Below are 55,072 nucleotides of genomic sequence, written 5' to 3'. Positions count from 1 at the left end.
TGACACAGGAGCAGTTCGACGCCCTGAGCAAGGTCGCGCCCGTCGTGGCCTACCCCGACCAGCGCTGGGCGACCTCGTGGGAGGACCAGACCGCCATCGTCGGACAGGCGCTCGGGATGTCGGATGAGGCGGCCGACCTCGTCGCTCAGGTCGACTCGGACATCGCCGACCTGGCATCGCAGCATCCCGCGCTCGCAGGGAAGTCGTTCGCCTACGGGGCGAACAACCAGCCCGAGATCCTCAACGTCTTCCGTGACGACGACCCCCGCGTGCAACTGCTCACGCAGCTGGGGATGACGGTCGCGCCCTCGGTCGAGGAACTCGCCCCTGACGGCGACGACAGCTACTTCTACCAGCTGGGCTTCGAGAACCTGAACGCTTTGGAGTCCGACGTCCTCGTGGCGTACTTCGGCACGCAGGCCGACGTCGACGCGTTCGTCGCCGACCCGCTCGTCGCCGCGATGCCGCAGGTGCAGCAGGACCGCTTCGCCCCGATCGTCGGCGAATCGTTCGTCATGGCCTCGAGCGCCCCGACGGTGCTGTCGATTCCGTGGATGCTCGACCAGTACGTCCCCCAGCTCGCAGCCGTCGCCGAGCGTGTCGGCTGACACCCTCGCGCTCTCCCGGGGCAGGGACCGCTCCTCGCGGTCACTGCCCCGTCGGCGTGTCTGGGCCGGGGCCGCGGTCGCCCTCGCGCTCGCGGGTGTCGTCTTCGCGAGCCTCGCGATCGGGACATCCGAGATCCCGCTCGACACCGTCTGGCACGCGCTGACGGCGTATGACCCCGCCGATCCGGAACACATCGCGATCATCGAGAAGCGCCTGCCGCGGACGATCGTCGGTATCGTCATCGGCGCTGCGCTGGGACTGTCGGGCACGATCGCCCAGGGGCTGACCCGCAACCCGCTCGCCGATCCCGGCATCCTCGGTGTCAATCAGGGCGCAGCGCTCGCGGTCGTCACGGCCATCACCGTCTTCGGCGCCACGGGCCCCGGCTCGTACCTCTGGTTCGCAATCGGCGGCGCCGCGATCGCGGCCGCCGTCGTCTGGGTGCTGTCGTCGCGGGGACGCGACGGGGCGACCCCCGGCAAGCTCGCGCTCGCGGGAGCAGCCGTGTCGGCGGCGCTGTTCTCACTCGTCTCGGCCGTCCTCATCGTCAGCCGCGAAGCGCTCGACGCCATGCGGTTCTGGCAGGTCGGCGCCCTGGCCGGGCGCGGCCTCGACGTGCTCGTCCCGGTGCTGCCGGTCTTGATCGTCGCGGCCGTCGTCGCCCTGTCGGCCGGGCGGACCCTCAACCTCTTCGCGCTCGGCGATGAGACGGCTGCGGCGCTCGGCTTGCGCGTGAACCGCGCACGCCTGCTGCTCGCGGTGGTGCTCGTCGTCCTCGCGGCGGCGGCCACGGCCGTTGCCGGCCCCATCGCGTTCGTCGGCCTCGTCGTCCCGCACGTCGTCCGCGGCATCGTGGGTGCGGACTACCGGTGGATCCTGCTGTTCGCAGCGCCGGTCGCCGCGATCCTCCTCGTCGCGGCAGACGTCGTGGCCCGGATCGTCGCTCGACCGGGCGAGCTGCAGGTCGGCATCGTCGTCGCGGCGATCGGTGCACCCTTCTTCATCGCGCTCGTGCGGCGCGGACGGATGGTGGGACTGTGACGACGGCGACGGGCACCGGCCCCGCGGCGATCACACGGCCCCTCCGCCTGGCCTCCGTTCGCCGCGTCGCGATCGTCTCGGCGAGCGCCGCCGCTGTCGTGGCCGTCCTGTTCGGGATCGCGCTGCTGCTCGGGCCGGCCGCGCTCGCACCGGCGGAAGTGATCGAGGCGATCACCGGCCGAGCCCAGCCGGTCGTCTCGTTCGTCGTGTGGGAGTTGCGGATGCCGCGCGCGCTCGCGGCCGTCGTCGTCGGCGCCTGCCTGGGGGCAGCCGGCGCCGTCTTCCAGTCGGTGCTGCGCAACCCGCTCGCAAGCCCCGACGTGCTCGGCGTCACGGCTTCGGCCGGTGCCGTCGGTGTCGCCGGGGTACTCGGGTTGGGAGCCAGCGGCATCGCGCTGACAGGTCTCGTCGCCGGTGGGTCGGTCGTCGCCGCGGTGATCATCGGCGTCCTCGCCTGGCACCGCGGGCTGCACGGCATGAGGCTCATCCTCGTCGGCGTCGGATTCTCCGCGTTCGCGACGGCGCTGACCGGAACCGTACTCACCCGCGCCGAGATCCGCGACGTGAGCGTCGCATACACGTGGCTCGTCGGCAGCCTGGGCGGCTCGTCGTGGGAGGTGGTCGGCACGAGCGGGGTCATCGCTCTCGCGGTCTTCGCCCTGCTGGGCCTGCAGGCGCGGGGTCTGCGGGGGCTGGAGCTCGACGACGCAACCGCCGCGGCGCTGGGCGTGCGCGTGCAGCGGGTGCGCGTCGGCGTTCTGCTCACAGCCGTCGTCCTCGCTGCGATCGCCGTCGGCGCGAGCGGACCGATCGGCTTCGTCGCCCTGATGGCGCCGCAGATCGCGCGGCGCCTCGTGGGGCCGGGGTCGATCTCAATCGTGGCCTCGGCCGCCGTCGGCGCCGCCCTCGTCAGCGCGGCGGATCTCATCGCGCAGTACGCCGTGCCCGGCATCCCTTTCCCCGTCGGTGTCGTGACGGGCGCGATCGGCGCACCGTATCTCGCCTGGCTGCTCACCCGTTCCGATCCCGCTCGCCCTGGAGGCATCCGATGACCGCCGCCGACCACCGACTGAGCGCCGAGTCGATCACCCTCGGCTATGACGGACGCACTGTCGTCGACGAGCTGTCGCTCGTCGTGCCGACCGGACGGATCACGGCGATCGTCGGGGCGAACGCGTGCGGCAAGTCGACGCTGCTGCGCGCGTTGGCGCGGCTGCTCGCTCCTGCAGCCGGAACCGTCCTGCTCGATGGCGCAGACATCCGGTCGCGCCCGACGGCCGAGGTAGCGCGGGTGCTGGGACTTCTGCCGCAGTCGCCGGTCGCGCCGGAGTCGATTCTCGTGGCCGACCTCGTCGCCCGCGGGCGGTACCCGCACCAGAGCTGGCTCCGCCGGCGCGCGTCGGAGGACGACGCGATCGTCGATGCGGCAATGCGCACGGCGGGGGTGAACGACCTCGCCGACCGTTCCGTCGACACGCTCTCGGGCGGTCAGCGTCAGCGCGTCTGGATCGCGATGGCCCTCGCGCAGCAGACCGACCTCATGCTGCTGGACGAGCCGACGACCTACCTCGACATCAGCCACCAGATCGACGTGCTCGACCTCCTCGTCGACCTCAACCGCGAGCGGGGGACCACGGTCGTGATGGTGCTGCACGAGCTGTCGCTCGCGTGCCGTTACGCCGACCATCTCGTCGCGATGTCGGGTGGCCACATCGTCGCCGAGGGAGCGCCGTCGGACATCGTCACCGCGGACCTCGTGCGCGAGGTCTTCGGGATCGACGCGATCGTCATCCCCGACCCGGCATCCGGTACACCGCTCGTCTCGCCGCTCGGTCGCCACCGCCGCTGACCTGCCCCTTTCGGCCGGGCGCGCCGGAGCCGGGGTCAGGCCGAGACCGTCACCAGGACGCGCTGCCAGCCGCTCGAGCCGTCGGGAGCGATCGGGGCGCGCTCCTCGATCTGCGTGTCGCCGTCCTTGTTGACGGCGCGCACCTCGACGTAGTGGGTTCCCGCCTCGGCCTGCCACTCGAGCATCCACTGCACCCACGTGTCGGCGTTGATCGGGTTGGAGAGCGTCGCAGCCTGCCAGTCGCCGTCGTCGATGCGGACCTCGACACGTTCGATGCCCACGGTCTGAGCCCAGGCCATTCCCGCGATCGCGACGCTTCCCGCCGCCACCGGGGTGCCCGTGCGCGGCGTGTCGATGCGGGAAGAGAACTTGATCGGCGCTTCGGCTGCGTACCCACGCGGGGTCCAGTACGCCTCATCGGCCTCGAACGTCGTGACTTTCAGCTCGGTCACCCACTTCGTCGCGGAGACGTAGCCGTACAAGCCGGGAACGACCATGCGCACGGGGAATCCGTGCTCGAGTGGAAGCGGCTCGCCGTTCATCTTCACGGCGAAGATAGCGTCCCGCGCATCGTCGGTCAGAGCTTCCAGCGGAGTGGATGCCGTGTAGCCGTCGACGCTCTTCGAGAGCACCATGTCGGCGCCGGATTGCGGGCCGGCCATGCGCAGGATGTCGCGGATCGGGACGCCCTGCCAGATGGCGTTTCCCACCAGACCGCCGCCGACCTCGTTCGAGACGCAGGTGAGCGTCACGGCGTACTCGTCCAGGCCCATGCCGACGAGGTCGTCGAAGCTCAGCTCGACGCGCTGATCGACCATGCCGTCGATGACGAGGCGCCACGTGGTGGGGTCGACCGAGGGGACGGTGAGCGCCGTGTCGACGCGGTAGAAGTCCGCGTTCGGGGTGATGAGCGGCGAGATGCCCTCGACCTCGAGCTCGGCGCCGTCGGGGATCGTGACCGTCGACCGGGGTTCGGGGATGCGCAACTCACGGCGGAGGGCGTCGACCGAGGCCGTCGTCGCATTGAGCAGGCGGGCTCCGACGCCAACGATCACGGCCGCGAGGCCCACGCCGCCCGTCGCGACGAGGAAAGATCGACGGCCGAGGCCGCGCTGCTCAGCGGCCGGCGCGGCCGGGGTGTCGGCCTCCGCGGCATCCGCAGCGCCCGCCCAGCGCCGGAGGCGCGTGATGAGGAGAACGAGGACGAATACCCCGACCAGCGTTCCGATCACCGGCGGAACGAACGCCAGCGGGCTGGCTCCGGTGCGGGTGATGATGGCAGCGGTCGAGATCACCCCGGCGAGGGCGATGACGATGACGCCGAACGGCCGCACGAAGAACTGCAGGATGCCGGCGACCGCGGCGGCGATCACGACGGCGAGCGCGAGACTGCCGAGCAGGACGACCTTGTCGGCCGAGCCGAAGGTCGCGATCGCGAACTCCTTGAGGGGTTGCGGCACGATGTCGATGACGAAGGCACCCACCGCGAGGATGGGGCTGCTCTCGCGCGCGACGAGGAGCGCGATCAGTTCGGCGACGGCGAGGAAGGCGGCCGCGCTGACGATGCCCGCGAGGGCGCTCCACAGGCCCCAGACCCAGCGCCGACTCTTCACCTGGTTCGCGGATGCGGTTGATTTCGCCATCGCTGTCGCCTCTCGATCGGCAGATCACTCGTACCGTGCATAGTTCTTCGTCGCCGAGCCCGCAACGGATGGAAATCCGGCGGAAACGGTGCGTGCTCGGCGGCGGGGACGGGGTGGGGCGGAGGCTAGAGGGGCTTGGCGAAGCAGCGGGAGAACGCGTACTCGGTGTACGGCGCGTAGATCGGGATGGGCGTGTAGCCGAGGCGTCCGTAGAGCTCGACGGCGTCATGCTGGCGGTCGCCGGTCTGCAGGATGACGCGTTCCGCGCCTCGATCGAGAGCGATGCGCTCGAGCTCGGCGAGCAGCGCCCGGCTCGCGCCGAGACCGCGGGCACGGGGGTGGACGTACACGCGCTTGATCTCGAGATCCCGGATGCCGTCGTGCTCGAGGACGCGGAGTGCGCCGTGGCCCACGGCCTCGCCCGCGGCATCCGTCACGAGCACCGTCGCGACGATCGTCGCGGGGTCGATCGCGAAGGCGCGGGCGGACCGGGCGGCGGCCTCGGGATCGGCGTCGTCGAAGCGGTCGGCGTAGCGCGGACCGACCTCACGGTCCATCTCGGCGCGCAGGGCCGCGGCACGCGGGTCGTCGTAGTCGATGTGCTCGAACAGCCACGTCATGGCCGAGACGCCGGCAGTGGTGCGGGTTGCCGCGCGGGGCTCCGGTGCGAGGTCGTATCCGAACGCGAGCAGGTCGACGAAACGGCCCGGCTCGACCTCGATCCGGCCCTCCCGCTCGGGCAGGCGCGTGAAGCCGAGCTTGGCGTACAGCGCGTGCGCGGCGGTCATCTCGGGCCCGCTGTTCATGACGACGCGATGCGATCCGCGCTGCCGGGCCAGCTCGATGACGTGCCGGGTGAGCGCCTCGCCGACTCCTCGGCCACGGGCTTCGGGGGCGACGGCGAGCTGGCGGAAGTCCGTCTCGCCGGGCTGCGCGACGCCGGCGAGCGGACGGTTGGGCCGGGCGACCCAGACGGTTCCGAGGATCTCGCCCTCATCCACCGCCACCCACACATCTCCGATCCGCACGCGGGCGGCGACGTCCCTCAGCGAGTCGAGGTACTGCTCCGAGAGTCGGTCGTAGCTCTGCTGGTAAGCGCGCGCGGTCAGCTCGCCCGCCCGAGCGAATTCCTCGGTGCGGACGAGCCGGATGGTGAGCGCTGTCGCGGTCGATGTCACGAGGCGACGCTACCTCTCACCGCGACCTGTTCACGACGCATAGCCGTTCATGACGCGGGGAGTCCGGGCGGGTTGATCTCGCTCTTCCCGATGCGCTCCGACTCGAGCCCCCACGTCTCGAGGACCTCGTCGTACTGCCCGCCCTCGATGAGGGCGTTGATCGCGATCGACACCGGCTCGATCAGGCCGTTGCCCTTCGCGGTCGCCGCGGCGATGTTGGCGGTCTGCGGCCAGCCGCCGGGCACGAGGCCGACGAGCTTGGTGTCGCCGGTCTCCCGGGCCGACCAGGCCGAGGTTGCGTTGGGGCCGAAGGTCGCGTCGACGCGGCCGGACTGCAGCGCGAGGACGGCGGCGGCGTTGTCGTCGTAGTACTGGAGTTCGGCGGGAGCCTCGCCGGCAGCTTCGAGCTCCTCGTTCCAGGCGAGCAGCACCTGCTCCTGGTTTGTGCCCGAGCCGACCACGATCTTCAGGCCCGAGATGTCGGCGGCTCCCTCGATCTTCTCGATGTCGCTGTCGGCGCGGACGTAGAAGCCGAGGAGGTCTTCGCGGTAGCTCGCGAAGTCGTAGAGCTCCTTCCGCTCTTCCGTGACGGTGACGTTCGAGGTGATGAGGTCGTATTTGCCCGACTGGATGCCGAGGGGCCAATCGGCCCACGCGACGACGACGGGGTTGTACTCGAGCCCGAGCGCTTCGGCGATGAGCGATCCGATGTTGGGCTCGGTTCCGGCGGCCTCGGTCTCGCCCTCGGGGATGTAGCCGAGCGGGGGCAGGTAGGCGGAGTGGGCGACGGTCAGCTTGCCCTCCTCGACGGGCTGGAAGCCGCTCGCCTCGAGGGCCGCGACGGCCTCGGCGACGGGTTCGTCGAGGTGCACCCAGTGGATGTCGTCGGTCGCGACGTTGGCCGTGGTGGGTGCGGGCGCCGCGGCCTCGGCTTCGGCGGGTCGGTTGAGGTTCACGGCGGTGACGATGCCGCCGACGATCGCCGCGACCGCGACGACGCCGAGTCCGGCGGCGATGCCCTGCTTCTTACTGATGGCCATGCTGTGGGTCTCTCTCGAAAAGTGGGGTGCGGGTGGAGGGGTGAGATGGGATGTCAGGCGAGGACCTTGGCGAGGAACTCCTGCACGCGGGGGTGCTTCGGCGCGACGAGCACCTCGGCGGGCGGGCCCTGCTCGATGATCCGGCCGCCGTCGAGGAAGACGACGCGGTCGGCGACCTCGCGGGCGAAGCCGATCTCGTGGGTCACGATGATGAGCGTCGTCCCGAGCTGCGCCAGGTCGCGGATGACGTCGAGCACCTCGCCGACGAGTTCGGGGTCGAGCGCGCTCGTCGGCTCGTCGAACAGGATTACCTTGGGCTTCAGAGCCAGCGCTCGCGCGATCGCGACGCGCTGCTGCTGCCCGCCCGAGAGCTGGCGGGGGTAGTGACCGGCCTTGTCGCCGAGCCCGACGCGGTCGAGCAGCCCGAGCGCGAGCTCGCGGGCGTCGTCCTTCGACAGCCGACCGAGCGCGATGGGCGCTTCGGTGACGTTCTCGAGGGCGGTGAGGTGGGGAAAGAGGTTGAAGTTCTGGAAGACGATCCCGATCTGGGTGCGGCGTTCGAGCACCGCCTTCTCGCGCAGCTCGTAGAGCTTGCCGTTCCGCTGCTCGTAGCCGATGAACTCGCCGTCGACCGTGACCGATCCGCGGTCGACCGTCTCGAGATGATTGATGGTGCGCAGCAGCGTCGACTTGCCCGAGCCGCTCGCGCCGAGGATCGCGACGACCTCGCCCGGCTCGACCGTGAGGTCGATGCCGCCGAGCACCTCGACTCCGGCGTAGCTCTTGTGGACGTTGTGGATCTCGACGAGACCGATGGTCATGACTTTCCTCCGGGTGCGAGGGGGCGGGGTGCCGGCGCGTCGTCGCCGAGGCGAGCCCATTGCGCCGCGATCCAGCGGCGCGCGCGCTGGACGGGCGTGGGCGGCAGAACTCGTACGGATCCCCGCGCATAGTGACGCTCGATGTAGTACTGCAGGATGCTGAGCACCGTGGTGATGATCGTGTACCAGACCACCGCGACGAGCAGCAGCGGGATGACGCGGCTGTTGCGGTTGTAGATCACCTGCACCGCGTAGAACAGCTCGGGGATCGCGATCACGAACAGCACCGACGTGCCCTTGACGAGGCCGATCACCTCGTTCGTGGCGTTGGGGATGATCGATCGCATGGCCTGCGGCAGCACGATGCGGCTGAGTCGGCGACGCGGCGGGATGCCGAGGGCCGCGGCCGCCTCGAGTTGGCCCTGGTCGACCGAGAGCAGGCCGCCGCGGATGATCTCGGCGGAGTAGGCCGCCTGGTGCAGGCTCAGGCCGAGCACGCCCGCCGCGAACGCGCTGATGAGCTGCACCGTCGGGAACTCGACGATCCAGAAGTCGGTCGTGAAGGGGGTGCCCAGCCCGAGCGTCGGATACAGGTAGCCGAGGTTGTACCAGACGACCAGCTGTACGACGAGGGGGACCGAGCGGAAGAACCAGATGAAGCTCCACGCCGCCGCGTTCAGCAGCGGCGACTTGGCGAGCCGAGCCAGCGCCAGCACCGTCCCGAGCAGGAATCCGATCGTCGCCGACACTGCCGTGTAGACGAGGGTGAGGCCGAGTCCCTGCAGCACCGGGTCGGAGAGGAAGTACTGCGCGAAGTAGCCCCACTCGTAGTTCTCGTTCGTCACGAGCGACCACAGGAACTGTGCGACGACGAACACGATGATCGCGGCGATCGCCCAGCGGAGCCAGTGCCGCGTGCGGACGACGGGGATGTCGCCGAGGTCGACGCGCTGCGCGGTCGGCGCAGTGTCGCCGACGGTGCGGTCGACGCGCGAGACGGTGTCGGTCATGCGGATCTCCTCGGAACGGCGCGGATGCATCGGATGCTGCGGATCGCCCGACAGTAGAGCGGCGCGGGCGCCGCTGTCGCGGCGCCGCCACACACGGCGACACGCACGGAGACATGGCGTAATACAGGCGACTCCTCGGGCCGATAGCGTTCGTTCGTGATCCCGTTCGAGAACCTGCTGGCGTTCCTCCTCGCGGCTGTCGTCATCATCGTGATCCCAGGCCCCGGTGTGCTGTTCGTCATCGGCCGATCGATCGCCCTCGGGCGTCGCGCCGGCGTGCTGAGCGTGCTCGGAAACGCGCTCGGGAACGTCCCTGCCCTGCTCGCGGTGGCGTTCGGGGTCGGCGCGATCGTCGCGTCGTCGGTCGCCGCTTTCACGGTCATCAAGATCGTCGGCGCCGCGTATCTCGTGTGGCTCGGGGTGCAGGCGATCCGCCACCGTCACGCGCACGTGCGCACGCCCTCGAATGCGCGTACGTCGCCGATGCGCCTGCTTGCTCAGGGGTTCGTCGTCGGTGTGACGAACCCGAAGACGATCGCGTTCTTCGTGGCTGCTCTCCCGCAGTTCGTCGCCCCCGGCGCTGGTCCGATCTGGATGCAGCTCCTCGCGCTCGGCCTGATCTTCCAGGTGCTCGCCGTGGTGAGCGACAGCCTGTGGGCGCTCGCGGCGGGAACGGCCCGCGCGTGGTTCGCCACCTCACCGCGCCGCATGGCGACGCTCGCAAGCGCGGGAGGCGTGATGATGATCGGGCTCGGCGGAACCCTCGCGTTCGCGGGCGCGAAGGGCTGACGACGGCGCGCACCGCGCGAGCGTGGGACTCGGGCTGTGCGCGGGCGCGCCATCGAGGGCGCGCAGCCGGAGTCAGAAGGGTGGCGATTGTCCCGGCGGTGGTCCGCCGAGTGCGGCATCCGGTGGCGGGTCCGCGGTGTCTATCGTGAAGCAGACGGCGGGTATGGGGACGTCTTCGCGGTAGACCCTGCCCAGGGGTGAGGTCCATTCGAGGACCCCGCCGCCGACCTGCCTGACCTCCCACTTGGTGAACTGCTTCATGGAGTGGTGTCGTTGGCAGAGGTGGGCGAGGTTGAAGATGTGGGTGTGCCCGCCGAGGGCGTAATCGATCGTGTGATCCAGTTCGCAGCGGATCGCGGCCCGTCGGCATCCGGGGAACCGGCAGTGCTGATCCCGCGCCATCAGGAGCTTCTTCATCGATGCGGTCGGCCGGTAGGTGTCGATCTCGACGGGAGTACGGCTGACGGGGTCGATGAAGAGCCGGTCCCACTCCGACACCTGCCCCGCGAGCTCGCGGACAGTTTCGGCATCGACGAGCCCGGCCCCAACGGCTTCGGCCGGGTTCTCGTCGCGCCCCATCAACGTCTCGGCGGTGACCGCCACCTGCACGCGTGCCCGGATCGCCCCGAGCCCACCGGCCCGGTCCGTCCCGTACGTCGGGTCGACCACGGGCGCCCCGCCGAGCACCAGGTCGCCGAGGATGTCGGCGCGCAGCTGATCCATCGTCCGCGTATCGGCGGGCTCGCCCGCCCCGGCGGCATCCGCCCCCGCACCCGCGGTCCGGGCGTCCTTGACGGACTGTCCCATCTGCGTGAGCCGGTCGAGCATGCCCACCGCGATCACGGTCGGGACGGTCGCGATGACATCCGACATCCCGTCCGTCCCGTGCGCGACCCGCACGCACCGCCCGGCGGCGGCTTCGCGGTGCCGGTCGGTGAACGTGCGCTCGTGCAGCTTCTCCGCGAGGGCACGCAGGGCCGGTTTCACCCGGGTGGCGATGTCGCGCTCGCACACCGCGATCGCCGCGACCTCGAACTCGCCCCGCACCTCATCGGGCAGCCCGGTCCCCGCTGTGACGACCGCGTCGACGTGGTCGCGGGTGATCCGCCGCTCCTCCCACGCCGAGAAGACGGTCGGGTAATCGTCGACGATCGTCAGCGCATGGTCGATGTCGGCCTGCAGGCGCCTGTCGGTCCGCCGGGCCAGCCCCGCAGCTTCAGCCGCGACCGACCGCAGCTCCATGTCCGAGGCCATCCCACGCACTCCGTCACGGCGCGCCTCACGCAACGCGGACCGGCCCAGCTCGGCCAGAGCCCGCACCGAAGCGACATCCGCGTCATGCACCAGCGCGAGCGCCTCGCCGTAAGCCGCGATCGCGGGGCCGTGCGGCGAGACCTCGATCTCGTCCGAGCCGCAACCCCTGTTCGCTGACATGTTCCCATTGTGGCAGCGGGGTCAGACATTTACGTCGAACAAACATATGAAGCGCGAAACTCGTCAGAGCGCACGACTGGGGAGGAATCGCCGACCGGGAACCGCCGGTCAGGGCACGCGCACGCCCGTGAAGTTCGTCCGCTGCCGCAATTCGAACCCCAGCTTCTCGTAACCGGCGATCGCGTTCACGTTCGACGCGGCCGCATGCATCATCGCTCGGCCACCCCGCTGCTGGATGTGGAACGCGACATCCAGCACCAGCCGCGACGCGAGCCCCTGCCGCCGGTACGCCTCGTCGGTCGCGACGGCGCTGATCTCGGTCCATTCGCCCGGCTGCAGCCGCTCCCCGGCCATCGCGATCAGCCGGCCGTCGCGCCGGATGCCGATGTACCGGCCGAGCAGGTAGGTGCGCGGCCGGAAGGGACCGGGCCGGTTGCGTTCGACGAGCGCGAGCATGTCGGCGACATCCGCCTCCCCCAGCTCGACCGCCTCGTCGTCCGGTCGCGGCTGCAGGCGATCCGTCTCGACGAGCTGCACTCCCGCGCCACCGAACGTGCGCACCCACCCTTCAGGCAGCACCGGCCCAGCACCATCACTACCGCCAACGTCCGCACGGTCGGACGTACTGATGCTGAACTCATTGCCCGAACCCACCACGGTCGTGAGCGAGTCCCACACCGCGGGGTCCTCCCACGTGCGCACGCCCACGAAGCCGGCCACGTCGTCGGGATACCGGCGGACGAGGTCGTCGCCGATGGCGAGGTGCGCGTGCGCCCCGGTCAGCGAATGCCATGCGGCGTTATCGCGGACGTCGGAGCCGCCCAGAACAGGAGGGGTGGTGATGGTCATCGGGTTCGTCCTCTCGCGCGCCGCGTGCTGCCTTCGCCGCGGTCGCCGTCGGACCCAACGCGTCGACGCGCCGATCCATGCCCGCTGATGCCGCATCGCGACGCTATCCGTGACCGGACGCGACATCCCGGACCGCCGCCACATGCGTTCACGTACGGCAGTCGAGCGATAGTGTGCCCACGTGCAGAGCTCGAGGCAGGCGACGGTGTGGTCGCTCCTGCGGCTGGCGATGGCCGTCGTCATCCTCGCCGCCGTCATCACCCAGCTGACCGTGTCACTGACGCGAACCGCCGAGTCCGGCGGCGACGTCGCGACCGTGTTCGCGAACTTCTTCAGCTTCTTCACGATCCTCTCGAACGTCATCGCAGCAGTGGTTCTCGCGACGGCGGGCGTCCGCGCACTGATCGGCCGCGCCGGGCCGGAATCATCGCTCGGGCTCTCCGCCGCGCTCACCTGCGCCACGGCGTACATGGTCATCACCGGAGTCGTCTACAACGCACTCCTGCGCGGGATCACGCTCCCGCAGGGAGCCGAGCCGGTGCCGTGGTCGAATGAGGTGCTGCACCTGATCGGCCCGATCTTCCTCGTGCTCGACCTGCTGATCGGCGCCCGGCGCCGCGCCCTTCGCTGGCAGGTCGTATGGGTCGTGGTGGCGTTCCCGCTGCTGTGGGTGGCCTACACGCTCGTCCGAGGCCCGCTCGTCACGAACCCCACGACGGGCGAGCCGTACTGGTACCCCTACCCGTTCCTGAATCCGAACGGCCCTGGCGGATGGGGGTCGGTCGCGGCGTACGTCGTCGTCATCGCGATCGGCTTCGTCGCCGTCGGCTTCGGAGCGGTGTGGGTCACCCGCCGCCGCGCCCGCGTCCTGCCGACGGAGGTCACCGCGGCAGGGTGAGGATCTCGGCCGCTCCGTCGGTGATGGCGATCGTGTGCTCGGTGTGGGCGGTGAGGCATCCGGTCGAGCTGCGGAGCGTCCACCCGTCCGCGTCGGTCACGAGCACATTCGTGTCTTCCATGACCCACGGCTCGATCGCGATGAGCAGCCCCGGCCGCAGGATGTAGCCCCGCCCCGGCCGCCCGGTATTGGGGATGTGCAGGTCGCCGTGCATCACCGACCCGATGCTGTGCCCGCCGAACTCGGTGTTGATGGAGTATCCGGCACCGGAGAGCACATTGCCGATCGCGCGCGAGATATCGCCCACCCGGTTGCCCGCGCGTGCGACCTCGATGCCGGCGGCGAGGGCGCGTTCGGTCGCGTCGATGAGGGCTGCCGCTCCCTCCGGGCGCCGATTCCCGACGACGAAGCTGATCGCGGCGTCGGCCGCAAGGCCGCCCTTCGTGACGGCGAGGTCGAGCGTGAGGAGGTCCCCGTCGGCGAGGCGGTAGTCGTGCGGCATCCCGTGCAGCACGGCGTCGTTGACCGCCGTGCAGATGTAGTGCCCGAAGGGGCCCCGCCCGAACGACGGCGCGTAGTCGACATAACACGACGTCGCCCCGTTGTCAGCGATGAGCTCGCGCGTCCACTCGTCGATCTCGAGGAGGTTCGTACCCACCTGCACCCGCGAGCGGATATCGCGGAGGATGCCGCCGACGATGGCCCCCGTCTCGCGGGCGCGATCGACCTCGCGCGGTGTGAAGATCTCGATCATGGTGCGCTCCTCCGGTATAAAAATACCGGTCAAACTATACCGCTACGATGAGCGCATGATGGTTCGTCGCGCGCTCACGCCCGAAGCCGTCGAGCGCGGCCGTCGCCTGGGCGCCCAGCTCCGCCGAGCGCGGGGAGACCGGTCGATCACGGAGGTCGCCGCAGCCGCCGGCGTATCACCCGAGACACTGCGCAAGATCGAGACCGGCCGGCTGGCGACCCCGTCGTTCGCGACCGTCGCCGCCGTCGCCGCGAGCCTCGGCCTGTCGCTCGACGCGCTGGCCGCCGAGGCGCTGCTCACGGACATCGCCTCGACGACGACCTGATCAGCGAGACAGCCGGCGCCCGGCCCCACCTCGCTGAGGAGAAGCCGGACGCCGGGTGCGGGGCGGCTCAGGCGCCGTCGCGCAGATCGCGGAAGAACGCGTCGACGTTGGCCCGCAGCGTCGCGATGCGGCGATCGCGCGCCGCTGCCGCGTCGAACCCGAGGTAGGGCGGCGGGTCGAGGCGCCGGACGTTCCGCGAGCACTCGAACCCCGAGCACAGGAGCGTCCCGACGGTGTTTCCGGCACGACCGGCCTTGCCCGCCCGCTTCGCGGCGAAGAAGACGACCTCGTTGGGGAGGGTGACATCGCAGCACCACGAGCATTGCGGGCGGGTGCGCGTGGCCTGATCTGCCTGACGCAGCTGCAGGCCGACAGCCTCGCCGTCGACCTCGGCGACGATGAACCCGAGCAGCGGAGTCTTGGGGTCGCGCCACCCGTAGTAGTCACGGGTAGACCAGTCGACGTCCCCGAGGTCGGCGGGGACGACGAGCGAATTGCGCTCGCGGAGCGAGACGTTGATGAACGAGGAGCGGATGGCTTTCGCGGTGAGGGCGAACATGGAAAGGGTCCTGTCTGAGTACGCGTTCGCGCACCACCGTCGCGCCGGCGCCCGGAACGGGCTGCGAGCAGACGGTCGTGAGCGGATCATCCCGGAACGACGGAGTCGTCGCCCGGGACCGGGAGAGCGCGTCGCGGACATGGGTCGACGCGACGCGCGCCGGATCAACCGGCGAGGAGGACGAAGGATGCCGCGCCTGTGCCACCGGCGCTGAGCGCGCCGGAGACCCCCTCACGCCCAGAGGGCATCGGCAGACGGACGGTACTCACGCGTCCAGGCTACTCCCTGCACACCGGCCGGTCACCGGCGATAGCATCCACCCGTGACGACGAACGATCGGGGACGACGGCTCGTCGAACGCGCCAGCGCCCGCCTCGAGGAGCATCATCCCTCCTTCGTGACCTCCCACCCCACGGCCCTCGGCCTGCTGTGGATGATCACCGTGGTCGCCCTGCTCGTCATCTGCGATCTGCTCGGCGGCCCGCACTGGCTGCGCGCGACCCTCACCCTTACAGCAGCGCTGCCTCCGCTCGTGGCGACGCTCATCGTCCTGTCGCAGACGCCGAGGTCGCACTTGGAGTACGAGCCGTCGATCCTGACCCATTTCTTCGCGCGGTTCCTCGCGCTCTTCAGCGCCTTCGTGTTCTGGCTGGGCTCGGTCGTGATCGGCGGCGCGATCGCGGTGCAGCTCGCCGACGAGAGCGGCACCGACATCGAGACGGCCTGGATCGCCGCCGGTGACCTCTTCGCCCGCATCGTCCCTCCGGTCACCGTGCTGCTCTACTGCGTGCTGATCATCCGCTACGCGAGCTACCTGGTGCGACTGCGCGGTTGGTCGGCCGTGCCCACGCGCCACCGCATCCCGGAGCACTTCCTCGCCGACGCGCCGCGCACACGTCAGATCGTGATCGGCCTCGCGCATCCGGGTCTGCTCCTCGCCTCGGGCCTGCTGTCGACACTCGTCGCGATCGCACTGACCCTGCGGGCAGAGGCGCTGCTCTCCTGAACGAGGAATACACCTCGGGGAGGATGCGCGTGCGCCTGAGAGCGGATGCCGCGCGGCCGCGCGCTTCCTAGCGTTGCTGGGGTGAGCACCGCCATCCCCCGATCGTCGATACTCCCCGTGTCCGCTGTCGCCGTCATCGCGGCGGCCGCACTGCTCATCCCCTGGTGGGGCGTCAGTCTCAGCGTCCTGGCGACACGCGGGGCGATGACCGCGGGCCTCGCGCTTCCGGCGACCGCGTACCTCTCGGACGTGTTCCTGTCGCTGCTCGCCGTCGGCACGGTCGTCGCGTTGGCCGTCGCGCTGCGAGGCGGGTCACGGCACCGCATCCTCTCCATCGCCGCAGCGGGCGGAGTCGTCATCGCCTACGCGACCAGCGAGATGGTCAAGGTGGCCCTCATGCAGGCACGCCCGTGCACCCGCTGGGCAGCGCTGTCGGCCTGCGACGCCACCGACTACTCCTTCCCCTCGAACCACGCCAACCTCGCGATGGGCGCGGTCTGGGTCATCGCCGTGGCGGCGCGCCGGACGTGGGCGACGTGGGCGGCCGTGGGCGCAGCGCTCATCGTGCTTTCGGGTCGACTCTTCGAGGGCGCGCACTACCTGCACGATGTCGCCGCCGGCGCTCTGCTGGGTCTCGCCGTGCCGGCGCTGCTGACGATCGTCGCGGTCGCCGTCACGCGAGAACCCCGGACGATGCGGTCGGCGCCGGAGATCAGTCGACGGCGGCGCGAACCAGCTCCCGCACGCGACTCTCGACCTGGGGAGTGACCTCGACGATCGCGAACGACGTCGGCCACATCGACCCGTCGTCGAGCGTCGCCGTCTCGTCGAAGTTGAGCGTCGGGTAGCGGGTGTCGAACTTCGACTTCGGCTGCACGAAGATCACGACCTTCCCGGCGCGCGCATAGGCCGGGAACCCGTAGAACGTCTTCGGGTCGAGGTCGGATGCCTCCTCCGACACGATCCGGTGGACCATGCGGGCGACCTCGCCGTCGATCCCCGCGAGCGCGTCGATCGCGTCCATGCAGGCCTCGAGCTCCTTCGCGAGCTTCGCGGCGCCCTTCAGACCCTTCGTCGAGCGGAGCTCCTCGGCCCGCTGCTTCATCGCCGCCTTCTCCTCGTCGGAGAACCCGGCACCGCCCGCCGTGCTGTCAGCCATCGCCACCCCTTCCGCGGCCCGCGGCGCGGGCATCACGGTCCGATCGTGCCACTCGCGGCGCGTGCTGACCAGGTTCCGGCATCCGGCTTCGCTCGCGACAGCGAACCGCGTCGATCCGGGTACCCGACCGGCGGCATCCGAGACCGTAGGCTCTGAACATGCGTGCTCGTCTCGGTTCCGCCCTTCTCGTCCTGTCGGCTCTCGCTCTCGCCGGATGCGCATCGTCGCCCACGCCCGCCGAGCCCGACACCATGCCGACCGCCGAGACCGTTCCGGAGGGCGCCTGCGCCTACGTCGAGGCTCCCGGCGGCGTGCGCGACGTCGAGCTCCCGCCGGCCGAGTCCGAGGTGACGGGCCAGGTCTCGGCCGTGCTGCAGACGTCGGCCGGCGACATCCCCATGACCCTCGACGCCGACCGCACGCCGTGCACGGTCGGCAGCTTCGTCTCGCTCGGGGAGCAGGGCTACTACAACGACTCGCCCTGCCACCGCCTCACCACCTCGGGCATCTTCGTGCTGCAGTGCGGCGACCCGTCGGGAACCGGACGCGGCGGCCCCGGATACAACTACGCCGACGAGCTCGACGGCAGTGAGACCTACCCGGCCGGAACGGTCGCGATGGCCAACGCCGGCCCGAACACGAACGGCTCGCAGTTCTTCCTCGTGTACGAGGACACCCCGCTGCCCGCGAAGTACACCGTCTTCGGCACGCTCGACGAAGCGGGCCTCGCCATCGTGCGCGATGTCGCTGCCGCCGGCGCCGAGGGCGGTGCCCCCGACGGCGCCCCCGCCACCCCGGTGACGATCACCGGTGTCTCGCTGGGCTGAGCCCGGGGGGCGCCGGCCCGCCGAGAACGCACCCTCTCGGCGAAAACGCACCGTGCGGGGTACGCGCTCGCGGCGACGGTGCGTTCTCGCGCGTCGGCAAGGGACGGCGACATTTGGGGTAACGGGAATTCGGTGCGACGCGTGAAGGACGGGAAACTCGGGGTTACGCCGGCGACCCGACGGCGCAGACCTCCGAAAGGCCCGACCGTGATCGCGCTCGAGCACGTATCGAAGACGTACGGCGGATTGACCGCCGTCGACGACGTCTCGCTGCAGATCCCTTCCGGGGAGATCTACGGCATCGTCGGCCAGTCCGGCGCCGGCAAGAGCACCGTCGCCCGCATGGTCAACCTCATCGAGCGGCCGGATACAGGCCGAGTGGTCGTCGACGGGGTGGATCTGACCGCCCTCGACGCGAACAGCCTGCGCGCGGCACGCCGTCGCATCGGGATGGTGTTCCAGCGGTTCAACCTCCTCGGCAGCCGCTCGGTGCGCGGCAACGTCGAGCTCGCCCTCGAACTCGACGGCAGCCCCCGGGTCCGGCGGCGCGACCGCGCGCAGGAGATGCTCGACCTCGTCGGCCTCGGTCACCGGGGAGACGCCGGCGTGCACGAGCTGTCGGGCGGGCAGCAGCAGCGCGTCGGCATCGCCCGCGCCCTCGCGAGCGGCCCGAGCGTGCTGCTCTCCGACGAGGCGACGAGTGCCCTCGACCCCGAGACCACGACCTCGATCCTCGACCTCTACCGGCGCATCAACGCCGAGCTCGGACTCACCGTGCTCCTCATCACGCACGAGATGGATGTCGTGAAGTCGACGTGCCACTCGGCGGCGCTCATCGAGCACGGCCGCGTCGTCGAGAGCGGTCGCCTCACCGACGTCATCCGCACGCCGGGCTCGCGCCTGACCTCGCAGCTCTTCCCGCTGGGGCCGATCCCCGCGGGAGCCGACCCGAGCGCGACGGTCATCGACATCACGTTCGCCGGCGGCACGGCCGACCGTCCCGTCATCGCGCGGATCGCCCGCGACCACGACGTCGACGTGTCGCTGCTCGGCGCCCTCGTCGAGCAGATCGCCGGCACGCAGGCCGGCCGCACCCGTCTCGAGGTGCCCGCGGCCGCGGCATCCGCCGTCATCGCCGACCTGCGCGGCCAGGGTCTCATCGTCGACGTCCTGCAGGGAGGGGATGCCGCGTGAACGAGCAACTGCTCAATCTGCTGCTGGTCGCCACCGGCCAGACGCTCTACATGGTGGGCGTCGCGCTGCTGGCGACGATCGTCGTCGGCCTCCCGCTCGGCGTCGTGCTCGTCGGCACCGAGCAGGGGCGCTTCCTCGCGACCCCCTTCGGCTCGCGCCGCGTCGGCATCGTCATCAACCGTGTGCTCGACTTCATCGTCAACCTCGGCCGGTCGGTGCCGTTCATCATCCTGATGGTCGCGCTGATCCCCTTCACCCGGCTCATCGTCGGCACCTTCATCGGACCGACCGCGGCGATCGTGCCCCTGTCGGTCGTGGCCATTCCGTTCTTCGCCCGCATGGTCGAGATCGCGATCAAGGAAGTCGATGACGGCCTGCTCGAGGTCGCCGCATCGCTGGGCGCGAGCCGCTGGCAGCTCGTGACGAAGGTGCTGCTGCCCGAGGCCGCGCCCGCGATGCTGCTCGGCCTCTCGACGACCGTCACCTCGATCATCAACTTCTCGGCGATGGTGGGCACCGTCGCCGGTGGCGGTCTCGGCGACGTCGCGATCCGCTACGGCTACCAGCAGTACAGCTGGATCCACATCGTCAGCGTCATCGTCGTGATCTTCGCGATCGTCATGGTGCTGCAGGGCCTGGCGAGCTGGGGCGCCCGGCGCCTCGCCCGCCGCTCGCCCCGCGGCCGCACCGCCGCCCCGAGCGCACGGATGCAGCGGGCCGACGCCCGCGGCACAGCCTGACGCCCCCGCACCGCCCCTCCAGCCACGCACCGCCCGACCGCACCGTCATCCCGAGAGGAACCCTCCATGTCCCGCACGGCCCGCACCGCCCGCACCCCGCTCCTCCTCGCCGCCGTCGCCGCGGCGGCCCTCCTGCTCGCCGGATGCGCCGGCTCGCCGGCATCCGAGTCGGGCGGCGCCGACGGCGACGGCCTCGGCACCCTCAAGGTCGGCGCACTGCAGACGCCCGCCGGCGACATCCTGAACCACATCGCCGAGAACGGCGCGGCCGAGCTGGGACTCACGATCGAGTTCGTGCCCTTCACCGACTACAACACCCCCAACACCGCGCTCGTCGACGGCTCGATCGACGCGAACCTGTTCCAGAACTCGACTTTCCTCGAGAACTTCAACACCAACACCGGGTCGGATCTCATCAGCGTCGGCGAGGCGTACCTGCCCTCGGCCGCGTTCTACTCGAGCAAGGTCGACAGCCTCGACGACCTGAAGGACGGCGCGACGATCGCCATTCCGAACGACCCGACGAACGAGGGGCGCGCGCTCAAGCTCCTCGCGCAGGAGGGCCTGATCGAGGTCTCCGACGACGTCGCCGACCTCACCGGGATCACCGACAACCCGCGCGACTTCCGGTTCCAGGAGATCGAGAACGCGACGCTGCCCCAGGCCGTGCCCGACGTCGACGCCGCCTTCGTCACGATCAGCTTCGCGCTTCCGGCGGGCCTCACCGCCGACCAGGCGATCCTCACCGAGGGCGAGGGCAGCCCGTACTACAACGTGCTCGCGACGCGTCCAGACCTGAAGGACGACCCCCGCATCGTCGCGCTCTACGACCTGCTGACCTCGTCGGAGGTCGCCGACTTCGAGAACGAGACCTGGGGCGGCCTGGTCGTCCCCGTCACGAAGGACTGACCCCCGCTCAGTAGGATTGTCCCCATGTCGAAGGTCCTCCAGTCCCTGCCCGTCGGCGAACGCGTCGGCATCGCCTTCTCGGGGGGTCTCGACACCTCCGTCGCGGTCGCGTGGATGCGCGACAAGGGCGCCGTCCCGTTCACCTACACCGGCGACCTCGGCCAGTACGACGAGGACGACATCGCCTCGATTCCCGGCCGCGCGCTGCAGTACGGCGCGGAGGGCTCGCGACTCATCGACTGCAAGCCGATGATGGTCGAGGAGGGCCTCGTCGCCCTTTCGTGCGGCGCCTTCCACATCCGCTCGGCCGGCCGCACCTACTTCAACACCACGCCGATCGGCCGTGCCGTCACCGGAACGATGCTCGTGCGCGCCATGAAGGAGGACGGCGTCGACATCTGGGGCGACGGCTCCACCTACAAGGGCAACGACATCGAGCGGTTCTACCGCTACGGCCTGCTCGCAAACCCTGCCCTGCGCATCTACAAGCCGTGGCTCGACGCCGACTTCGTCACCGAGCTGGGCGGCCGCACCGAGATGAGCGAGTGGCTCGTCGCGCACGGGTTCCCGTACCGCGACTCCGTCGAGAAGGCCTACTCGACCGACGCCAACATCTGGGGCGCGACCCACGAGGCCAAGACCCTCGAGCACCTCGACGTCTCGCTCGAGATCGTCGAGCCCATCATGGGCGTGCGCTTCTGGGATCCTGCGGTCGAGATCGAGACCGAGGACGTCTCGGTCACGTTCGAAGCGGGCCGCCCCGTCGCCATCAACGGCGTCGAGTACTCCGACATCGTCCAGCTCGTCATGGAGGCGAACGCGATTGGCGGCCGCCACGGTCTCGGTATGAGCGACCAGATCGAGAACCGCATCATCGAGGCCAAGAGCCGCGGCATCTACGAGGCGCCGGGCATGGCGCTGCTGTTCGTCGCGTACGAGCGCCTCGTCAACGGCATCCTGAACGAGGACACCCTCGCGACCTACCACGAGCAGGGTCGCCGCCTCGGGCGCCTGATGTACGAGGGCCGCTGGCTCGAGCCGCAGTCGTTCATGCTGCGTGAGTCGATCCAGCGCTGGGTGGGCTCCGCGATCAGTGGAACGGTAGCGCTGCGCCTGCGCCGCGGCGAGGACTACACGATCCTGAACACCGAGAGCCGCAACCTGTCGTACTCGCCCGAGAAGCTCTCGATGGAGCGCGTCGGCGACTCGGCCTTCGGTCCCACCGACCGCATCGGTCAGCTCACGATGCGCAACCTCGACATCGCCGACTCGCGCTCGCGCCTGGAGCACTACGCGGGCATCGGCCTCATCGGCGGCCCGACGGCCGAGCTCGTCGGCGACCTCGAGCGGGGCGGCGCGGCCGAGATCACCGGCAACGTCGAATCGACCGATCAGGATCTCGCCGAGCGGGTGGATGCCGCGGGCGAGTCCGCGTCGTTCGACTTCGGCGCCGACTGACCCGCAGCACGCGTTCTTATAACTTGCACATGTGTGTGCAGGTTCGTATCATCGACGGGTGACCGACACCGTCTCCCCCCGTCGTCCGCGGAAGGATGCCGCCGCCAATCGCGCCGGCCTGCTCTCCGCCGCCGCGCGCACGCTCGCGCTCGACCCGAGCGCGTCCGTCGACGCGATCGCCCGCGCCGCCGGGCTCAGCCGCCGCGCCCTCTACGGTCACTTCGACGACCGTGACGCGCTCGTGCGCGAGCTCGTCGCGTCGGGCGCCCAGCGTTTCAACGCCATCGCCACAGACCCCGAGCTGCGACTCGACACCGAGCCGGTTCCGGTCGCGCTGGCCCGCCTGACCGGTCGGCTCTGGGGCGAGGCATCCCACGTGCAGGTGGCCGCCGCCGTCGCCCTCGATGAGCGGCACGTCGAAGACTCCGCCGCCGCGCTCGCCCCGCTTCGTCGCGCACTGATGAACCTGGTGCGCCGCGGGCAGGACGAGGGCGCGCTGCGGACGGATGTCGCCGCGCCGACTCTCGCTCGTCTCATCGAGGAGACCGCGCGCACCGTCATCGTCCGGCTCGACGCGTCCTCACCCGAGGCGCGGTCGCTCGTCGTGCGCGCGGTCCTCTCGATCGCGGGGCTCTCGTGGCGCGACGCCGCCGCACTCATCGACTCGCACCCCGATGTCGTGGGGGCGGTCTCCTGATGCGCGTCGAGCTGCGTGTCGTGGCGAAGGGCCGCAAAGACCTCGCTCTGCCGCCCACGACCCTGTCGTTCCGCACCGGCCGTGCCACCCTCGCGATCGCCGAGACGGAGCAGCGCCCGACCGTCCTGGGCCTCATCGCGAGCGGACGGATGCGGCCCGACGGCGGCACCGTCCTGCTCGACGGCGCCCGCGCCTCGCGCACGCTGCGGCACAAGACCGCACTGATCGACGCGCCGGACGTGAGCGACCCGCCCCCGAACATCTCCACGGTCGGCGTCGTCAGCGAGGAGCTGATGTTCGCGGGCCGCCTCGCCGACCCGATCTCCGCGCGGCGGTGGCTCGACGAGCACGATCTGCGCTCGTACTCGCGCGTCCCCATCGGGGACGTGCCCGCGACCGACCGCATCCGGATGCTGCTCGAGCTCGCGGTCCTGCGGCCGGGCGTCGAGGGCATCGTGCTCGTCTCCCCCGACCGCCACGGCGGCGATCCGCACGACTGGTGGACCCTCGCCCGGGAGTTCGCGGGACGCGGCCTCGCGGTGCTCGTGATCGCCGGCCAGGCCGCTGCGACGCTCCTCACCGAAACCGATCCCCTCGCGCCGCATCGACGCCTGGTGCCCAGCGGCATCCGGCTGCGCGGCACCCGTCCGAAGGCCTCCCGATGAAGATCCCCGCCCTCATCACCGCCGAACTGCGACGGCTGACGGCCACCCGGATGTCGGTGGTCGCGCTCATCGCGCTCATGCTCGTCCCCGTCCTCTACGGCGGCCTGTACCTGTGGGCAAACCAGGACCCGTACGGGAAGTTCGCCGACATCCCGGTAGCGCTCGTCGACCTCGACTCGGGGGCGCCCAAGAGCGACGGCAACGGCACGGTCAACTACGGGTCCGACGTCACCGACAAGCTCGTCGAGGGCCGGGCCTTCGGCTGGAAGGACATGACCGCCGCCGAGGCTCAGGAGGCGCTGCGTACCGGCGATGTCGACTTCTCGGTGACCATCCCCGAGGACTTCTCGCTCGCCCTGACCAGCGCCGCAGGCGACGAGCCCCGCCAGGCGACGCTCGTGCTCGCCACCAATGACGCGAACAACTACCTCGCTTCGTCGATCGGCTCGCAGGCGGTCGAGCGGATCCGCTCCTCCGTCGCCGAACTCGTCGGACGGGAGGCGGCATCGCGGCTGCTCACGGGCATCGCCGACATCCGCGTGCAGTTGCAGAACGCCACCGACGGGGCGAACCAGCTCGTCGACGGGGCGGGGCAGGCGCTCGACGGCGCCAACCAGCTCGCCGACGGAACCGGGCGGCTGTCGAGCGGTGCCGTGCAGCTGCGCGACGGTGCGAACCAGCTCGCCGGCGGCGCGTCGCAGCTCGCCGACGGCACCCGCACGCTGGCTCAGGGCTCGTCAGACCTGGCGTCCGGCGCAGCCCAGGTCTCCGACGGCACGGCCGAGCTCGCGGGCTACGCCGACCGCGTTCGCGCAGCCGTCGACGATGCGGCGGGTCAGCTGCCGCAGGTGCGCACAGACATCGCCGCGCTGCTCGCCGACGGAGGTCTCGATCAGACGCAGATCGCGGAGGTCCTCGCCCGCCTCGATCCCATCGGCGACCGTCTGCAGTCGGGCGCGACGCGCGTCGACGAGGCGACGGGTCAGATCGACCGCCTCGCCGCGGGGGCGGCCCAGGTCAGCTCGGGCGCCGCACAGCTCGCCACCGGTGCTGCGCAGGCCGCCGACGGTGCGGCATCCGTGTCGTCGGGTGCCGGCCAGCTCGCCTCGGCGACGGACGAGGCCGCGACCGGCGCCGCTCAGCTCGACGAGGGCGCCCGACAGCTCGCCTCGGGACTCGGGACGCTCGACGGCGGGCTCGTCACCCTGCGCGACGGGCTGAGCTCCGGCGTGGCCCAGCTGCCCGTCTCTACTCCCGAGCTGCGCGAGCAGCAGGCGCAGACGATCGCCGACCCGGTGGCGGTCGACTCCGGCAACCTCGCGAAGGCCGGTGATTACGGTGCCGGCCTGGCGCCCTTCTTCGCCGCCCTCGCGGGATGGATCGGCATCTACGCCCTCTTCCTCATCGTGAAGCCGGTATCGCGCCGGGCGGTGACCGCGCTGCGTTCACCCCTCCGCGTAACCCTCGCCGGCTGGCTCACTCCGGCGATGCTCGGCGGAATCGGCATGATCGTCCTCTTCGGGGTGCTGTCGATCGCGCTCGGATTCAACTTCTCGAGTCCGGTCGGCACCCTCGGGATGCTGATCACCGCGTCGTTCACGTACGCCGCGATCATCCTGGCGCTCAACGTGTGGCTGGGATCCGTCGGTCAGTTCATCGGACTCGTGCTGATGGTGCTGCAGCTCGTCACCGCGGGCGGGACCTTCCCCTGGCAGACCCTCCCGGCACCGCTCGCCGCACTGCACCATGTTCTGCCGATGGGGTACGTCGTCGACGGCATGCGGCAGTGGATGTACGGGGGCGACCTGAGCCGGGTCAGCCTCGACCTCGCGGTGCTGTTCACATGGATGGCCGGAGCACTCATCCTCGCCGCGATCGGCGTGGCCCGGATGACGCACGGCCGCACGCTGCGCGACCTGCAGCCGAGCCTCATCGGCTGACCGGGGCGGCCGGCCACGGCGGCTACTCTTGGCTGGATGTCGACAATCGACACGCGAGCGAGGAGTGGTGGAACGATGGACGTCGACACCGACGGAGCACCTGACCCGATGGCCCCCGAGCGGATCCACGTCGACGACCTCGGCGCTGCCGTGATCGGTCGCGTCCGACGGCAGGACATCGACGCGGTGATGTTCGACTGCGACGGCACCCTCGTCGACTCCGAGCCCATCGGCCACCGCGTCTGGGGCGCTCTCGCCGACGACCTGGGCGTGGTGGCAGCCCCGGGAGCCGACGCGGAGGGCCTCAGCTTCGAGCAGCGCCTCGAGGCACTGCGGACCACGAATCCCGCACTGCCCCCGACCGAGGTCGTCTATGCCGAGTACTGGCGGCGCCTGCGCACAGCCTTCGACGAGAGCCTGCAGCCCATCGAGCCGACCTACCGCCTCGCCCGCGAACTCGTCCGCGCGAACATTCCCGTCGCGATCGTCAGCAACAGCGCGCAGGAGCGGCTGCAATACACCGTCTCCTGCGCGCTGCCCCTGCTGGCAGGAGTGACGCTGGTGGGATGGACAACGCAAGACCGCCCCAAGCCTCACCCCGACCTCTACCGTCGAGCCGCGTCGCTCGTCGCGGCTCCAGCCGACCGGTGTCTCGCGATCGAAGACAGCACCGTCGGCGCGCTGGCCGCCTCGCGCGCGGGCATGCGCACGCTCATCCTCGACGTGGCCATTCGCTGACCCGCGGCGCTCACCGGCTCACGCTCGGCCGAAGCAGATCGGGCCGTGTGCCCCATCGGTCGAGGGCTTCCTGCGAGAGACGGATGCCGAGCCCCGGCCCCTCGGGCACGGCGAGCATGCCGTCGGCGTCGAGCTCGGGAGGCGTCTCCAGCAGCCCGTCGATATAAGCAGAGCCCGTGCGGTACTCCACGAGGTCGGTGCCGGCGACGGCGGACGCGAGATGCAGATCCGCGCTCAGCCCGATCGCTGTGTTCCACCCGTGCGGGATGAGCTGCACCCCGAACTCCTCGGCCAGCCAAGCGACGCGGCGTGACTCGGTGAGCCCGCCGCTCTTCGTCGTATCGGGCTGCACGATGTCGAAGGCCCCGGCCCGCAGGCATCTCGCGAAGTCCTGGCGCCGGGTCAGCACCTCGCCGCCGGCGATCGGTACACCGGCTCGGGCACGCAGAGCGGCATACCCCTCGATGTCGTCGGGCGCCAATGCCTCCTCGAACCACGCGACGTCGTGATCGGCGAGCATCATCGAGGTGCGGATCGCCCACGCCGATCGGCCCGCCCAGAATCCATCCGATCCGCCGGCGTCGACGGCGAGCAGGGCATCCGGCCCGATCGCGTCGCGCGCCGTGGCGACGACATCCTCGTCGTATCGGCTGTCGCGGCGTCCGAAACCGCCCCACCCGATCTTGAACGCGGTGAAACCGTCGGCCGCGATCTCGTGGAGCGTGTCGCGCAGCGGAGCAGGATCCTCGATCAGCAGCGACGCATACGGTCGTACGCGCGACCGGTAGACGCCCCCGAGCAGCATCCCCACCGGAAGTCCCGCCGTCTGCCCCAGGATGTCCCACAGGGCGATGTCGATCCCGCTGATGGCGTGCGCGACCGCGCCCCCTCTCCCCATCCAGAAGGTATGGGCCGCCAGCGTCTGGCTCACGCGCTCGGGCTCGCGCGGGTCCGCGCCGATGGCGAGCGGGGTCAGGAGCTCGAGCGCAGCCCCGACGAGGGCCTCGCTCGAGTAGCAGCTGCCGACGCCGATCACGCCCTCGTCGGTGTGCACCGCGATCAGGGTGTGGATGACGTCGTCGGGGCCGTGCTCGTGCGTCCATCCGCCCTCCGGGGTCGCACCACGCAGTCCGCACATCTTGATCTCGGTGATCTTCATCTGATCCGCCTTCCTCACACGGGAACCGCGTTGTCGATTGTCGACAACTACCGTACCGACATGATCGGGTCATTGTCGACAACGACCGTCGGATTGCTACGGTGGCGGAGTGACCTCCTCCCCGCTTCCGCCGATCCCGACCGCTTCCCGTCGTCAGCAGGTCGCCGACGTGCTGCGAGAGGCCATCACCTCGGGCGATCTGGCACCCGGCCATAAGCTCACCGAGCTCGAGCTCGCGAGTCAGCTCGGGACCAGTCGCGCACCCATCCGCGAAGCACTCCGGCAGCTGGAGCAGGAGGGGCTCGTGGTCTCCTACCCGTACCGCGGCACCGAGGTGCTGGGCGTCTCGCAGGAGGAGATCGAGAACGTCCTCGTCCCCGTCCGCCTCGCCCTCGAGCGCTTCGCCTTCGCGAAGGCGATGGAGGTGTGCACGGATGAGGATGTCGCAATGCTGGCAACCATCATCGAGAGCATGGACGATGCGGCGTCGGCCGGCGACCTGGGGAGGCTCGCCGACGAGGACGCCCGGTTCCACGAAGCGATCGTGATCCTCTCCGGCCAGCAGCACTGCCTGCAGATCTGGCGGACGATCCAGCCCCGCGTGCGCGCCTACTTCCGACGCGACGCGTCGTACTACAGCGACCCGCACGCCGTGGGAGCGCAGCACCGCGCACTGCTCGATGCCCTGCGCGCCGGCGACCAGGACGAGGGCCGGCGCGTCATCAGCGAGCACATCCGCACGCACTTCGGCGACCCCGCGGACTCACTCCGTTCGTGATCCGCTGACCGGTCGGGCGTGCTCCGGCGGCTGCCCGACCTCGGCGACGCTGTGGCCCTCGCACTCCGCCGCCGTGACGTGCGCCCGCTCGACGCGATCGACCGCGAACCACCGCATCGCGTCGCGCAGTCGACACCATCCGATGAGGTACCACCGACCGCCGTTCGACGCGAACAGCACCGGCTCGACGTCGCGCGTGGTGGTGGCTCCGCTCTCGGCTGTGTAGCGGATGCGGACGACGCGCTGCTCGAGCATCGCCTCCTCGAGCGCTGATCGGACGGCTCGCGAAGCCGCGGGCGCCCCGTCGACCCAGACGCGTCCGGCGAGGTCGACCGCGCGCTCCCGCGTCCGGGGGTCGAGCACGTCGACGATCTTGCGCACCGCGGCCGACGCGAGGTCGGCATAGGGCGCATCCGGCGCAGCGGCGACGGCCGCCATCAGTGCCACCGCCTGGGAGGGCGACAGGCTGACGGGCGGGAGCGAGGACCCGGCGGCGACCCCATAGCCGCCGCCCGGACCGGGCCGCGACCAGATCGGCGCACCGCTGCGTTCGAGTGCATCGAGATCGCGCTTGATCGTCCGGACCGAGACCTCGAACTCACGTGCCAGACGCTCGGCCGACACACCGCGCGTCCCGCTGCGCCGCAGCGTCTCGGCGAGGGCGTGCAGGCGCTCCGCGCGCTTCATCGTCGAAGCCGCGGCGAATTCATGACATAGATGATGACACACTGTTGTCCAACGCGCGACGGATGCTGATCTCATGACCGATCACTTCACGCCTCCCCCACTCGTCCTCGTTCCCGGCCACTGGCTGGGCGCCTGGGCGTGGGACGATGTCGCCGCCCATCTCTCCCCCATCGACGCGCGTGCACGAGCGCTCACCCTGCCGGGCCTCGACGCCGACGACCCCGAGCACGCGACGCGCACGCTCGAAGATCAGGTCGGCGCGATCCGCGACACGCTCGACGAGCTCGGAGCGTCGCGGGACGATCCAGCCGTCCTGGTCGCCCACAGCGGCGCCAACGGCCCGGTGAGCATCATCCTCGACCGGCATCCGGAACTCGTCCGACGTGTGGTGTGGGTGGATTCGGGCCCGATGGCGAGCGGTGCCGCGTTCGCACCGGGACTCCCGGAGGCCGTCTCGGAGCTGCCGTTGCCGCCCTTCGACGAGCTCGCACAGCAGGCGAGCCTCGACGGCATCGAGCCCGAGGTCCTGGCGCGGTTCCGAGCTCGGGCGGTCGCCGAGCCGGCACCCGTGGTGCGGGAACCAGTGATCCTCACCGATGGCGCCCGCTACGCCGTGCCGACCACCCTGGTGTGCTGCTCGATCTCCGGCGAGCAGGTCATGCGGATGGCCGAGAGCGGTCATCCCATGTTCGCCGAGGTCACCCGGCTTCGGGACGTCGACGTCGTCGACCTCCCCACGGGCCACTGGCCGATGTGGAGCAGGCCGCGCGAGCTCGCCGACATCATCCGGGCGGAGGTCGCACGAGGCTGCTGACGAGCGCGCGGCATCCCGGTAGTCTCGGGGCACCGTTGCAAGGAGGTCGATCATGCGCAGCGTTCCACGGATCTCATCGGCGCTCGCGGCGGTGCTCGCTCTCGCCTTCGCCGCCGGAGTCGCGCATGCGGCGCCCGCGAGCGCGCACGAGGAGGCGCGCCGCGGCGCCGGACCAGCGGTCGCCCCGACCTCGGGCCCGAATCCGCTCGCTCGGGGTGCCGCGCTGCCGACCCATTCGGCTGCGGCCCAAGCGGCGTCGGACGCGCGAGCTCAGGGACGCACGGCGGTGGCCGATGCCTTCGACGTGATCGCGCGCATGCCCACCGCCACCTGGCTCGGGGAATGGTACAGCGATGCCGAGCTCGTGCAGGTGCTGCGGGCGGAGACCGCCGCGGCGGCCGCACAGAACAAGGTGGCGACGTTCGTCATGTACGCGATCCCTGCCCGCGACTGCTCCGCGTACTCGCAAGGCGGGCTGCCGGTCGAACGCTATGGGGAGTGGGCACGGCTGATCGCTCAGACGCTGCGCGGCACGGCATCCGCCGTGATCGTCGAGCCCGACGCCCTGTCGATGCTCGGCGACTGCGCGGGTCAGGGGCCCCGGACGACGCTGATCCGCGACGCCGTCCGTGCCCTCACCGAGGCCGGCGTCACCGCCTACATCGATGCGGGGAACGCGAACTGGGTGCCGCCCGAGACGATGGCGCAGCGGCTGCGGGATGCCGGCGTCCTCGACGGCCGCGGGTTCTCCACCAACGTGTCGAACTTCTCGCCGACCGCCGACGAGCAGCGGTACGCGGAGCGCCTGCGAGCATTGCTGGGCGGCAGCCCGCGGTACGTCATCGACACGTCGCGCAACGGTCGCGGGTGGCAGGGCACGTGGTGCAACCCGAGCGGCGTGGGCCTGGGGACGCCGCCGAGCGTCGGCGCGGATGGCTCCGGACTCGACGCGCTGTTGTGGATCAAGCGACCCGGCGAGAGCGACGGGACCTGCAACGGCGGTCCCGCGGCGGGCAGCTGGTACGAAGAGGCCGCCCTCGAGTTGGTGCGGAACCGCGCATTCTGAGGCCGACGCCGGCGATCAGGCCGTGCCCCAGGTCACGGCGATGACGGTGGCGTCATCCTCCTGTTCGCTTCCGGCGGCCCGAGCGACGAGTTCGCTGACGACGGTGTCGATATCGGGCCGGCTGCTGACGAAGTCGCGATAGCGGTCGATGGAGTCGAGCGATCCGCCGAACAGATCGAGTACGCCGTCGCTGACGCTGATGACGCTGTCACCGGGGCGCAACGAGAGCTCATCGCTCGTCCAGCTGGTCCCGACGCCGATCGGAAGGTGGCCCGAGCGGAGGAACTCGCTGGTGCCGTCCGCGCGACGGATCACGGTGAGGCCGTGACCCGCATCGACCCACCGCAGCATCCCATCGGGGCTGATGCGCGCGTGGAAGCACGTCGTGAACTGGGCTCCGATCGTGTCGGTCGGACCGGTGTTGAGACCGATCGCGGCGCGGCGGAGTGCGGCGGCGGGGTCGGGATCGTCGACGTTGCTCCGAATGACCGTGCGGACGGCGGCGGCGATCATACCGGGACCGACCCCCTTGCCCATGACGTCGCCGAGGGTGAAGGCGGTGCCGCCGTCGGGGGTGGCGTACCAGTCGTAGAAGTCGCCGCCCACGGTGCGGGCCGGGACGCACGCGCCGGCCACCCGGAAGCGCGCCGGCAGATCCGACCCGTCGACCGGCTGCAGAGACCGCTGGACGACGGCAGCCTGCGACACCTCGGCCTCGGCCAGACGCCGGTGCCACTGCGACGCCGTGAGCTTCTGCAGCGAGCGGCGCGACAGCTCGTTCACGACGGCGCCCGCTGCAGCGTAGACGAGTACGGCGATGATCAGTCGAACGAGCTCGCTCACGGTGAGCACCTGGTCGGGCGCGAGCACCAGCGGCAGCAGCAGCGTGACGCACACACCGACGAGCGGGAGCACGATGCGCCAGCGCCCCGGTCCGGCAGCGATCCAGATGACGGGGAGGACGACGATCGCGAGGAACACCGATTGCGTGTCACCCGTGCCGAACCGCAGCAGGCCGATCGCGATGAAGTCGCCGATCGGGATGACGAGCTCCGCACGCCGCAGCGCCGGCCATCGCGCCATGAGCGCGCCGAGGACGAGGAGCACGACGGCGAGCGCCGCTCCCTGCCACATCCTCGCCGCATCCGTCACGGGGAGCCACGGCACGGCGGCGCTCGCGATGGCCGCTCCGACGACGAACGCCGCGACGATGGCCTGCCGCGCGAGGTTCTCCCACGATCGGTGCACGGGCACCACGACCGCGGGAGCGGCCTCGACGGATGAGACCCGGGCGTCAGGCGGGGCGTGCGTCATGTCTTCAGTCAATACGACTTCCGGCCTCGGTGGGCGACGAAAGGGCGCCGGTTTTAGTAACACGAGCGTGCTAACATCGCTCCATTCGCCGAAATGAGAGGACTCGACCATGATCCTGGCCGCCATCATCGCCTGCGAGGTGGGATTCTGGGTTGCGATCATCGCGGGCCTCGTAGCCCGCTACGCGTTCAACCGACCCCGCCTCGGCGCGATGCTGCTCCTCGCCGCGCCACTGATCGACCTCGTCCTGCTGCTGCTCGTCGCGGTCGATCTGCTCGGCGGCGGGACGGCCTCCTGGCACCACGGGCTGGCGGCGCTCTACATCGGCATCTCGGTCGCCTACGGACACCGGATGATCGCCTGGGCCGATGCGAAGGTCGCCACGCGTTTCCGGGGCGCGGCGCCGCGCCCCGCGCTGTACGGCACCGCATACGCGATCGCCTGCTGGAAGGATGTGCCGCGCACGCTGCTCGCAGCCGCGATCGCGGCTGCGATCCTCGGCGGGCTCATCCTGCTCGTCGGCGACGCCGACCGCACCTCTGAGCTGCTCGGGTTCTTCCCGATCCTCGGGGTGATCGTCGGAATCGACCTGCTCTGGGCGATCAGCTACTCCGTGTGGCCTAAGCGCGCTCCGGTCGCTGCGGGATGATGATGACATGCCCCGCCTGATCGACCACGACCACCGCAACGACGAGATCGCCGCGGCCGCGTTCCGAGTGCTCGCCCGCGACGGGGTCGCAGCGCTGTCGGTGCGGCGGGTGGCCGACGAGGCGGGAATCGCGACGGCATCCTTTCGTCGGGCGTTCCCCACGCAGGATGAGCTACGCCGATTCTGCTTCGAGCGCCTCCAACAGAACGTTACGGCCCGTCTGCTCGCCGTGACCGGTCAGGGGCGCGAGCGGGCGATGCGCTGGATGCGCGAGCTGCTGCCGCTCGACGATTCGCGGCGCACCGAGCTCCTGGTTCAGCTGCAGCTGAGCCGGCTCGCCCTCACCGATGACGGCTTGCAGGGCCACGCCCGCGAGCTGCACGACGGCGTCCATCGCGTCTGTGCCGCCGTGATCAGCGAGCTCGGGGAGACGGGAGGTCTCGGCGCCGACATCGATCCGGTGCTCGAAACGGAGCGCCTGCACGCTCTCCTCGACGGGCTGGCGCTGCACCTCATCTGGACGTCGTCGACCGAGCCGGCCGTCGATGTCGACCGGGTGCTCGACCGTCACCTCGACTCGCTCGCCGGTTAGCGGGTCAGTCGCGGGTGTCGCTCGGAGCCGGGGCGTCGGCGAACTCGTCGACGAAGAGCGACTCACCGTCGAGCGTCTTGTTGCGGTACGCCTGACGTCCGACCATGTGGGCCGACAGCGGCGCCGTCGCGAGCTGGATCAGCGCCACCGGCACGAGGAAGGCCACGACCGGCCACGAGTGCAGCGAGACCCCCACGGCGATGCAGATGAGGATGAAGCCGAGGACCTGGGGCTTCGTGGCGGCGTGAAGGCGGGTGGGTACGTCGCGGAAACGCAGCAGCCCGATCGCCGCCGTGAGGCACAGCAGCGCCCCGATGAGGACGAGCACGAGGGCGATGACGTCGGTGATGCTCATGAGGCGTCCGTGTTGTCCTTCCGCGCGACGAAGCGCGCGATCGAGATCGAACCGAACACGCCGACCGCGGCGACGATCAGCAGCACGGGCAGGGTGCGGGTGTGATGGTTGATCGCCATCTCGGCGCCGAGCGCGCAGATCACGAGCGTCAGCAGCACATCCGAGGCGACCGCGCGGTCGAGGATCGACGGGCCGACGATGATGCGCCACAGCGTCAGCAGCGCGGACACCGCGAACACGACCGAGATGACGACGACGAGCCAGGTCATGAGCGCTCCCTCCGCAGGTCCGACAGCTGGTGCGCCTGTTCCTTCGATCCGACCGCTCGGACGATGCGCTCCTCCCAGTGTTGGATCTCGCGCCGCTGGTGCTCGAGCTGCTCCTGCGTGCGGATGCCGATGGCGTGCACGTACAGGATTCGGCGGTCGCGGTCGATGTCGATGATCAGCGAGCCGGGGATGAGGGATGCCGTCACCGCGACGTGCGTCATGATCAGGTCGTCATCGGTGCGCAGCGGCACGGCGATGATCGCGGCGCCCGGCTGACGGCGCGGATCGATGACCTGCCAGGCGACCAGCAGCGATCCCTTGACGAGCGAGAGGAGGAACTCGAGGAAGAAGACGACGCCCCACCAGATGTTGACCCGGCCCGACAGCTCGACCGGCGGCAGCCGGAACACGCGCGTCACGAAGAGGGCCACCACGATGCCGGTCAGCGCCGCGAGCACGGTGAACTGACCCCACAGCAGCATCCACAGCGCGACGAGCCAGACGAAGAACGGCAGCTGTCGCCAGAGCGCGGTCGCAGCGTTGCGTTTGGCGTCGCCCATCATCACTGCACCTCCTGCTCGAGCTGACTGATCGTGACCGGCTGCAGGAGCGATTCTCCGATGGCGGCGCAGAGGTCGTACAGGGGTCCGGCGAACACGGTCAGCGCGACCGTGACGGCGACCATTCCGGCCGTCGCGGTCGTCATGATGCGCGGGATGACGCGCTTCTCGGTCTGAACGTCGGCCCCTTCGGCATCCCCGAGGTAGGCGATGCGCGCGTCGGTCTCGCTCTCGCCCTCTCCGACCTCGTCCTTCTCGCGCCAGAACGACAGGTTCCAGGCGCGCATCAGGGCGTAGAGCGTGAGGAGCGAGGTGATGATGCCCGCGACGATCAGCACGTACATCAGCGGACTGCCCTCGTCGGCGGCCGCGTCGAACAGCGCGTACTTGCCGATGAAGCCGGAGAAGGGCGGGAGACCGCCGAGGTTGATCGCCGGGATGAAGTAGAGCACGGCCAGCAGCGGCGCCGCGCGCATGAGGCCCTTCACCTTCAGGATCGAGGTCGACCCGGCCCGTCGTTCAACGAGACCGACCGCCAGGAAGAGGGTCGTCTGCACGACGATGTGGTGGACGATGTAGTAGATCGTCGCGCCGACGGCGGCCGGCGTGGCTATGGCGAGGCCGAAGATCATGTAGCCGATGTGGCTGACCAGCGTGAACGACAGGATGCGTTTGAGCTCGGCCTGCGCGACGGCGCCGAGCACCCCGACGATCATCGTCGCCAGCGCGACGATCAGCAGCAGCGTGTTGACGCTGTTGTCCTGGAAGATCTCCGTCTCGGTGCGGATGATCGCGTACACGCCGACCTTCGTCAGCAGCCCCGCGAACACCGCGGTGACGGGAGCGGGCGCCGTCGGATACGAGTCGGGCAGCCAGAACGACAGCGGGAAGACGGCGGCCTTGATGCTGAACGCGAGCAGCAGCAGCAGGTGCAGGACGAGCTGCGTCTCCTGCGGCAGCTCCGTCATCCGCTGCGAGAGCTGCACCATGTTCACGGTGCCCAGCGCGCCGTAGATCGCCGCGATCGCCGACAGGAACAGGATCGACGACACCAGCGAGACGACGATGTAGACGACGCCCGTGCGGATGCGCGACTCGGTCGACCCGAGCGTGATGAGCACGTACGACGCGACGAGCAGGATCTCGAATCCGACGTACAGGTTGAACAGGTCGCCCGCGATGAAGGCGTTGAAGATGCCCGCCGAGAGGATGAGGTACGACGGGTGGAAGATCGAGACCGGCGTCTCATCGTCACCGTCGGCGGCGCCCTGGCCGACCGAGAAGAGCAGGACCGCGAGCAGGACGACGCTCGAGACGACGACCAGCAGCGCGGCCAGCCGGTCGACGTAGAGCACGATGCCGAACGGGATCGGCCACCCGCCGACCGAGACTGCGATCGGCACGCCGGTGGCGTTGATGACGTTCAGCAGCACCGCCGCGATCACGAGCGTCGCGGTGAGCGTGACGATCGAGACCCCGACCTGGATGCGGCGGCGGCGACCGAAGATGAGGGCGACCGCGGCCCCCAGCAGGGGCAGCGTCACGAGGAGGGGAACCAGGGCGCTCATCGGTCTCCTCCGGGGCGATCGGTGGGCGCGTCGTCGCGCAGCGCGTCGAAGTCGCGCGAGTGCAGCACGGTGATGGGTGACGTCTGGTCGCCGACGAAGTCGGTCGTCGCGTCGTCGTCTTCGTCGGTGATCTCCTGCTCCATCGCCTCCTCGTCTTCGGCCATGCGATCGCGCACGGCGAGGTCGGCCTCGTCATCCTCGACCGTGTCGGCCTGACCGAGCTGCCAGGAACGGTAGATCAGGGCGAGCAGGAAAGCCGAGACGGCGAAGGTGATGACGATCGCCGTGAGGGTCAGCGCCTGCGGCAGCGGGTCGCTGAACTCGGCAGGGTCATCGGCCGAGCCGTAGAACGGCGCGACACCGGGCGCCCCCATGACGACGAGGAGGAACAGGTTGGCCGCGTTGCCGAGCAGCAGGAAGCCGATCAGCACGCGGGTGAGGCTGCGCTCGAGCATCGCGTAGACGCCGGCGGCGAAGAGCACGCCCATGATGATGATCAGGATCAGTGAGACGTTCATCGGGCGAGCTCCTCTCGCTCCTTGCGCTGCCGGTCGACTTCCGCGCCCAGCGAGCGGAGCACGTCGAGGACGAGCCCGATGACCACGAGGTAGACGCCGACGTCGAAGATCGTCGAGGTGACGAACTCCACGTGGCCGAGAACGGGCAGCTCCGCCTCCCAGAACGTGCTCGTCAGGGCGGGCGCACCGAAGAAGAGGGGCACGACCGCGGTACCGACAGCCAGCGCCATCCCGACGCCCAGCAGTCGCCCGGCATCCGTCGGAGCGGCAGCCCCGAGCTCGTACGGTCCGCCCGCGACGTAGCGCATGACGAGCGCCATCCCCGCGACGAGTCCGCCGGCGAAGCCGCCGCCCGGCAGATTGTGGCCGGCGAAGAGCAGATACAGCGACACGACGATGATCGTGTGGAACAGGATGCGGACGATCACCTCGAGCATGATCGAACGCGTCTCGGGGCGGAGCTTCTGCCCGCCCACGAGCCAAGCCTGCCGCGACGATCCCGATCCGGCGCGGGGCCGCGGCCCCTCTGACGTCTCGACGAGCGGACGGCGCGTGCGCAGCGCGCCGGTGGGCAGCGACGAGATCGCACGAGAGAGCGTGTCGGAGCGATGCGTCACGAAGACGAGCGAGGCCACACCCGTCGCCGCCAGGATCAGCACCGACAGCTCGCCCATCGTGTCCCAGCCGCGCAGGTCGACGAGGGTGACGTTGACGACGTTCTTGCCGTGACCGATCTCGTACGCGAGGTCGGGGAACGCGGTCGAGATGGGCTCGGCGACACGGGCGCTGGTCGCGACGATCGCCACGAGCGCCATCGTCGCACCGACGCCGATGCCCAGCAGCGCGCGCCCGATCGGCCAGACCGAGGCATTGTGGTCGCCCATCCGCGAGGGGATGCGGCGCAGCACCAGCGCGAAGGCGATGAGCGTGACCGTCTCGACCAGAATCTGCGTCAGCGCGAGGTCGGGCGCACCGGCCGACGCGAAGAGCGCGACCATGCCGAGCCCCGTCACCGACACGAGCACGACTCCGGTGTAACGCTTGCGGGCCCGCACCGCGATGATGCCCGCGATGATCATGATGGGCGCGACGAAGACCTGCATCGGCGAGTGCCACGCGGCGAGATCGGCCTGCCAGCCGCCGTGCGCGATGAGCGCCGTGCCCTCGGCCGCGACGAACACGACGAAGATCGTGCCCACGTAGACCGGAAGCGACCCTCGCTGAGTGAGCGACGTCGTCCACACCGAGGTCCGCACGATGGCGCGAACCGTCCCGTTGTAGGCGTCGACGGCGGTGAAGGGCAGCCAGCGACGCTGCGTGCCCGGGCGCCGCCCGACGAACCAGAACAGCACGAGACCGGCGAGGATGCTGCCGACCGAGAGGAACAGCGCGGGTTCGAAACCGTGCCAGAGGGCGAGGTGGTACTCGTAGCCGTCGGCTCCCGCCGCCTCGGGCATCGTGGCGGCGTAGCCCGAGAACGCGGCATCGAGCAACGGTGCGGCGATGCCCCCGACGACGGTGAGGCCGCTCAGCAGCACCGGGGCGGCGAGGAATCCGATCGGCGGATCGGGCCACTCCGTGCGAGGCAGAGTCGCGCCTGCGGCATCCTTCTTCGTGAAGAACGCGCCCCACACGAAGCGTGCGCCGTAAGCCGTGGTGAGCAGCGAGCCGAGCACGATGCCGATCAGCGGTGCGAGGGCGAGCGGATCCGTGCCCCCCTCGAGCAGCGACGAGAGCGCGGCTTCCTTCGCGACGAAGCCGATGGTCGGTGCCACGCCCACCATCGAGGCGATCGCGATGATCGAGAAGACCGCGAGCGTCGGCGCCTGGCGCCCCACTCCCGAGAGCTCACGGATGTCGCGGGTCGACAGCTGTCGGTCGATGACGCCGACCACGAGGAACAGCGACGACTTGAACAGCGCGTGGCCGACGAGCAGCGCCAGGCCGGCCAGGGCGGAGTTGCGCTCGCCATAGCCGAGAACGACCGTCAGCATGCCGAGCTGGCTGACGGTGCCGAAGGCGAGGATGCGCTTGAGGTCGGACTCGCGCAGGGCCTGCAGACCTCCGAGCAGCATCGTGAAAACGCCGAGCCCGATGACCATGGGACGCCACGGGTCCTCGTGCGCGAAGGCGGGCGCGAGACGGGCGATCAGATAAATGCCGGCCTTCACCATCGCTGCGGCGTGGAGGTAGGCGCTGACCGGGGTGGGCGCGGCCATGGCGCCGGGCAGCCAGAAGTGGAAGGGGAAGATGGCCGACTTGCTCAGGGCACCGACGAGCGTGAGAGCAATCGCGATGCTGAGGAGCGCACCTTCCGGTGCTGGGGAGGAGACGATCGTGCTCAGGCTCGTGGTGCCGTAGAGCACGACCAGCATCACGACGCCGATCAGCATCACGAGACCGCCGAGGGTGGTGACCAGAAGCGCCTGGAGCGCCGCACGGCGGCTCGCTCCTCGGCCGTTGTAGAACCCGATGAGCAGGTAGGAGAGAACGCTCGTGATCTCCCAGAACATCACCAGCACGACGATGTCGTCGGTGAGAACGAGTCCGTACATGGCGCCGGCGAAGGCGAGCAGCACGGCCGCGAACTGCCCGACGCCGACCTTCTTGCCGTCGAAGTACCAGCGGCAGTAGATCATCACGAGCGCACCGACGCCGGTGACGATGAGCGTCATGATCCACGCGAGGGTGTCCATCCGCATCGACAGAGCGATGTCGAGCTGAGGGATCCAGGCGTATGACTCGAACGGAATGCCTCCGCTCAGAACCTCAGGAGCGCGACGGGCCGCGTCGACGAACGCTGCGATGGGCAGGAGTGCTGCGACGAAGAATGCGCGGGCGCCGATCCGCTTGATCAACCACGGCAGAACCAACGGAAGAACCGCGAACGCACCGAGGAAGATCAGCAACAGGCCTCCTCTGGGCGTGGGGGGTCGTGTCACCCATCTTACCGACAGGATGCCGGTCTACGGTCGATCGGCTAAGACTTGACAGCAACCGGCCCCGTCGTGTTCCCCAGACGGAACGTACTCGTGAACCATTGCGAGTCGGGCGTGTCTCCGGCTAGGAGCGCTGCCACAGCCTCGCCGGCGGCTCGCCCCTTCTGCCACGCCGGCTGCACGAGTGTGGTCAGTTCGTAGGGCGCGAGACCGTCGACCACGATGCCGTCGAAGCCCGTGATGCTGACATCCTCCGGTACCCGCAGCCCGGCCTCCTCCGCAGCGCGCAGCACACCCACCGCGAGCAGATCGCTCTGCGCGATGACCGCCGTCGGATGCGGGCCGTCGCCCGCGAAGAGCGCGCGTCCGACTGCCGCGCCGGCGTCGATCGAGCTGTCCCCGGCGGCGTAGGCAGCGGCATCCGGAAACACGTCGCGGAATCCGGCGAGCCGGTCGGCCACCACGTCGACCGACGTCGTGCTCTCGTCGTCGCGCGACAGCCAGCCCGACTCCGATCCCCACCGCACCGGCATCGTCACCGCGACGACGTTCGTGTGCCCGAGATCGCGCACGTGCTCGGCTGCGAGGCGCTGCGCCTCGCGGTTGTCGAGCGCGATCCGGGGCACCCCCTCGCCCCCGTCGCCTTCGATGACGACGACCGGGATGCCACGGGCCCGAACGCTCGCGAGGTGGTCGCGCAGCAGCGCGCTGCATCCGATCAGCACGGCGGCGTCGATGGGAGCCGTCATGAGCGTCGGCTCGCCCGCGACGACGCTGCCCTCGCGTAGCAGCAGCAGTCCGGCGCCGATCGGGGCGACCGCGTCGGCGAGCGCGTCCATCGTCGTCCGCATGACGGGGTCGCCGAAGACGCTGCCGAGCCGCCCGCCGCTGACCACCCCGATGATCCCGCTGCGTCCGCGCCGGAGCGACGCCGCGCGCGGGTCGGGTCCGAGGTATCCGAGCTCGGCGGCGGCCGCGAGGACCTTCGCGCGGGTCGCTTCGCTGACGGGCGTCTTGCCGCTGAAGACGACGGATGCCGTCGACGGCGAGACCCCGGCCGCATGCGCGACGTCCGAGATGGTGGGCCGACGTGCGTTCACGCCCCGATCGTACCTGGCCGTAGTGCAACGTCGAATCGATTCGGTACGCTGACCCGGTGACCGATGTGCTCTCCCGTTCCGTCTACCTGCGCTGGCGCAACGCCGTCTTCGCGATCTTCGCCGCGAGCGGCCTGAGTATCGCCACCTGGGCCGCGCGCGTACCCACGATCAAGGAAGACCTCGGCATCGAGAACCGCGAGATCGGACTGGCGCTGCTCGCGATGGGGATCGCCTCGATCCTCGGGCTCTCCGCGAGCTCCGTCATCATCGCCCGGCTCGGCACCCGCACCGGCATGTTCGGGGTGCTGATCACCCTGTCGATCGGCCTCGCGATCCTCGGGCTCGGCAGCGGCTTCTTCCACTCCTACGCCATGCTCATCGTCGGGCTCGCGCTCTTCGGGTTCGGCAACGGATGCCTCGACGTCATGATGAACGTCGACGGTGCCGCCATCGAGACGCAGTCGGGCAAGACGATCCTGCCGCTGTTCCACGCCTTCTTCAGCTTCGGCACCGTGATCGGCGCAGGGCTCGGCGCGATCGCCGCGAGCCTGCACATCGGCGTCGCCATCCACGCCGTGACCATCGCCGCACTCATCGTCGTGCTCGCGATCGTCGCGATTGCGAACGTCCCCCGCCGCGCGGTGACGGATGCCGTCGCCGCCGACGTCGCGGCGCCGGAGGCGGCCGCCGACGGCCCCGCGCCCGGGTGGCGTCAGCGACTCGCGGTGTCGCTCTCGGCCTGGCGCGAGCCGCGCACCTACACGCTCGGCATCATCATGCTCGGCATGGCCTTCGCCGAAGGCGGTGCGAACGACTGGCTCGCGCTCGGCGTGGTCGAGCACGAGGGCGGAACCGCCGCCATCGGCGCCGCGGCCCTCACCGTCTTCAGCGTGTCGATGACCGTCGTTCGCGTCTTCGGCGGACCCCTCGTCGACCGCTTCGGCCGCGTCGCGACGCTGCGCGTGCTCGCCGTCGCCGCGACAGCCGGCATCCTGCTGTTCATCCTCGCCCCGAACCTGCCGCTCGTCTTCGTGGGAGCCGCACTGTGGGGCATCGGGGCGTCGCTCGGCTTCCCGCTCGGGATGTCGGCCGCCGCAGACGACCCCGCCCGCGCGGCCGCCCGCGTGAGCGCCGCCGCGACGATCGGTTACGTCGCGTTCCTGTGCGGACCGCCGATCCTCGGATTCATCAGCGACCACATCGGCCTGCTGCCGACGCTGTTCATCCTGGTGGTGCTCGTCGCGGCATCCGGTCTCGCCTCGTCGGCCGCGAAGCCGCTGCCCGGAGCCAAGGTCGGCGCCGGCCGCCACTGACCCGTCGCGCGAGGTCCGCGCCGCTTCACCGCGCCGCGAGGTCCCAGTTTGGCCGGGTATCCCGTCGCCATTCCGGCCCAACTGGGACCTCGGCGGAGCGGTGAAGCGGGCGGGGGCAGATGGCCTGACGGACGAGTCGGGGTCGTGTGAGCCGAGCCGGTCCCGCCCGGTCAACAGGCTCAACCGTGCTCGCTGACGGCCCGCGGGGCTTCAACGGCAGGTGAGCCTGACGACGGGACAACCGGCAGATGCCGGCGCGGTAGCTCAGAACCGCGGCAGCGGCACCCCCATGCCGCGAAGCAGGGCGCGCACCGCGTCGACAAGCAACCCGGTGGGGACGGGCGCGGCGAGCGCGTCGGCTGCGGCTCCGTCGAAGAGCCAGCGGATCGCGCGAGCCTGGCCGGTGCACCTCGCCGGGTCTGCATCGAGAGCCTGCGCGAGGTACTGCGTGAGGAAGTCGTCGATCGCCGCGGTCTCGGCGGCGAGCGATTCGCGGACGGGCTCGAGCCGTTCGACGTCGCCGATCGCCCGGACGAGCCCGGGGTACAACTCGTCGGCGAGCTCCGCCTCGAGGTGCGCGGCATAGGCCAGAACGGCATCCATACCCGCTGCCCGCTCAGTGATCTCGGCGAGCGCCCGTTCCGTCTCGGAGCGCCCGGCCTCGAGCACTCCGACCAGGAGGTCGAGCTTCGTCGGGAAGTAGTGGAACAGCGTGCCCGACGACACGCCCGCGCGACGGTGGATCGACGCAGTGGTGGCGGCCGCGTATCCGGATGCGGCGAACTCGGCGGCCGCCGCATCCAGGATCACGGCACGCCGCTCCTCAAAGCGTTCAGGATCGCGACGGCGTGGCACGGGAGCCACCCTAGCCCGCGAAGCTTTACTAGAGCAGCAACTCTAGAGCGGTTACTCTGATGTCGTGGAATCGGAATCGAACCCCGCCACGGCACCGACGAACGCGACACCGCCAGAGCCCCGGCACCAGCCGCAACGGCCGCAACCGCCCCGCCCCCGCGCGCTCGCCTGGACGACCGTCCTGGTCGGCATCGGTCTCGCGTGGTCACCGATGTGGCTACCGGAGGTGCTTCGCGCCGTCGGAGCCGACCCGCGCCCCCCGCTCGCGGCGATCGGGCTCGCGGGACCGGCGGCCTCGATCTTCTGGAACTGCCTCGCGACGGCGCTCGTCCTCGCGTGGGTGTTCGGTGTCGAGCGGCGCGGGCTGTCGTCTCTGCGCATCGTGCGGCCGACTGGCAAAGACCTCGAGTGGGCACTCATCTTCTTCGGTGGCGCCATGGCCTGGAGCTGGCTCGCGCAGCTCATCCGTCCGCAGAACGCACCCGACACCGGCTCCGCCACCATCGCGGCGCTCCCGATCCTGGTGGTCGTCGCGATGATCCTGAGCGCTGCGATCTGCGAAGAGATCCTGTTCCGCGGCTATCCCCTCGAACGATTGACCGAGCTCACGGGGCGACGCTGGGTCGCGGTCGCCACGACGCTTCCGTTCTTCGTCGTGCCACATCTGTTCACCTTCGGACCCGAGTGGCTGCTCTACCACGCGAGCGGAACCGTGGCGATCTACGTGCTGTACCTCTGGCGCCGCAACCTCGTCGCCTGCATGGTGCTTCACGCCGCCGTCAACGCGCCGATCCTCATCCCGACCGTCGCTGCGCATATCGGCTGAACACGCGGGCGCGCGCCCGCGCCGGCACTCTGCCAGGATCATCCGCGATGACGATCTCCACACAGCCCTGGTACCTCCCGGCATCCGACACCGGCGTCCACCTCGACATGATCCCCGAGCAGGTTCTCCATGCCCTCGGGGCAGGTGACACGGCGAACCTCGACCCGATCTACGCCAACCCGTTCCTCACAGGCCCGGAATGTGACTGGCTCTGGCGGCACCGCAGCGCACAGGTCGGGAACGCGCCTGGTGACGCTCCGTGGATCACCCGGCTCATCATCGATCCCCAGCGCGACGCCGCCGTCGGCGTGGCCGGCTTCCACGGCCCGCCGGATGCCAGCGGCATGGTCGAAGTCGGGTATCGCGTCGACCCCGCGCTGCGGCGCCGCGGTTATGCACGACAGGCTCTCGAGACCCTGCTCGACGTGGCACGCAGCCACCCCGATGTGCGCACGGTGCGCGCGACGATCAGCCCTGACAATGTCGCGTCACGAGCGCTCATCGACGGTTACGGGTTCGTCGAGCGCGGCGAGCAGTGGGATGACGAGGATGGTCTCGAGATCATCTACGAGCTCTCCGTCGCCGACGCCGACGACGCCGCCGCCGCCAGCGACAGCGCTTAGGCTCGACGGGTGCGTCTGGTCATCGCCCGCTGCTCCGTCCAGTACACGGGGCGCCTCAATGCTCACCTTCCGCTCGCCACCCGTCTGCTGGTGCATAAGGGCGACGGAAGTTTGCTCGTGCACTCCGACGGCGGGTCGTACAAGCCGCTGAACTGGATGAGCCCGCCGTGCACGCTCACGGTCGAGACGCCCGAGGACGACCCGGATGTCGAGGAGCAGGTCGTCGAGCAGTGGCGGGTGACCCACGCGAAGTCGGGCGACACCCTCGTCGTGCGCATCTACGAGATGATCCACGACTCGTCCCACGAGCTCGGCGTCGACCCCGGTCTCATCAAGGACGGCGTCGAGGCCGATCTTCAGCGCCTGCTCGCCGAGCAGGTCGAGGTGATCGGTGAAGACCTGACGCTGGTCCGCCGCGAGTTCCCGACCGCGATCGGACCGGTCGACCTGCTGCTGCGCGATCCCGCGGGCGGAACGATCGCCGTCGAGGTCAAGCGCCGCGGCGACATCGACGGTGTCGAGCAGCTCACGCGCTATCTCGAGCTGCTCGGCCGAGACCCGCACCTCGCGCCCGTCACCGGGGTGTTCGCGGCGCAGGAGATCAAGCCGCAGGCGAAGGTGCTCGCCACCGACCGCGGCATCCGCTGCGTCACGCTCGACTACGACGCCATGAAGGGCATCGAGTCGGGCGCGCCGCGCCTGTTCTGACGCGACGCGCCCGCAACCGCGAGCCGTCAGGAGCCGAGCTTCGACAGCTCCTCGAACTCGTCGTCGGTCAGCTCGATCTCGGCGGCGCGGAGGTTGTCCTCGAGGTGCGCGACGCTCGAGGTGCCCGGAATCGGCAGCATGACCGGCGAGCGCTTGAGCAGCCACGCGAGGGCGATCTGGGCGGGGGATGCCTGCTTGCGCTCGGCGAGCTCGCTGAGCGGCGAGTCGGCACCGGTCAGGCCGCCGGTCGCGAGCGGGAACCACGGGATGAAGCCGATGCCCTGCTCCGTCGACCAGTCGAGGAGTTCCTCGGCATCCCGCTTCTGCAGGTTGTAGAGGTTCTGCACCGACACGATCGTGGCGATCTGCTGCGCGGCCTTCACCTGATCGACGGTGACCTCGGAGAGTCCGATGTGGCGGATCTTGCCCTCGTCCTGGAGCTTCTTCAGCTCGCCGACCTGGTCCTCGAGGGGAACCTGCGGGTCGATGCGGTGCAGCTGGAAGAGGTCGATGCGGTCGAGTCCGAGGCGGCGAAGGCTCATCTCGGCCTCCTGGCGCAGGTACTCGGGGCGCCCGAGCGGCGGCCACTCGTTGGGCCCAGTGCGCGTGAGGCCGGCCTTCGTCGCGATCACGACGTCGTCGCCGTAGGGGTGCAGCGCCTCCTTGAGGAGCTCCTCGGCGACGTAGGGGCCGTACGAGTCGGCGGTGTCGAAGAAATTCACGCCGAGCTCGACGGCGCGCTTGAGCACGCGGATCGCCTCGTCGTGATCCTTCGGCGGACCCCAGACGCCGGGGCCGGTGAGCTGCATCGTGCCGTAGCCGAGGCGGTTGACCTCGAGGTCGCCGCCGATGCGGAAGGTGCCGGAAGCGTGGGCTGAGGACGTGCTGGATGTCGTCATGAGGATGTCAGCGCGCGGGAGCCGCGAGACATTCCCGCCACCCGCATAGCCACCCCGGCGGGCCTCATGAGCGAGACCCATAATGGGGCGGTGCCGAAGATCACCGCTGCGACCGTCGCAGAGCACCGCGTCGCTCAACACGGAGCGCTCCTCGCCTCGGCGAAGGCGATCATCGCCGAGGCCGGCGTCGCCGCCATCACTCCGCGTTCGGTGTGCGAAAGGGCGGGCCTGTCCCGGTCGAGCTTCTACGAGTACTTCCCCTCCAAGGACGACCTCCTCGCCGCGATCGCGATGCAGGCGTTCGAGGAATGGGGTGCGGAGCTCGAGGCCGCGATGGATGCCGCAGCCCCCGGCCGCGCTCGCCTGCACGCCTACGTCACCGCGACGATCCGGATGACGGCCGACGGTAAGCACACGCTCGCCACGGGCCTCCAGCAGACCGACATCTCGCCGAAGAACGTCGAGGCGATCATGGCGATGCACGACGCCCTGACGGCGCCGTTGCGTCACCTCCTCGAAGAGCTGGGAATCCCGGATGCCGCAACCCGGGCGGCCCTCGTGCAGGGCGTCATCAACGCCGGCATGCAGCTCGTGGAGCACGGGGTCGACGCCGACGATGTGATCGCGGGAGTCATCGGGGTACTCGACAGGGGCGTGCACGGCGACCTTTGACCTCGTCCCCCGTAGGTGACAGCCCGCCGGCAAGACACTGCGACCGCGTGCTGGAGATGGTCGACGGCACCCTCACGCCGTACTCCGTGTCATCGCGCACGTAGGGTGGGACCTATGACCCGATCGCCGTTCTCCTGCGTGCTGTGGGACATCGACGGCACGGTCGTCGATGCGTCCGAAGGCATCCTCCGCCGCCTCACGATCACGCTCGCGCACTTCGGCCACCCGGCCCCGACGCACGACGAGCTCATCCACTGGATCGGCCCGCCGATGCACGAGTCGTTCCAGACGAACCTCGGGATGACGCCCGAGAAGGCGACCGAGGCGGTGTCGTTCTACCGCGTGCTCGGCAAGGCCGACGGCTACACGACCGGCGCACGCCTCTACCCCGGCGTCGCCGACCTCATGGTCGAGCTGGATGAAGCAGGGGTGCCGCAGTCGACGGCGAGCTCGAAGCCCGAGATCCAGGTGCGCGCGCTGATGGAGCACTTCGGCCTCGCACCGCGCCTGCGCGAGATCGTCGGGGCCACGAGCGACGAGAAGACGCTGAGCTCGAAGTCGGACATCGTGGCGGAGGCTCTCCGACGCCTGGCCGCCGACGGCATCGACGTCTCGCGGCCGGTGCTGATCGGCGACCGTCACCACGACGTCGAGGGCGGCGCCGCGAACGACGTGCCGGTCATCTTCGTGTCGTGGGGCTTCAGCACTCCCGAGGAGGCGAACGGCGCGATCGCCGTGGCAGCTGACATCGACGAGCTGCGTACGCAGCTGCTTCCTGCCGGCTGAGCGTCGGGGCACTCCCCCATTCGACGCCCGGGCTGCGTGCCAGAAATGCAGCGCCCGGGCGTCGACGGATCCCCCCGGATACGTCACGCGATGCGTGACGGGATAACTGTACTGATCTTCGCCGCGCACCGATACCCGTAAATGAGACGGATTTCATCCGCGTAGCGTGCCGGTGTGACTCACGTGGATCTCCGCCCCTTCGACGATGACGACGCGGATGCCGTCTTCGAGATGATGCGCGACCCGGATGCCGTCGCCCAGGCCGCCTTCACTGCCGACGACCCCTCCGACCGCGCCGCGTTCGATGCGTGGCTCGAGCGGCACCGCGCCGACGACCGGGTCTCGATGTTCGTCGTGACCGATGACGGCGGCTTCGCCGGAACCGCCGCGGCCTTCACCGTCGACGGCGATCGCGAGGTCACCTATTGGATCACCCGCCACGCCCGAGGTCGCGGTGTCGCCTCGGCCGCGCTGCGCCTGCTCGTCGCCCGCGAAGCGGAGCGCCCGCTCTATGCCCGGGTCGCCGCCGACAACGCGGCATCCATCGCCGTACTCACCAAGAGCGGCTTCAGCGAGATCCGACAGCAGCGGGCATACGCCCCCGCCCGCGGCGAAGAGATCGACGAGTTGGTGTTCGCGCTGCCGCCCACCCTCGACGGAATCTGACGCGACTGTTCGATGTCGGGCGAGCCGTCAGGACCCGACATTGTGGCGGCGAGCGGGACTCAACAGAATCGCCTCCATCGCTGCTTGGTACGCCTTCCTTCGTAGGCAGCTCCCCGACTGGGAGCTCTTGCTCCGACCACCAGGTCGGCAGCCCGCGCTCGTTCCGCTTCTCTTCGAGGTGGTCGATGACCTCCTCTAGAAGCACGGCGTTCGAGACGCCGGCGTGCTGGGCGAGCTGATTGAGCCGGTCCTTCGAACCCGCTTGATCGCCCAACCCCGGCTCCCTGGGTTCTCACGCGAACCCCACGGGAGACGACGGTCGGTCATACCGCGACACCAGCCATAGACCGAGCGAGTCGCGAGTAACACGCCGCGTGTTGCCATAGATCAAGACAGAGTGACACGGACGTGTCAACTACTTGAGCTGCCGGCGCCGGCGGCAGCGGGGGAGCGCGTCGGCTCGGAACGCCTCAAGGGTGCTGCGCGGATTCCTGCGGAATCCCGGCGGGGCCAGTCCTTGAGCCGCTCCGAGCCGACGCGCGGGCGGCAAGTATCAGCTGATGGCGAAGCATCGGCTGAACGGCCGAGGACCGCAGAGAGGATCACGGGCGATGAGCATTCATGTCACGGTGTACGGGGCCGAGGGCTGCACGAAGTGCACGAACACCTGCACAGCGCTGCGCCTGGCCGGTATCGACTTCGATCTCGTCGACGTCCACGCCGACGCCTGATCGACGAGCTGCGCGTTGCCGGCGTCCACGAGCTTCGTTGGTCGTGACCGACAACGGCGACAGGTGGCGGCGCACCATGACCTTCGCCGGAGCGTTCAGTCAAAATCTGCTGCTGGGGCGGTCTTCGGCTTCACCGAGAGCACGGTTTAGCTGAGCTAGTTCATCTCGGACGCGCTGGACCTTCTCGGGAGTGAAGTACTGGATGCCTAAGGAGGAGACGGCTTGGGCAATCGCTGTGTCGAAGCGATACTCGTGCTCGATTGCTTCGCTCAGGTGATCGCCGGTTGGGAGGCGAAGAACGAGGTCCAAAAACCGTGAGGGGTCGTTGAGAACGTCGAGATAGGCGTTCAACAGACGCTTTCTCTCGATCTGTAGTTCGCGATGATTCATCTGGACACACTATCCGGGTGACTCGACCTGAAGTCGAGCCCCCCGGATACCCTCAGAACGTCGCGCCCGATGTGCCCGTGTGAACGACGGTGTAGGTGTGGCTGTTTCGCAGGAACCACAGTGGCTGACCGGGATCATGGTAGGTCGTGATCTTCCCACTCAGCTCGACGTGGTACTTCGTGCCGGGCGCCGAGCCGTGCTGGTAGTTTTCCTCGAAGATCAGCGGGCCTGTTCCCATCCCTCGAAACTGTGCGCTGTCACAGTTATTCCAATCGTGCAGAACCTGGTCAAAGAGGGGGAGCTCGTAGTAGGTCTTGCACTCCAGCGGATTGACCTCAATGAGTGAACCGGCGATTGCGCGGACTTCACCATCAAGAGTGACAGTGGGATACTCGTTGATATTGTACGAGAATTTAAGTTGAACGGCGCCTACGACCGGCCCACAGCCGGTTCCGTCGGGACGACAATATCCGTAGTCGAGCTTCTCGTCCAGGTACCAGATTTTCCCGATCACTCGCCCGTCTCGGATTGCGGGGGCACGTAGAGCATCAGCCTGCACTCCGCCACGGCTGACATCCGTAGACTCCGAGGCCGTCGCTTCGGCCAGAACTGCTCGAAGGTCCGCGGCGGACGCGCTGTCAAGGTTGGCTGACTTCTTCTCGACGAATGCTGTAGCTCCAGCGCTTTCGCCTTGCGCCACCAGCTGCCGAACGGCTGCCTCTACCGGATCCTCGTCAGCAGATGCGAGGTAAGGTGCACAATCTCCAGCTTGCTTCTCATCGATACTGCACGGCTGTGCTGCGGTGCCACTCGCCCATGCAGGAGTTACCGCGGCGGTAGCAAGGATCGTCAGAACCGCGGCAGAGAGTGCAGCACGGGTCAGAAGTCTCGTTTTCAACTGATTCCCCCATAATGTGATTCGGTCGAGCCGACCGTTTCACGATTTATGCCAGGAAGCAACGAAACGATCGAGGTTCCTCAGTTGGGAGATCGAAACATCCCCTCATTGGGCAGTTATCCCGATGATCGAGAACTGGGCTCTCGACAGCTCACCCGCCGCGGCGGCCGACGGTCGCAAGAGCAACCAAGCGGTACCGGATACCCCGATAATCAACGTTATGTCAGGTTCCTGACATATGTCCGGTTGCGTGCCCCTAGATGGGTGCGTGAACGCACGCGGCCGCTTGGGGCATCCGGCGATGGGGCTAGCGCTTAAGGCTTGTGGAAGCTCATGGTTCAGAAGGTCAGGAGGCTGACCAGGTTGTTAGTCCACTTGACGTCGGCATGAGTACGCAGGTACGGCTGCCCGTTTTGCGGCCTGACAACCCCGACTGCTACACGAGCGCTCCCAGCGCCGACGTAGGCCTTCCCTCCGTTGTCGATCCAGGCAACCAAGGTGGGCTTGTCGCTGTGCTTGACTTCGCCCGTCTGCTCGCTCTTCCATTTTGTATGAGACGATCTCGTCCTCCGTCTTCCGAGTCCCCCCGAAACGGACGTGTGTGATCTGGATGGACATGGCCCCTCGCTTCCTGTCGCAACACTGCGGCACTGAAACGGATCATGGCACGAAGGCACGACAGCCCAGTCCGGTCAGTTCGCAAACGGCCGCATGAGAACGCGAACGTGGCGACAACGTGGCTACGCGCCGGTGAGCGATTCGCGCTCGTCGGCCGGAGAAGCTACACGGGCTTGACCGCCAACACCCCTGGTACAGCCGACTGCGCGTCGACCCAGCTGCTCAGGTCAGGATCGATGAAGCTTGTAACAAGCAGGATGTCGTCATATCGACCTTGAAGGTCCTGCGACCAGATGCGGTGGTGGTGCCCGATGCGATTGCGAAGGTCGCGAAGCCGACTGACAGGCTCTTGCACCGTGTCCTGCGCTCTGTCAGGAGCGTGTGGGAACCCGGTCGCGATGTCCGGCCAGAACCGCATCTGACTCTGGGAGACCATCTGGTGCCAGAACCCGAAGGAGATCTCCGAGATGACTTGGCTTGGCGTAACCGGCTTCTGGTTCTTTGTGACGCGCCTCTTCGCGGTGTCAACGTCGACGTACGGGTACCGATGCTTAGTGGGTGGGTTTCTGCGACCGAACTCACGATGGTCGTCCGAGATCCAATGGCTCGCGCGCCCGAGTTGCGCGTGCCGGTCTGACATGCGGGCATCGATGGTGTTGCGCAGTGCCACCTCGAGGTGTCCGAGCGAACCCCAGAACGCCGAAGCAGCCTCGACGTTCCACTGGTAGAGCTCCTCCGCCCTCGCAGTGTCTCCGCGCGCTTCGGAGAGATAGTGTTTCAGCCGGTCCGGGCCGAAGTGTTGCTCGTAGAACGCCCAACGCTGATTGACCATCGTCCCCCACTCACGTAACATGTAACGCAACACCCCGGAACCGTCCCTGTAGGCCTCGCAAAGGTCAGATCACACGGCCGGGGTTCTGCTTTTCTACCAGGCGGTCACGGGTGCCCGCGACCGCTAGCGCTGGGAAGTCTGCAGGCGGCACTCACGCTTGCTCAGTCGCGGGGAGATAGAGCGCGTCGAACGCTCGACGACCCTACCCCGAGGACCCGTCCGATACTCTCCCAGCTGTGATGCTCGGCGCGTAACTGTCGAGCCGCCGCGATTCGCTCTGGAGTCATCACGCTCGGGCGGCCGCCGACACGTCCCTGGCTGCGGGCGTACTCGAGACCTCGCTGAGTGTTGTCCCGGATCGTGTCCACGCGCAGCTGCGCGAACACGGCCACGATCCCGAACAGCGCACGACCCATAGGCGACGTCGTGTCGATCATCGGCTCGGTGAGACTCACGATGTTCACCTGGCGCGCGTCGAGATCCTGCAGCGTCTCAATCAGGATGCGCTCACTGCCGGCGAGACGATCGAGCCGGCGGACCTTGAGGGTGTCCCCCGGCCTCAGGTAGTCGAGACATGCCAGCCACTGCGGCCGATCGGTGACGCGGCTCGATTCGCCATGGTCGACGAAGACACGTTCGCAGCCGGCGGCGCGGAGCTCGGCGGACTGAGCATCCGGGTTCTGCTCCCGCTTCGAGACCCGGGCGTACCCGACTTCATGTGCCATGCCGAAAACGGTACCGCCAGGGTTCCGGCGCGAAACGGTTTCGGCAGGGGGTTTTGGCGGATCGATCCTCGGCGTGTCGCGCAGCTGCTCATCGACGCCGACGAGCCCACCAGAAACGATCAGTTTCGGCCGATTGTGGACCTCTACAAACGGCGAGCAGGTTCGCGTTGCGGCTTCCACTCCGCCCCGCCACGCTTGATCAGGACAGCCGCTCCGGGCCCGTGCAGTTCACCCGGGATGACCGGCCGGCCAGAAAGCGCGACAAGGAGCGACAGCGCCCGACCGCGCACCTCCGCACCTTGGCCGATCTCGGTCGCCGCGTCGTTGGCGACCAACCGGAGGCCTTGCGCTCGTGAGCGCGAGTACTCCGTGAAATCGTGACGCGCGAACCATTGCAAAGTGGCGGCCGCCGTTTGAACGGGTACACCGTCTCGGATACCGACAGGCCGACGGATCTCTTCGCCGTGGATCAGGACTTCACCCAATCCCGCCATGAGCGGACCGGCCGCGCGTCGCTTGTTGCGGATCGCTCGTTCATACCTGGCCAATGTCTCAGCCGGCGAAGCCCCCATCCTGGTGACTACTCCCCGTTCCTTATGGAGCTCAAAGTCAAAGCGCGCGGAGAACACGCTGCGCAGCCAGGCTGGGATGCTCTGTTCTGCTCCAGCCGTCAGATGTGCGATGGTCTGCTCGAGAGTCCAAGAGCCAACGAGCGCGGGAGATCGCCATTGCTCGGCGGTGAGGGATTGAGTCTGGTCATGTAGACGCTGCCGCTCGGCGTGGATCAGCGACCAGAGCGCGGAGGCCCTCATCACTTGACTCGACGCTCGATGTGGACGGTGACGGTGTCTCCCACGTCCTTGCCCAGCTTGCGGCGGAACGCAGCGTTCAGCGACACCATGTGGCCGCCCGTCCCGGTGACCATCATCCCGACGTCTTTCAGCGGCAGGTCGTCAACTGTAAGGTCTACCCGAACGGAGCGGCCCGTGCCGAAGAAATCGGCAGAGTCGGGCATCTCGACGCAGGCCCAGACCTCGCCCTTCACGTTTACGCCGATCGGGGCGGTGAAAGTGTGATCGAGCGTGATGGGGTCAAACGGCATGGGATCTCCTCGGTCGTCGGAACGCTGTCGATAGGTGAGACTGCGCGGCGCGGGCAGAATCGTCGCATGGCGCAGAACTTCTCGGACATACCCGTCGTAGAGCGCGAGAGCGCCAACGAGAACTCTCGTGAACGATTCGAGCGGGCGGTAGCACCACTGCGGCAGGGCCTGCACGCTCACTGCTATCGCATGCTTGGGTCGGTGCACGACGCCGATGATGCTCTGCAAGACGCTCTCTTGCGTGCCTGGGCGGCGTTCGACCGGTTTGAGGGACGCAGCTCGGTCCGAACGTGGCTCTACACGGTGGCCACTCGGACATGCCTGGATACCGCCAAAGCACGGGGACGACGAGCGCTCCCGATCGACCTTGGCCCTGCCGCCACCGAACCCGCCACCGACTCGACACCGGACACCGAAATCGAGTGGCTGACGCCGTACCCCGATCCGGCAGACTTGGCGCAGCGCACCGAACACTTAGAACTCGCCTTCGTCGCGACGTTGCAACTCCTGAGCGGCAACGAGCGGGCCGCGCTTCTCCTCGTGGACGTCCTCGGCTTTTCGGCCTTCGACGCGGCCTCAGCAATGGGGACCAACACGACCTCGATACATTCGGCTCTCGCTCGCGGGAGGCGAACTCTGGGGGAACGCAGCGCCTCCCCGGCGAATCCGACACAGCCTCGTCCGTCGCAATCGACGCTTTCCCTGGCTCATCGGTTCGCAGAGGCACTCGCCAACTCCGACCTACGGACGTTCGTCGACCTTCTGGCTCCCGACGTGACCTGGCAGATGCCACCACTCACGGAGTGGTACGCCGGCGCGGATTCTGTCGCAGCCTTCGCACATGCCGTCCCGATGACGCTGTGCCCAAGCTGGCGCACCCGCGTGATAACCGCCAACGGGCAGGCCGTGGTCGCCTTCTACATCGGAGCGCACCATGCCGCGCCGCACGAGGCATGGTCCTTGACGCTGGTCGATACCCAGTATGAGGCGATCACAGGCATCACCTCGTTCATCGACCCCGATCTCTTCGCACGGTTCGACCTGCCGGCTTCACTGAGTTGAAGGCGACCGAAACCCCGTACCGAAACCGTTTCTCCCAAAACCAGGTTTCGACACGGTCCTAGGTTTCGGCAGGCTCCCGCAGCGCCATCCGCCGAGGTGCCGTAAACGATCGTTTACGGCAGGCAGGCGGCCGAAAGTCACAAATACGCTCGGAGGCTCTGACAGGGTGAGAGCATCATGTTTCTCTCCTCATCTGGCCCTGACACCGCGTCGCCTGTGCTTCTTCTCCACGGCGGTGGGGTTGCCGGCTGGATGTGGGACTCCTTGCGGGAGCGGCTTGCACCGAGCTACGCGGTCCTTGTTCCCGACCTACCGGGGCACGGACGGTCAGCCGCTGAACCTTACGTATCTCACGCGAACACCATTACCGCGATCGCAGAGCTGCTCGCGACTACTGTCCCCGGTCGCCCCACGACCGTCATCGGGTTCTCCCTCGGGGCTCAGCTCGCCATACAACTGGCCTCAGGGCACCCTGAACTCGTCAGTCAGGCGGTCATCGTCAGTGCTCAAGCAAAGCCCATGCCGTTCACCGACCTCACGCTTGCCGCGCTCGGCGTCAGCGCACCGCTTGCTCGCAAGCGATGGTTCGCTAAGTTGCAAGCTCGGGAACTCTTCATACCCCCTCATCTGATGGAGGAATACATCAGCACCAGCGCGGGAATCACGAAAGAGACACTCGTCGGCGCTGTCGGCGCCAACATGAGGTTTACGCTGCCCGACGCATGGTCGGCGTTCCGCGGGCAAACTCTCGTCATGGTGGGCGGGCGAGAACGACGCCTGATGCGCGACTCAGCCGACTCCATCCACGAAGCCCTTCCCAGCGGTGAACTTCTGGTCGTCGACGAATGCGGACACGGCGTCCCGTT

62 protein-coding genes (2 of these 62 only partly in view) are annotated in these 55,072 nt (G+C 69.2%); 33 read left to right on the top strand and 29 right to left on the bottom strand.

The window, feature by feature from the left end; all coding sequences use genetic code 11:
- The 4 genes in view from VC184_RS00585 to VC184_RS00570 are tightly spaced (each overlapping or abutting the next) and all read left to right on the top strand, a layout consistent with a single transcriptional unit that may run on beyond the window.
- Positions 1-608, top strand: partial view of an iron-siderophore ABC transporter substrate-binding protein gene (locus tag VC184_RS00585; protein WP_274178062.1) — the 3' portion only. 445 nt of this gene lie to the left of the window's left edge; the window shows 608 of its 1,053 coding nt (coding positions 446-1,053); its start codon lies beyond the left edge, outside the window; it ends in the stop codon at positions 606-608.
- Positions 598-1,650 carry a FecCD family ABC transporter permease gene (locus VC184_RS00580; protein ID WP_274178061.1) on the top strand — a complete coding sequence of 351 codons (1,053 nt, stop codon included), beginning with the start codon at positions 598-600 and terminating at the stop codon, positions 1,648-1,650. Before VC184_RS00585 ends, VC184_RS00580 begins: the two co-directional genes overlap by 11 nt.
- Positions 1,647-2,702, top strand: coding sequence for a FecCD family ABC transporter permease (locus tag VC184_RS00575; protein ID WP_274178060.1), 1,056 nt, complete (start codon positions 1,647-1,649; stop codon positions 2,700-2,702). The genes VC184_RS00580 and VC184_RS00575 overlap by 4 nt, the downstream gene beginning before the upstream one ends.
- Complete coding sequence (locus VC184_RS00570) at positions 2,699-3,499, top strand: ABC transporter ATP-binding protein (RefSeq protein WP_274178059.1); 801 nt, start codon at positions 2,699-2,701, stop codon at positions 3,497-3,499. Before VC184_RS00575 ends, VC184_RS00570 begins: the two co-directional genes overlap by 4 nt.
- Before the next feature lie 35 nt (positions 3,500-3,534).
- Here the strand turns inward: VC184_RS00570 and VC184_RS00565 are convergent, their stop codons facing one another.
- The 5 genes from VC184_RS00565 to VC184_RS00545 all read right to left on the bottom strand — a co-directional run bounded on the left by VC184_RS00565 (position 3,535) and on the right by VC184_RS00545 (position 9,191).
- Complete coding sequence (locus VC184_RS00565; protein ID WP_323986968.1) at positions 3,535-5,142, bottom strand: molybdopterin-dependent oxidoreductase; 1,608 nt, start codon at positions 5,140-5,142, stop codon at positions 3,535-3,537.
- A gap of 125 nt (positions 5,143-5,267) precedes the next feature.
- Positions 5,268-6,320 carry a GNAT family N-acetyltransferase gene (locus tag VC184_RS00560; protein WP_323986967.1) on the bottom strand — a complete coding sequence of 351 codons (1,053 nt, stop codon included), beginning with the start codon at positions 6,318-6,320 and terminating at the stop codon, positions 5,268-5,270.
- A gap of 47 nt (positions 6,321-6,367) precedes the next feature.
- Complete coding sequence (locus VC184_RS00555) at positions 6,368-7,360, bottom strand: ABC transporter substrate-binding protein (RefSeq protein ID WP_323986966.1); 993 nt, start codon at positions 7,358-7,360, stop codon at positions 6,368-6,370.
- 53 nt (positions 7,361-7,413) lie between these two features.
- Positions 7,414-8,181, bottom strand: coding sequence for an amino acid ABC transporter ATP-binding protein (locus VC184_RS00550; RefSeq protein ID WP_323986965.1), 768 nt, complete (start codon positions 8,179-8,181; stop codon positions 7,414-7,416).
- Positions 8,178-9,191: an amino acid ABC transporter permease gene (locus VC184_RS00545; RefSeq protein ID WP_323986964.1), complete on the bottom strand. Its 1,014-nt coding sequence runs from the start codon at positions 9,189-9,191 to the stop codon at positions 8,178-8,180. The genes VC184_RS00550 and VC184_RS00545 overlap by 4 nt, the downstream gene beginning before the upstream one ends.
- Before the next feature lie 156 nt (positions 9,192-9,347).
- Between VC184_RS00545 and VC184_RS00540 the strand changes: the two genes are divergently transcribed.
- Complete coding sequence (locus VC184_RS00540; RefSeq protein WP_323986963.1) at positions 9,348-9,980, top strand: LysE family translocator; 633 nt, start codon at positions 9,348-9,350, stop codon at positions 9,978-9,980.
- Positions 9,981-10,052: 72 nt separating this feature from the next.
- On the opposite strand, the gene VC184_RS00535 is transcribed toward VC184_RS00540, so the two are convergent.
- On the bottom strand, positions 10,053-11,414 hold the full coding sequence (locus tag VC184_RS00535; RefSeq protein ID WP_323986962.1) for an HNH endonuclease signature motif containing protein: 1,362 nt from the start codon (positions 11,412-11,414) through the stop codon (positions 10,053-10,055).
- 108 nt (positions 11,415-11,522) lie between these two features.
- A complete protein-coding gene (locus VC184_RS00530; RefSeq protein ID WP_323986961.1) occupies positions 11,523-12,263 on the bottom strand; it encodes a GNAT family N-acetyltransferase in 741 nt (246 codons plus the stop codon).
- 181 nt (positions 12,264-12,444) lie between these two features.
- Here VC184_RS00530 and VC184_RS00525 point away from each other — a divergent pair, with 181 nt between their 5' ends.
- Complete coding sequence (locus VC184_RS00525; protein WP_323986960.1) at positions 12,445-13,161, top strand: Pr6Pr family membrane protein; 717 nt, start codon at positions 12,445-12,447, stop codon at positions 13,159-13,161.
- Here the strand turns inward: VC184_RS00525 and map are convergent.
- On the bottom strand, positions 13,145-13,915 hold the full coding sequence (map, locus tag VC184_RS00520) for a type I methionyl aminopeptidase (RefSeq protein WP_323986959.1): 771 nt from the start codon (positions 13,913-13,915) through the stop codon (positions 13,145-13,147). The two genes, VC184_RS00525 and map, sit on opposite strands and share 17 nt — an antisense overlap.
- Positions 13,916-13,973: 58 nt before the next feature.
- Here map and VC184_RS00515 point away from each other — a divergent pair, with 58 nt between their 5' ends.
- Positions 13,974-14,240 (top strand): helix-turn-helix transcriptional regulator, encoded by a 267-nt coding sequence (locus VC184_RS00515; protein ID WP_094261289.1) that lies wholly within the window; start codon positions 13,974-13,976, stop codon positions 14,238-14,240.
- A 67-nt stretch (positions 14,241-14,307) separates the two neighbouring features.
- On the opposite strand, the gene VC184_RS00510 is transcribed toward VC184_RS00515, so the two are convergent.
- On the bottom strand, positions 14,308-14,799 hold the full coding sequence (locus VC184_RS00510; RefSeq protein WP_112615653.1) for an FBP domain-containing protein: 492 nt from the start codon (positions 14,797-14,799) through the stop codon (positions 14,308-14,310).
- 322 nt (positions 14,800-15,121) lie between these two features.
- Between VC184_RS00510 and VC184_RS00505 the strand changes: the two genes are divergently transcribed.
- Both VC184_RS00505 and VC184_RS00500 read left to right on the top strand, forming a co-directional pair.
- A complete protein-coding gene (locus tag VC184_RS00505; protein WP_114587483.1) occupies positions 15,122-15,805 on the top strand; it encodes a hypothetical protein in 684 nt (227 codons plus the stop codon).
- Positions 15,806-15,886: 81 nt separating this feature from the next.
- A complete protein-coding gene (locus VC184_RS00500) occupies positions 15,887-16,573 on the top strand; it encodes a phosphatase PAP2 family protein (protein ID WP_323986957.1) in 687 nt (228 codons plus the stop codon).
- Here the strand turns inward: VC184_RS00500 and VC184_RS00495 are convergent.
- Positions 16,518-16,964: a hypothetical protein gene (locus tag VC184_RS00495; RefSeq protein ID WP_274179044.1), complete on the bottom strand. Its 447-nt coding sequence runs from the start codon at positions 16,962-16,964 to the stop codon at positions 16,518-16,520. The genes VC184_RS00500 and VC184_RS00495 overlap by 56 nt on opposite strands.
- A gap of 158 nt (positions 16,965-17,122) precedes the next feature.
- Between VC184_RS00495 and VC184_RS00490 the strand changes: the two genes are divergently transcribed.
- The 9 genes from VC184_RS00490 to VC184_RS00450 all read left to right on the top strand — a co-directional run bounded on the left by VC184_RS00490 (position 17,123) and on the right by VC184_RS00450 (position 26,132).
- A complete protein-coding gene (locus VC184_RS00490; protein WP_274179045.1) occupies positions 17,123-17,791 on the top strand; it encodes a peptidylprolyl isomerase in 669 nt (222 codons plus the stop codon).
- A 207-nt stretch (positions 17,792-17,998) separates the two neighbouring features.
- Complete coding sequence (locus VC184_RS00485; RefSeq protein ID WP_274179046.1) at positions 17,999-18,985, top strand: methionine ABC transporter ATP-binding protein; 987 nt, start codon at positions 17,999-18,001, stop codon at positions 18,983-18,985.
- Positions 18,982-19,725 (top strand): methionine ABC transporter permease, encoded by a 744-nt coding sequence (locus VC184_RS00480; RefSeq protein WP_112615635.1) that lies wholly within the window; start codon positions 18,982-18,984, stop codon positions 19,723-19,725. Before VC184_RS00485 ends, VC184_RS00480 begins: the two co-directional genes overlap by 4 nt.
- 66 nt (positions 19,726-19,791) lie before the next feature.
- Positions 19,792-20,634, top strand: a complete 843-nt coding sequence (locus VC184_RS00475) for a MetQ/NlpA family ABC transporter substrate-binding protein (RefSeq protein WP_274179047.1) — start codon at positions 19,792-19,794, stop codon at positions 20,632-20,634.
- A 24-nt stretch (positions 20,635-20,658) separates the two neighbouring features.
- Positions 20,659-22,092, top strand: a complete 1,434-nt coding sequence (argG, locus tag VC184_RS00470; RefSeq protein ID WP_274179048.1) for an argininosuccinate synthase — start codon at positions 20,659-20,661, stop codon at positions 22,090-22,092.
- A 58-nt stretch (positions 22,093-22,150) separates the two neighbouring features.
- The gene (locus VC184_RS00465) at positions 22,151-22,789 is read left to right on the top strand and encodes a TetR/AcrR family transcriptional regulator (protein ID WP_112615629.1); all 639 of its coding nucleotides are present in this window, start codon (positions 22,151-22,153) and stop codon (positions 22,787-22,789) included.
- A complete protein-coding gene (locus VC184_RS00460; RefSeq protein WP_274179049.1) occupies positions 22,789-23,454 on the top strand; it encodes a hypothetical protein in 666 nt (221 codons plus the stop codon). The genes VC184_RS00465 and VC184_RS00460 overlap by 1 nt, the downstream gene beginning before the upstream one ends.
- Positions 23,451-25,394, top strand: coding sequence for a YhgE/Pip domain-containing protein (locus tag VC184_RS00455; RefSeq protein ID WP_274179050.1), 1,944 nt, complete (start codon positions 23,451-23,453; stop codon positions 25,392-25,394). The genes VC184_RS00460 and VC184_RS00455 overlap by 4 nt, the downstream gene beginning before the upstream one ends.
- A 75-nt stretch (positions 25,395-25,469) precedes the next feature.
- Positions 25,470-26,132, top strand: coding sequence for an HAD family hydrolase (locus VC184_RS00450; RefSeq protein WP_323986955.1), 663 nt, complete (start codon positions 25,470-25,472; stop codon positions 26,130-26,132).
- A gap of 10 nt (positions 26,133-26,142) precedes the next feature.
- Here VC184_RS00450 and VC184_RS00445 read toward each other — a convergent pair whose 3' ends face one another.
- Positions 26,143-27,291, bottom strand: a complete 1,149-nt coding sequence (locus VC184_RS00445; protein ID WP_274179052.1) for a mandelate racemase/muconate lactonizing enzyme family protein — start codon at positions 27,289-27,291, stop codon at positions 26,143-26,145.
- Between the two features lie 109 nt (positions 27,292-27,400).
- On the opposite strand from VC184_RS00445, the gene VC184_RS00440 reads away from it, so the two are divergent.
- The gene (locus VC184_RS00440; RefSeq protein WP_274179053.1) at positions 27,401-28,069 is read left to right on the top strand and encodes a GntR family transcriptional regulator; all 669 of its coding nucleotides are present in this window, start codon (positions 27,401-27,403) and stop codon (positions 28,067-28,069) included.
- Here the strand turns inward: VC184_RS00440 and VC184_RS00435 are convergent.
- Entirely contained in the window at positions 28,055-28,756 is a 702-nt protein-coding gene (locus tag VC184_RS00435; protein ID WP_274179054.1) for a helix-turn-helix transcriptional regulator, read from the bottom strand. The genes VC184_RS00440 and VC184_RS00435 overlap by 15 nt on opposite strands.
- A gap of 73 nt (positions 28,757-28,829) precedes the next feature.
- On the opposite strand from VC184_RS00435, the gene VC184_RS00430 reads away from it, so the two are divergent.
- Together VC184_RS00430 and VC184_RS00425 are read left to right on the top strand one after the other, a co-directional pair.
- Entirely contained in the window at positions 28,830-29,570 is a 741-nt protein-coding gene (locus VC184_RS00430) for an alpha/beta fold hydrolase (protein WP_274179055.1), read from the top strand.
- Positions 29,571-29,622: 52 nt separating this feature from the next.
- A complete protein-coding gene (locus VC184_RS00425; RefSeq protein WP_274179056.1) occupies positions 29,623-30,636 on the top strand; it encodes a glycoside hydrolase family 6 protein in 1,014 nt (337 codons plus the stop codon).
- A gap of 15 nt (positions 30,637-30,651) precedes the next feature.
- Here VC184_RS00425 and VC184_RS00420 read toward each other — a convergent pair whose 3' ends face one another.
- Complete coding sequence (locus VC184_RS00420) at positions 30,652-31,950, bottom strand: PP2C family protein-serine/threonine phosphatase (RefSeq protein WP_274179057.1); 1,299 nt, start codon at positions 31,948-31,950, stop codon at positions 30,652-30,654.
- A 109-nt stretch (positions 31,951-32,059) separates the two neighbouring features.
- On the opposite strand from VC184_RS00420, the gene VC184_RS00415 reads away from it, so the two are divergent.
- Positions 32,060-32,599: a hypothetical protein gene (locus VC184_RS00415; RefSeq protein WP_274179058.1), complete on the top strand. Its 540-nt coding sequence runs from the start codon at positions 32,060-32,062 to the stop codon at positions 32,597-32,599.
- A gap of 7 nt (positions 32,600-32,606) precedes the next feature.
- The gene (locus VC184_RS00410) at positions 32,607-33,191 is read left to right on the top strand and encodes a TetR/AcrR family transcriptional regulator (protein WP_274179059.1); all 585 of its coding nucleotides are present in this window, start codon (positions 32,607-32,609) and stop codon (positions 33,189-33,191) included.
- A 4-nt stretch (positions 33,192-33,195) separates the two neighbouring features.
- Here the strand turns inward: VC184_RS00410 and mnhG are convergent, their stop codons facing one another.
- The 7 genes from mnhG to VC184_RS00375 form a co-directional block, all read right to left on the bottom strand.
- A complete protein-coding gene (mnhG, locus tag VC184_RS00405) occupies positions 33,196-33,546 on the bottom strand; it encodes a monovalent cation/H(+) antiporter subunit G (RefSeq protein ID WP_112615611.1) in 351 nt (116 codons plus the stop codon).
- Positions 33,543-33,815 carry a monovalent cation/H+ antiporter complex subunit F gene (locus VC184_RS00400; RefSeq protein WP_114587494.1) on the bottom strand — a complete coding sequence of 91 codons (273 nt, stop codon included), beginning with the start codon at positions 33,813-33,815 and terminating at the stop codon, positions 33,543-33,545. Before VC184_RS00400 ends, mnhG begins: the two co-directional genes overlap by 4 nt.
- Complete coding sequence (locus VC184_RS00395; RefSeq protein ID WP_378718927.1) at positions 33,812-34,375, bottom strand: Na+/H+ antiporter subunit E; 564 nt, start codon at positions 34,373-34,375, stop codon at positions 33,812-33,814. Before VC184_RS00395 ends, VC184_RS00400 begins: the two co-directional genes overlap by 4 nt.
- A 2-nt stretch (positions 34,376-34,377) precedes the next feature.
- Complete coding sequence (locus VC184_RS00390) at positions 34,378-35,943, bottom strand: Na+/H+ antiporter subunit D (protein WP_274179060.1); 1,566 nt, start codon at positions 35,941-35,943, stop codon at positions 34,378-34,380.
- Positions 35,940-36,461: a Na(+)/H(+) antiporter subunit C gene (locus tag VC184_RS00385; protein ID WP_269266802.1), complete on the bottom strand. Its 522-nt coding sequence runs from the start codon at positions 36,459-36,461 to the stop codon at positions 35,940-35,942. The genes VC184_RS00390 and VC184_RS00385 overlap by 4 nt, the downstream gene beginning before the upstream one ends.
- Positions 36,458-39,370, bottom strand: a complete 2,913-nt coding sequence (locus VC184_RS00380; RefSeq protein WP_274179061.1) for a Na+/H+ antiporter subunit A — start codon at positions 39,368-39,370, stop codon at positions 36,458-36,460. The genes VC184_RS00385 and VC184_RS00380 overlap by 4 nt, the downstream gene beginning before the upstream one ends.
- Positions 39,371-39,441: 71 nt before the next feature.
- Positions 39,442-40,500 (bottom strand): LacI family DNA-binding transcriptional regulator, encoded by a 1,059-nt coding sequence (locus tag VC184_RS00375; protein WP_282501786.1) that lies wholly within the window; start codon positions 40,498-40,500, stop codon positions 39,442-39,444.
- A 56-nt stretch (positions 40,501-40,556) separates the two neighbouring features.
- Here VC184_RS00375 and VC184_RS00370 point away from each other — a divergent pair, with 56 nt between their 5' ends.
- Positions 40,557-41,813 carry an MFS transporter gene (locus VC184_RS00370; RefSeq protein WP_274179063.1) on the top strand — a complete coding sequence of 419 codons (1,257 nt, stop codon included), beginning with the start codon at positions 40,557-40,559 and terminating at the stop codon, positions 41,811-41,813.
- 264 nt (positions 41,814-42,077) lie between these two features.
- Here VC184_RS00370 and VC184_RS00365 read toward each other — a convergent pair whose 3' ends face one another.
- The gene (locus tag VC184_RS00365) at positions 42,078-42,668 is read right to left on the bottom strand and encodes a TetR/AcrR family transcriptional regulator (RefSeq protein WP_323986953.1); all 591 of its coding nucleotides are present in this window, start codon (positions 42,666-42,668) and stop codon (positions 42,078-42,080) included.
- Positions 42,669-42,732: 64 nt separating this feature from the next.
- Between VC184_RS00365 and VC184_RS00360 the strand changes: the two genes are divergently transcribed.
- Genes VC184_RS00360 through nucS form a run of 3 tightly spaced genes read left to right on the top strand, consistent with a single transcriptional unit; the run spans position 42,733 to position 44,825 of the window.
- Positions 42,733-43,494, top strand: a complete 762-nt coding sequence (locus tag VC184_RS00360) for a CPBP family intramembrane glutamic endopeptidase (RefSeq protein ID WP_274179065.1) — start codon at positions 42,733-42,735, stop codon at positions 43,492-43,494.
- 47 nt (positions 43,495-43,541) lie between these two features.
- A complete protein-coding gene (locus VC184_RS00355; RefSeq protein WP_274179066.1) occupies positions 43,542-44,117 on the top strand; it encodes a GNAT family N-acetyltransferase in 576 nt (191 codons plus the stop codon).
- A gap of 9 nt (positions 44,118-44,126) precedes the next feature.
- Positions 44,127-44,825, top strand: a complete 699-nt coding sequence (gene nucS / locus VC184_RS00350) for an endonuclease NucS (RefSeq protein ID WP_091501312.1) — start codon at positions 44,127-44,129, stop codon at positions 44,823-44,825.
- A 26-nt stretch (positions 44,826-44,851) separates the two neighbouring features.
- Here nucS and VC184_RS00345 read toward each other — a convergent pair whose 3' ends face one another.
- Complete coding sequence (locus VC184_RS00345; RefSeq protein ID WP_274179067.1) at positions 44,852-45,724, bottom strand: aldo/keto reductase; 873 nt, start codon at positions 45,722-45,724, stop codon at positions 44,852-44,854.
- 90 nt (positions 45,725-45,814) lie between these two features.
- Here VC184_RS00345 and VC184_RS00340 point away from each other — a divergent pair, with 90 nt between their 5' ends.
- From VC184_RS00340 to VC184_RS00325, 4 genes are all read left to right on the top strand, one after another.
- Positions 45,815-46,396 (top strand): TetR/AcrR family transcriptional regulator, encoded by a 582-nt coding sequence (locus tag VC184_RS00340; protein ID WP_282501785.1) that lies wholly within the window; start codon positions 45,815-45,817, stop codon positions 46,394-46,396.
- 114 nt (positions 46,397-46,510) lie between these two features.
- Positions 46,511-47,182: an HAD hydrolase-like protein gene (locus VC184_RS00335; RefSeq protein WP_282501784.1), complete on the top strand. Its 672-nt coding sequence runs from the start codon at positions 46,511-46,513 to the stop codon at positions 47,180-47,182.
- Between the two features lie 174 nt (positions 47,183-47,356).
- On the top strand, positions 47,357-47,848 hold the full coding sequence (locus VC184_RS00330; RefSeq protein WP_282501783.1) for a GNAT family N-acetyltransferase: 492 nt from the start codon (positions 47,357-47,359) through the stop codon (positions 47,846-47,848).
- A gap of 611 nt (positions 47,849-48,459) precedes the next feature.
- Positions 48,460-48,579, top strand: coding sequence for a glutaredoxin domain-containing protein (locus VC184_RS00325; RefSeq protein WP_282501782.1), 120 nt, complete (start codon positions 48,460-48,462; stop codon positions 48,577-48,579).
- Positions 48,580-48,678: 99 nt separating this feature from the next.
- Here the strand turns inward: VC184_RS00325 and VC184_RS00320 are convergent, their stop codons facing one another.
- The 7 genes from VC184_RS00320 to VC184_RS00295 all read right to left on the bottom strand — a co-directional run bounded on the left by VC184_RS00320 (position 48,679) and on the right by VC184_RS00295 (position 53,144).
- Entirely contained in the window at positions 48,679-48,969 is a 291-nt protein-coding gene (locus tag VC184_RS00320) for a hypothetical protein (protein WP_282501781.1), read from the bottom strand.
- Positions 48,970-49,021: 52 nt separating this feature from the next.
- A complete protein-coding gene (locus tag VC184_RS00315) occupies positions 49,022-49,867 on the bottom strand; it encodes a hypothetical protein (protein ID WP_282501780.1) in 846 nt (281 codons plus the stop codon).
- A gap of 338 nt (positions 49,868-50,205) precedes the next feature.
- A complete protein-coding gene (locus tag VC184_RS16335) occupies positions 50,206-50,544 on the bottom strand; it encodes a DUF3892 domain-containing protein (protein ID WP_354451686.1) in 339 nt (112 codons plus the stop codon).
- Between the two features lie 104 nt (positions 50,545-50,648).
- A complete protein-coding gene (locus tag VC184_RS00310; RefSeq protein ID WP_282501779.1) occupies positions 50,649-51,317 on the bottom strand; it encodes an Abi family protein in 669 nt (222 codons plus the stop codon).
- Between the two features lie 161 nt (positions 51,318-51,478).
- On the bottom strand, positions 51,479-52,222 hold the full coding sequence (locus tag VC184_RS00305) for a recombinase family protein (protein ID WP_323986951.1): 744 nt from the start codon (positions 52,220-52,222) through the stop codon (positions 51,479-51,481).
- Positions 52,186-52,854 carry a maleylpyruvate isomerase family mycothiol-dependent enzyme gene (locus tag VC184_RS00300; protein WP_282502684.1) on the bottom strand — a complete coding sequence of 223 codons (669 nt, stop codon included), beginning with the start codon at positions 52,852-52,854 and terminating at the stop codon, positions 52,186-52,188. The genes VC184_RS00305 and VC184_RS00300 overlap by 37 nt, the downstream gene beginning before the upstream one ends.
- The gene (locus tag VC184_RS00295) at positions 52,854-53,144 is read right to left on the bottom strand and encodes a DUF1905 domain-containing protein (RefSeq protein ID WP_282502683.1); all 291 of its coding nucleotides are present in this window, start codon (positions 53,142-53,144) and stop codon (positions 52,854-52,856) included. The genes VC184_RS00300 and VC184_RS00295 overlap by 1 nt, the downstream gene beginning before the upstream one ends.
- 66 nt (positions 53,145-53,210) lie before the next feature.
- Between VC184_RS00295 and VC184_RS00290 the strand changes: the two genes are divergently transcribed.
- On the top strand, positions 53,211-54,206 hold the full coding sequence (locus VC184_RS00290; protein ID WP_323986950.1) for an RNA polymerase subunit sigma-70: 996 nt from the start codon (positions 53,211-53,213) through the stop codon (positions 54,204-54,206).
- A gap of 177 nt (positions 54,207-54,383) precedes the next feature.
- Positions 54,384-55,072, top strand: the 5' portion of a protein-coding gene (locus tag VC184_RS00285) for an alpha/beta fold hydrolase (protein ID WP_323986949.1). Its footprint extends 55 nt past the window's final position; only the first 689 of its 744 coding nucleotides appear in the window; it begins with the start codon at positions 54,384-54,386; the stop codon falls past the right edge of the window.

Source organism: Microbacterium plantarum (assembly GCF_035231185.1).
GTDB lineage: Bacteria > Actinomycetota > Actinomycetes > Actinomycetales > Microbacteriaceae > Microbacterium > Microbacterium plantarum.
The sequence above is the reverse complement of the archived record's forward strand: the minus strand, read 5'-3'. Positions and strand labels throughout refer to the sequence as shown.

What these genes read in the sequence shown, in the direction of transcription:
- VC184_RS00395 (WP_378718927.1), bottom strand. Translation starts at nt 34,375, where the DNA reads ATGGGCGACGCCAAACGCAACGCTGCGACCGCGCTCTGGCGACAGCTG.
- VC184_RS00320 (WP_282501781.1), bottom strand. Translation starts at nt 48,969, where the DNA reads ATGAATCATCGCGAACTACAGATCGAGAGAAAGCGTCTGTTGAACGCC.
- VC184_RS00335 (WP_282501784.1), top strand. Translation starts at nt 46,511, where the DNA reads ATGACCCGATCGCCGTTCTCCTGCGTGCTGTGGGACATCGACGGCACG.
- VC184_RS00450 (WP_323986955.1), top strand. Translation starts at nt 25,470, where the DNA reads ATGGACGTCGACACCGACGGAGCACCTGACCCGATGGCCCCCGAGCGG.
- VC184_RS00300 (WP_282502684.1), bottom strand. Translation starts at nt 52,854, where the DNA reads ATGAGGGCCTCCGCGCTCTGGTCGCTGATCCACGCCGAGCGGCAGCGT.
- VC184_RS00430 (WP_274179055.1), top strand. Translation starts at nt 28,830, where the DNA reads ATGACCGATCACTTCACGCCTCCCCCACTCGTCCTCGTTCCCGGCCAC.
- VC184_RS00445 (WP_274179052.1), bottom strand. Translation starts at nt 27,291, where the DNA reads ATGAAGATCACCGAGATCAAGATGTGCGGACTGCGTGGTGCGACCCCG.
- VC184_RS00325 (WP_282501782.1), top strand. Translation starts at nt 48,460, where the DNA reads ATGAGCATTCATGTCACGGTGTACGGGGCCGAGGGCTGCACGAAGTGC.
- VC184_RS00510 (WP_112615653.1), bottom strand. Translation starts at nt 14,799, where the DNA reads ATGTTCGCCCTCACCGCGAAAGCCATCCGCTCCTCGTTCATCAACGTC.
- argG (WP_274179048.1), top strand. Translation starts at nt 20,659, where the DNA reads ATGTCGAAGGTCCTCCAGTCCCTGCCCGTCGGCGAACGCGTCGGCATC.
- VC184_RS00475 (WP_274179047.1), top strand. Translation starts at nt 19,792, where the DNA reads ATGTCCCGCACGGCCCGCACCGCCCGCACCCCGCTCCTCCTCGCCGCC.
- VC184_RS00415 (WP_274179058.1), top strand. Translation starts at nt 32,060, where the DNA reads ATGATCCTGGCCGCCATCATCGCCTGCGAGGTGGGATTCTGGGTTGCG.
- VC184_RS00455 (WP_274179050.1), top strand. Translation starts at nt 23,451, where the DNA reads ATGAAGATCCCCGCCCTCATCACCGCCGAACTGCGACGGCTGACGGCC.
- VC184_RS00460 (WP_274179049.1), top strand. Translation starts at nt 22,789, where the DNA reads ATGCGCGTCGAGCTGCGTGTCGTGGCGAAGGGCCGCAAAGACCTCGCT.
- VC184_RS00535 (WP_323986962.1), bottom strand. Translation starts at nt 11,414, where the DNA reads ATGTCAGCGAACAGGGGTTGCGGCTCGGACGAGATCGAGGTCTCGCCG.
- map (WP_323986959.1), bottom strand. Translation starts at nt 13,915, where the DNA reads ATGATCGAGATCTTCACACCGCGCGAGGTCGATCGCGCCCGCGAGACG.
- VC184_RS00545 (WP_323986964.1), bottom strand. Translation starts at nt 9,191, where the DNA reads ATGACCGACACCGTCTCGCGCGTCGACCGCACCGTCGGCGACACTGCG.
- VC184_RS00400 (WP_114587494.1), bottom strand. Translation starts at nt 33,815, where the DNA reads ATGACCTGGCTCGTCGTCGTCATCTCGGTCGTGTTCGCGGTGTCCGCG.
- mnhG (WP_112615611.1), bottom strand. Translation starts at nt 33,546, where the DNA reads ATGAGCATCACCGACGTCATCGCCCTCGTGCTCGTCCTCATCGGGGCG.
- VC184_RS00420 (WP_274179057.1), bottom strand. Translation starts at nt 31,950, where the DNA reads ATGACGCACGCCCCGCCTGACGCCCGGGTCTCATCCGTCGAGGCCGCT.
- VC184_RS00530 (WP_323986961.1), bottom strand. Translation starts at nt 12,263, where the DNA reads ATGACCATCACCACCCCTCCTGTTCTGGGCGGCTCCGACGTCCGCGAT.
- VC184_RS00550 (WP_323986965.1), bottom strand. Translation starts at nt 8,181, where the DNA reads ATGACCATCGGTCTCGTCGAGATCCACAACGTCCACAAGAGCTACGCC.
- VC184_RS00390 (WP_274179060.1), bottom strand. Translation starts at nt 35,943, where the DNA reads ATGAGCGCCCTGGTTCCCCTCCTCGTGACGCTGCCCCTGCTGGGGGCC.
- VC184_RS00495 (WP_274179044.1), bottom strand. Translation starts at nt 16,964, where the DNA reads ATGGCTGACAGCACGGCGGGCGGTGCCGGGTTCTCCGACGAGGAGAAG.
- VC184_RS00310 (WP_282501779.1), bottom strand. Translation starts at nt 51,317, where the DNA reads ATGGTCAATCAGCGTTGGGCGTTCTACGAGCAACACTTCGGCCCGGAC.
- VC184_RS00385 (WP_269266802.1), bottom strand. Translation starts at nt 36,461, where the DNA reads ATGAACGTCTCACTGATCCTGATCATCATCATGGGCGTGCTCTTCGCC.
- VC184_RS00290 (WP_323986950.1), top strand. Translation starts at nt 53,211, where the DNA reads ATGGCGCAGAACTTCTCGGACATACCCGTCGTAGAGCGCGAGAGCGCC.
- VC184_RS00435 (WP_274179054.1), bottom strand. Translation starts at nt 28,756, where the DNA reads ATGAAGCGCGCGGAGCGCCTGCACGCCCTCGCCGAGACGCTGCGGCGC.
- VC184_RS00490 (WP_274179045.1), top strand. Translation starts at nt 17,123, where the DNA reads ATGCGTGCTCGTCTCGGTTCCGCCCTTCTCGTCCTGTCGGCTCTCGCT.
- VC184_RS00295 (WP_282502683.1), bottom strand. Translation starts at nt 53,144, where the DNA reads ATGCCGTTTGACCCCATCACGCTCGATCACACTTTCACCGCCCCGATC.
- VC184_RS00515 (WP_094261289.1), top strand. Translation starts at nt 13,974, where the DNA reads ATGGTTCGTCGCGCGCTCACGCCCGAAGCCGTCGAGCGCGGCCGTCGC.
- VC184_RS00565 (WP_323986968.1), bottom strand. Translation starts at nt 5,142, where the DNA reads ATGGCGAAATCAACCGCATCCGCGAACCAGGTGAAGAGTCGGCGCTGG.
- VC184_RS00345 (WP_274179067.1), bottom strand. Translation starts at nt 45,724, where the DNA reads ATGACGACATCCAGCACGTCCTCAGCCCACGCTTCCGGCACCTTCCGC.
- VC184_RS00570 (WP_274178059.1), top strand. Translation starts at nt 2,699, where the DNA reads ATGACCGCCGCCGACCACCGACTGAGCGCCGAGTCGATCACCCTCGGC.
- VC184_RS00425 (WP_274179056.1), top strand. Translation starts at nt 29,623, where the DNA reads ATGCGCAGCGTTCCACGGATCTCATCGGCGCTCGCGGCGGTGCTCGCT.
- VC184_RS00355 (WP_274179066.1), top strand. Translation starts at nt 43,542, where the DNA reads ATGACGATCTCCACACAGCCCTGGTACCTCCCGGCATCCGACACCGGC.
- VC184_RS00410 (WP_274179059.1), top strand. Translation starts at nt 32,607, where the DNA reads ATGCCCCGCCTGATCGACCACGACCACCGCAACGACGAGATCGCCGCG.
- VC184_RS00555 (WP_323986966.1), bottom strand. Translation starts at nt 7,360, where the DNA reads ATGGCCATCAGTAAGAAGCAGGGCATCGCCGCCGGACTCGGCGTCGTC.